Origin of the sequence: Salinispora pacifica CNR114, from assembly GCF_000514775.1 — a bacterium.
Taxonomy (GTDB): domain Bacteria; phylum Actinomycetota; class Actinomycetes; order Mycobacteriales; family Micromonosporaceae; genus Micromonospora; species Micromonospora pacifica.
In genome coordinates, this window is the sequence record NZ_KI911467.1 from 56,827 (window position 1) to 113,397 (window position 56,571).

At 70.6% G+C, this 56,571-nt stretch carries 51 protein-coding genes and 2 pseudogenes (2 of these 53 cut by a window edge); 35 read left to right on the plus strand and 18 right to left on the minus strand.

Annotated features, from left to right (window positions below; all coding sequences use genetic code 11):
* Together egtD and B118_RS0125200 are read left to right on the plus strand one after the other, a co-directional pair.
* Positions 1-761, plus strand: partial view of an L-histidine N(alpha)-methyltransferase gene (gene egtD / locus B118_RS0125195; protein WP_018820986.1) — the 3' portion only. Its footprint begins 205 nt before the window's first position; only the last 761 of its 966 coding nucleotides appear in the window; the start codon falls outside the window, past its left edge; its stop codon occupies positions 759-761.
* A 244-nt stretch (positions 762-1,005) separates the two neighbouring features.
* Positions 1,006-1,590 carry a TMEM165/GDT1 family protein gene (locus B118_RS0125200; protein ID WP_018219938.1) on the plus strand — a complete coding sequence of 195 codons (585 nt, stop codon included), beginning with the start codon at positions 1,006-1,008 and terminating at the stop codon, positions 1,588-1,590.
* 123 nt (positions 1,591-1,713) lie between these two features.
* Here B118_RS0125200 and nhaA read toward each other — a convergent pair whose 3' ends face one another.
* Entirely contained in the window at positions 1,714-3,024 is a 1,311-nt protein-coding gene (nhaA, locus tag B118_RS0125205; RefSeq protein ID WP_018219937.1) for a Na+/H+ antiporter NhaA, read from the minus strand.
* A 483-nt stretch (positions 3,025-3,507) separates the two neighbouring features.
* Here nhaA and B118_RS0125215 point away from each other — a divergent pair, with 483 nt between their 5' ends.
* From B118_RS0125215 to B118_RS0125225, 3 genes are all read left to right on the plus strand, one after another.
* Entirely contained in the window at positions 3,508-4,725 is a 1,218-nt protein-coding gene (locus B118_RS0125215) for a glycosyltransferase family 4 protein (RefSeq protein WP_018826868.1), read from the plus strand.
* A 113-nt stretch (positions 4,726-4,838) separates the two neighbouring features.
* Positions 4,839-5,507, plus strand: a complete 669-nt coding sequence (locus tag B118_RS0125220; RefSeq protein ID WP_018219934.1) for a hypothetical protein — start codon at positions 4,839-4,841, stop codon at positions 5,505-5,507.
* 85 nt (positions 5,508-5,592) lie between these two features.
* Positions 5,593-6,003: a DUF2267 domain-containing protein gene (locus tag B118_RS0125225; RefSeq protein WP_018219933.1), complete on the plus strand. Its 411-nt coding sequence runs from the start codon at positions 5,593-5,595 to the stop codon at positions 6,001-6,003.
* 33 nt (positions 6,004-6,036) lie between these two features.
* On the opposite strand, the gene B118_RS0125230 is transcribed toward B118_RS0125225, so the two are convergent.
* Complete coding sequence (locus B118_RS0125230; protein WP_028193682.1) at positions 6,037-7,203, minus strand: CaiB/BaiF CoA transferase family protein; 1,167 nt, start codon at positions 7,201-7,203, stop codon at positions 6,037-6,039.
* Between the two features lie 250 nt (positions 7,204-7,453).
* On the opposite strand from B118_RS0125230, the gene B118_RS0125235 reads away from it, so the two are divergent.
* Positions 7,454-8,467: a TerC/Alx family metal homeostasis membrane protein gene (locus B118_RS0125235; protein WP_018219931.1), complete on the plus strand. Its 1,014-nt coding sequence runs from the start codon at positions 7,454-7,456 to the stop codon at positions 8,465-8,467.
* Between the two features lie 93 nt (positions 8,468-8,560).
* On the plus strand, positions 8,561-9,862 hold the full coding sequence (locus B118_RS0125240; RefSeq protein WP_026185206.1) for an NAD(P)/FAD-dependent oxidoreductase: 1,302 nt from the start codon (positions 8,561-8,563) through the stop codon (positions 9,860-9,862).
* A gap of 79 nt (positions 9,863-9,941) precedes the next feature.
* On the opposite strand, the gene B118_RS0125245 is transcribed toward B118_RS0125240, so the two are convergent.
* Positions 9,942-10,919, minus strand: a complete 978-nt coding sequence (locus B118_RS0125245) for a DUF2267 domain-containing protein (RefSeq protein ID WP_018219929.1) — start codon at positions 10,917-10,919, stop codon at positions 9,942-9,944.
* Positions 10,920-11,111: 192 nt separating this feature from the next.
* Here B118_RS0125245 and B118_RS0125250 point away from each other — a divergent pair, with 192 nt between their 5' ends.
* Both B118_RS0125250 and B118_RS0125255 read left to right on the plus strand, forming a co-directional pair.
* Positions 11,112-11,417 carry a hypothetical protein gene (locus B118_RS0125250; RefSeq protein ID WP_018219928.1) on the plus strand — a complete coding sequence of 102 codons (306 nt, stop codon included), beginning with the start codon at positions 11,112-11,114 and terminating at the stop codon, positions 11,415-11,417.
* A gap of 204 nt (positions 11,418-11,621) precedes the next feature.
* Positions 11,622-12,107 carry a hypothetical protein gene (locus B118_RS0125255; RefSeq protein ID WP_018811359.1) on the plus strand — a complete coding sequence of 162 codons (486 nt, stop codon included), beginning with the start codon at positions 11,622-11,624 and terminating at the stop codon, positions 12,105-12,107.
* A gap of 158 nt (positions 12,108-12,265) precedes the next feature.
* Here B118_RS0125255 and B118_RS0125260 read toward each other — a convergent pair whose 3' ends face one another.
* A complete protein-coding gene (locus B118_RS0125260) occupies positions 12,266-13,117 on the minus strand; it encodes a hypothetical protein (protein ID WP_027645543.1) in 852 nt (283 codons plus the stop codon).
* Positions 13,118-13,418: 301 nt separating this feature from the next.
* Positions 13,419-13,847 (minus strand): OsmC family protein, encoded by a 429-nt coding sequence (locus tag B118_RS0125265; RefSeq protein ID WP_018219925.1) that lies wholly within the window; start codon positions 13,845-13,847, stop codon positions 13,419-13,421.
* 206 nt (positions 13,848-14,053) lie between these two features.
* Here B118_RS0125265 and B118_RS0125270 point away from each other — a divergent pair, with 206 nt between their 5' ends.
* From B118_RS0125270 to B118_RS0125310, 10 genes and pseudogenes are all read left to right on the plus strand, one after another.
* Positions 14,054-14,800 carry a response regulator transcription factor gene (locus B118_RS0125270; RefSeq protein WP_026270692.1) on the plus strand — a complete coding sequence of 249 codons (747 nt, stop codon included), beginning with the start codon at positions 14,054-14,056 and terminating at the stop codon, positions 14,798-14,800.
* Positions 14,778-16,256 carry a sensor histidine kinase gene (locus tag B118_RS0125275; protein ID WP_050563678.1) on the plus strand — a complete coding sequence of 493 codons (1,479 nt, stop codon included), beginning with the start codon at positions 14,778-14,780 and terminating at the stop codon, positions 16,254-16,256. The genes B118_RS0125270 and B118_RS0125275 overlap by 23 nt, the downstream gene beginning before the upstream one ends.
* Positions 16,257-16,301: 45 nt before the next feature.
* A pseudogene (locus tag B118_RS34030) lies at positions 16,302-17,042 on the plus strand (glycosyltransferase family 39 protein); the annotation flags it as partial.
* Between the two features lie 1,086 nt (positions 17,043-18,128).
* A pseudogene (locus tag B118_RS34075) lies at positions 18,129-18,452 on the plus strand (mannosyltransferase YkcB-related protein); the annotation flags it as partial.
* On the plus strand, positions 18,449-19,681 hold the full coding sequence (locus tag B118_RS0125285) for a bifunctional glycosyltransferase family 2/GtrA family protein (RefSeq protein WP_028193684.1): 1,233 nt from the start codon (positions 18,449-18,451) through the stop codon (positions 19,679-19,681). The pseudogene B118_RS34075 and the gene B118_RS0125285, both read left to right, overlap by 4 nt.
* Positions 19,682-19,845: 164 nt before the next feature.
* Complete coding sequence (locus B118_RS32590) at positions 19,846-19,995, plus strand: hypothetical protein (RefSeq protein WP_018219920.1); 150 nt, start codon at positions 19,846-19,848, stop codon at positions 19,993-19,995.
* Positions 19,996-19,999: 4 nt separating this feature from the next.
* Positions 20,000-21,412, plus strand: coding sequence for a class I SAM-dependent methyltransferase (locus tag B118_RS0125295; protein ID WP_018219919.1), 1,413 nt, complete (start codon positions 20,000-20,002; stop codon positions 21,410-21,412).
* Complete coding sequence (locus tag B118_RS0125300; RefSeq protein WP_018811353.1) at positions 21,405-23,489, plus strand: sulfatase-like hydrolase/transferase; 2,085 nt, start codon at positions 21,405-21,407, stop codon at positions 23,487-23,489. The genes B118_RS0125295 and B118_RS0125300 overlap by 8 nt, the downstream gene beginning before the upstream one ends.
* Before the next feature lie 358 nt (positions 23,490-23,847).
* Positions 23,848-25,131, plus strand: a complete 1,284-nt coding sequence (locus B118_RS0125305) for a citrate synthase (protein WP_018219917.1) — start codon at positions 23,848-23,850, stop codon at positions 25,129-25,131.
* Positions 25,132-25,307: 176 nt separating this feature from the next.
* The gene (locus B118_RS0125310; RefSeq protein WP_028193685.1) at positions 25,308-26,174 is read left to right on the plus strand and encodes an NmrA family NAD(P)-binding protein; all 867 of its coding nucleotides are present in this window, start codon (positions 25,308-25,310) and stop codon (positions 26,172-26,174) included.
* 162 nt (positions 26,175-26,336) lie between these two features.
* Here B118_RS0125310 and B118_RS0125315 read toward each other — a convergent pair whose 3' ends face one another.
* Positions 26,337-27,191, minus strand: coding sequence for a TrmH family RNA methyltransferase (locus B118_RS0125315; RefSeq protein ID WP_018219915.1), 855 nt, complete (start codon positions 27,189-27,191; stop codon positions 26,337-26,339).
* A gap of 32 nt (positions 27,192-27,223) precedes the next feature.
* Here B118_RS0125315 and B118_RS0125320 point away from each other — a divergent pair, with 32 nt between their 5' ends.
* On the plus strand, positions 27,224-27,502 hold the full coding sequence (locus tag B118_RS0125320) for a DUF6069 family protein (RefSeq protein WP_018219914.1): 279 nt from the start codon (positions 27,224-27,226) through the stop codon (positions 27,500-27,502).
* Positions 27,503-27,523: 21 nt separating this feature from the next.
* Here B118_RS0125320 and B118_RS0125325 read toward each other — a convergent pair whose 3' ends face one another.
* Positions 27,524-29,002 (minus strand): glutamate-cysteine ligase family protein, encoded by a 1,479-nt coding sequence (locus tag B118_RS0125325; protein ID WP_028193686.1) that lies wholly within the window; start codon positions 29,000-29,002, stop codon positions 27,524-27,526.
* A gap of 166 nt (positions 29,003-29,168) precedes the next feature.
* Complete coding sequence (locus tag B118_RS0125330) at positions 29,169-29,717, minus strand: hypothetical protein (protein ID WP_018811349.1); 549 nt, start codon at positions 29,715-29,717, stop codon at positions 29,169-29,171.
* Positions 29,718-29,854: 137 nt separating this feature from the next.
* Here B118_RS0125330 and B118_RS0125335 point away from each other — a divergent pair, with 137 nt between their 5' ends.
* From B118_RS0125335 to B118_RS0125345, 3 genes are all read left to right on the plus strand, one after another.
* Entirely contained in the window at positions 29,855-30,979 is a 1,125-nt protein-coding gene (locus B118_RS0125335; RefSeq protein WP_018219911.1) for a baeRF2 domain-containing protein, read from the plus strand.
* Between the two features lie 131 nt (positions 30,980-31,110).
* Positions 31,111-32,505: a hypothetical protein gene (locus tag B118_RS0125340; protein WP_028193687.1), complete on the plus strand. Its 1,395-nt coding sequence runs from the start codon at positions 31,111-31,113 to the stop codon at positions 32,503-32,505.
* A gap of 207 nt (positions 32,506-32,712) precedes the next feature.
* Positions 32,713-33,567, plus strand: a complete 855-nt coding sequence (locus B118_RS0125345) for a SigB/SigF/SigG family RNA polymerase sigma factor (protein WP_018219909.1) — start codon at positions 32,713-32,715, stop codon at positions 33,565-33,567.
* Positions 33,568-33,612: 45 nt separating this feature from the next.
* Here the strand turns inward: B118_RS0125345 and ctaD are convergent, their stop codons facing one another.
* Positions 33,613-35,610, minus strand: a complete 1,998-nt coding sequence (gene ctaD / locus B118_RS0125350; RefSeq protein WP_027645538.1) for an aa3-type cytochrome oxidase subunit I — start codon at positions 35,608-35,610, stop codon at positions 33,613-33,615.
* A gap of 244 nt (positions 35,611-35,854) precedes the next feature.
* Here ctaD and secA2 point away from each other — a divergent pair, with 244 nt between their 5' ends.
* Together secA2 and B118_RS0125360 are read left to right on the plus strand one after the other, a co-directional pair.
* Positions 35,855-38,146 (plus strand): accessory Sec system translocase SecA2, encoded by a 2,292-nt coding sequence (gene secA2, locus B118_RS0125355; RefSeq protein ID WP_028193688.1) that lies wholly within the window; start codon positions 35,855-35,857, stop codon positions 38,144-38,146.
* A gap of 167 nt (positions 38,147-38,313) precedes the next feature.
* Positions 38,314-39,054 carry a GAF and ANTAR domain-containing protein gene (locus B118_RS0125360; RefSeq protein WP_018826884.1) on the plus strand — a complete coding sequence of 247 codons (741 nt, stop codon included), beginning with the start codon at positions 38,314-38,316 and terminating at the stop codon, positions 39,052-39,054.
* A gap of 59 nt (positions 39,055-39,113) precedes the next feature.
* Here B118_RS0125360 and B118_RS0125365 read toward each other — a convergent pair whose 3' ends face one another.
* Positions 39,114-40,061, minus strand: coding sequence for a DUF3500 domain-containing protein (locus B118_RS0125365; protein WP_018811343.1), 948 nt, complete (start codon positions 40,059-40,061; stop codon positions 39,114-39,116).
* 394 nt (positions 40,062-40,455) lie between these two features.
* Here B118_RS0125365 and B118_RS0125370 point away from each other — a divergent pair, with 394 nt between their 5' ends.
* From B118_RS0125370 to B118_RS0125385, 4 genes are all read left to right on the plus strand, one after another.
* Positions 40,456-40,950 (plus strand): winged helix-turn-helix domain-containing protein, encoded by a 495-nt coding sequence (locus B118_RS0125370; RefSeq protein WP_018219904.1) that lies wholly within the window; start codon positions 40,456-40,458, stop codon positions 40,948-40,950.
* Positions 40,951-41,132: 182 nt separating this feature from the next.
* Positions 41,133-41,531, plus strand: coding sequence for a TraR/DksA family transcriptional regulator (locus tag B118_RS0125375; RefSeq protein ID WP_018219903.1), 399 nt, complete (start codon positions 41,133-41,135; stop codon positions 41,529-41,531).
* Between the two features lie 432 nt (positions 41,532-41,963).
* On the plus strand, positions 41,964-42,269 hold the full coding sequence (locus tag B118_RS0125380; protein WP_018811342.1) for a hypothetical protein: 306 nt from the start codon (positions 41,964-41,966) through the stop codon (positions 42,267-42,269).
* An 8-nt stretch (positions 42,270-42,277) separates the two neighbouring features.
* Positions 42,278-43,612, plus strand: coding sequence for a cupin domain-containing protein (locus B118_RS0125385; protein WP_028193689.1), 1,335 nt, complete (start codon positions 42,278-42,280; stop codon positions 43,610-43,612).
* A 20-nt stretch (positions 43,613-43,632) separates the two neighbouring features.
* Here B118_RS0125385 and B118_RS0125390 read toward each other — a convergent pair whose 3' ends face one another.
* The 5 genes from B118_RS0125390 to B118_RS0125410 all read right to left on the minus strand — a co-directional run bounded on the left by B118_RS0125390 (position 43,633) and on the right by B118_RS0125410 (position 48,675).
* The gene (locus B118_RS0125390; RefSeq protein WP_018811340.1) at positions 43,633-44,298 is read right to left on the minus strand and encodes a hypothetical protein; all 666 of its coding nucleotides are present in this window, start codon (positions 44,296-44,298) and stop codon (positions 43,633-43,635) included.
* The gene (locus B118_RS0125395; RefSeq protein ID WP_018219899.1) at positions 44,295-46,967 is read right to left on the minus strand and encodes an FtsK/SpoIIIE domain-containing protein; all 2,673 of its coding nucleotides are present in this window, start codon (positions 46,965-46,967) and stop codon (positions 44,295-44,297) included. Before B118_RS0125395 ends, B118_RS0125390 begins: the two co-directional genes overlap by 4 nt.
* On the minus strand, positions 46,960-47,874 hold the full coding sequence (locus tag B118_RS0125400) for a magnesium transporter (protein WP_027647162.1): 915 nt from the start codon (positions 47,872-47,874) through the stop codon (positions 46,960-46,962). The genes B118_RS0125395 and B118_RS0125400 overlap by 8 nt, the downstream gene beginning before the upstream one ends.
* Positions 47,875-47,882: 8 nt before the next feature.
* Positions 47,883-48,143, minus strand: a complete 261-nt coding sequence (locus B118_RS0125405) for a hypothetical protein (protein ID WP_018215298.1) — start codon at positions 48,141-48,143, stop codon at positions 47,883-47,885.
* A gap of 148 nt (positions 48,144-48,291) precedes the next feature.
* A complete protein-coding gene (locus B118_RS0125410; protein ID WP_018811338.1) occupies positions 48,292-48,675 on the minus strand; it encodes a hypothetical protein in 384 nt (127 codons plus the stop codon).
* Between the two features lie 127 nt (positions 48,676-48,802).
* Between B118_RS0125410 and B118_RS0125415 the strand changes: the two genes are divergently transcribed.
* Genes B118_RS0125415 through B118_RS0125425 form a run of 3 tightly spaced genes read left to right on the plus strand, consistent with a single transcriptional unit; the run spans position 48,803 to position 51,880 of the window.
* Complete coding sequence (locus B118_RS0125415; protein ID WP_018811337.1) at positions 48,803-51,346, plus strand: ATP-dependent Clp protease ATP-binding subunit; 2,544 nt, start codon at positions 48,803-48,805, stop codon at positions 51,344-51,346.
* A 16-nt stretch (positions 51,347-51,362) separates the two neighbouring features.
* Complete coding sequence (locus B118_RS32595; RefSeq protein ID WP_018219895.1) at positions 51,363-51,530, plus strand: hypothetical protein; 168 nt, start codon at positions 51,363-51,365, stop codon at positions 51,528-51,530.
* Positions 51,530-51,880, plus strand: coding sequence for a DUF3140 domain-containing protein (locus B118_RS0125425; protein ID WP_018219894.1), 351 nt, complete (start codon positions 51,530-51,532; stop codon positions 51,878-51,880). The genes B118_RS32595 and B118_RS0125425 overlap by 1 nt, the downstream gene beginning before the upstream one ends.
* Before the next feature lie 55 nt (positions 51,881-51,935).
* On the opposite strand, the gene B118_RS0125430 is transcribed toward B118_RS0125425, so the two are convergent.
* Entirely contained in the window at positions 51,936-52,178 is a 243-nt protein-coding gene (locus tag B118_RS0125430; RefSeq protein WP_028187814.1) for a hypothetical protein, read from the minus strand.
* Between the two features lie 89 nt (positions 52,179-52,267).
* Here B118_RS0125430 and B118_RS0125435 point away from each other — a divergent pair, with 89 nt between their 5' ends.
* Together B118_RS0125435 and B118_RS0125440 are read left to right on the plus strand one after the other, a co-directional pair.
* Positions 52,268-53,596, plus strand: coding sequence for a M20/M25/M40 family metallo-hydrolase (locus B118_RS0125435; protein WP_028187815.1), 1,329 nt, complete (start codon positions 52,268-52,270; stop codon positions 53,594-53,596).
* Between the two features lie 53 nt (positions 53,597-53,649).
* A complete protein-coding gene (locus B118_RS0125440) occupies positions 53,650-54,306 on the plus strand; it encodes a hypothetical protein (protein WP_018219891.1) in 657 nt (218 codons plus the stop codon).
* A gap of 63 nt (positions 54,307-54,369) precedes the next feature.
* Here B118_RS0125440 and B118_RS0125445 read toward each other — a convergent pair whose 3' ends face one another.
* Positions 54,370-54,561: a DUF5703 family protein gene (locus B118_RS0125445; protein WP_018215309.1), complete on the minus strand. Its 192-nt coding sequence runs from the start codon at positions 54,559-54,561 to the stop codon at positions 54,370-54,372.
* A gap of 97 nt (positions 54,562-54,658) precedes the next feature.
* Positions 54,659-55,630, minus strand: coding sequence for an aldo/keto reductase (locus tag B118_RS0125450; protein WP_028187816.1), 972 nt, complete (start codon positions 55,628-55,630; stop codon positions 54,659-54,661).
* Between the two features lie 184 nt (positions 55,631-55,814).
* Between B118_RS0125450 and B118_RS0125455 the strand changes: the two genes are divergently transcribed.
* Positions 55,815-56,571, plus strand: the 5' portion of a protein-coding gene (locus tag B118_RS0125455) for an LLM class F420-dependent oxidoreductase (protein ID WP_018821025.1). Its footprint extends 296 nt past the window's final position; 757 of the gene's 1,053 nt are visible here — the first part of the coding sequence; the start codon lies at positions 55,815-55,817; its stop codon lies off the right edge, out of view.

Here is a 56,571-nt window from a genome sequence, read left to right on the forward strand (position 1 = left end):
ATCGGGCTGCTGAGATCGCGACGGTGAGTGGTGCCAAGACGCTGATCGAGTTGGGCTCCGGTTCCTCAGAGAAGACCCGGCTGTTGCTGGACGCGTTCACCCGACACGGCGACCTGGGCACCTTTGTGCCGCTGGACGTGTCGGTGAGCGCGCTGCGTGAGTCCACCGCCCGGATCGCCGTGGACTATCCGGGCCTGCGCGTACGAGGAATCGTTGGCGACTTCACCCGGCATCTTGATCGGCTGCCGGCGGGCGGGCGGCGGCTCGTGGTGTTTCTCGGCGGGACGATCGGCAACCTGCTGCCGGCCGAGCGCGCCGAGTTCCTGGCGGCGATGCGCGCCGCGTTGGAGCCGGGGGACTGGCTGCTGGTCGGCACCGACCTGGTGAAGGATCCGGCGATCATTGTTCCCGCATACGACGACGCGGCGGGGGTGACCGCCGAGTTCAACCGCAACGTGCTGCGGGTGATCAACCGGGAGCTGGACGCCGATTTCGACCCAGCGGCCTTCGACCACGTCGCGCTCTGGAATCCGGAGCGGGAGTGGATCGAGATGCGGCTGCGGGCCCGGCACCCGATGCGGGTGCAGGTGCTCGACACCGAGGTGACGTTCGCCGCCGGGGAGGAGCTTCGGACCGAGGTCTCGGCGAAGTTCCGACCCGAGGGGATCGCGGCGGAGCTGCGCGAGGCTGGCTTCGTCACCAGTGAGTTCTGGACGGATCCGGCCGGCCTGTTCGGCGTCACGCTCGCTCGCGCCGAGTAGGCGGACGCCGCCGGCCCAGCCTCGACTCACCGGCCCGGCCGGTCCGCCGTTATCAGCGTCGTCGGTGGTCGGCTAGGGTGGTCGACGCGAAGGGGAGTAGCCCCCAACGTTGTGGTCGACACACTGGTGTTTCGGCACCCGGCCACACGGCCCCGCTCGGCGGGGCGGGCGAGACCTTCGACCCAGGTTGGTAGCCGGGTCGAGGTCGCTCCATGCCTCTTTCCGGCCGGATCGGAAGGATGTCATGGCGGGTTTCCTCGTCGCGCTGGGAGTGAGCTTCGGCGTCATCTTCGTCGCCGAGTTGGGGGACAAGTCCCAGCTGATGGCGCTGACTTTTGCCACCCGGTTTCGACCGTTGCCGGTGTTGATCGGCATCACCGTGGCCACGGCCGTCGTGCACCTGGCCTCGGTGGCGATCGGCTACGGGCTCGGTGCGGCGTTGCCGACCGGCTGGATCGCGCTCCTCGCCGGCGTGGCGTTTCTCGGGTTCGGCGTCTGGACGCTTCGCGGCGACCGCCTCACCGAGCAGGAGCGCCGTAAGGCGAGCCGGTCGGGCCGGCCGGCGGTGGTGGTCGGCGTCGCGTTCCTCCTCGCCGAGTTGGGGGACAAGACCATGCTGGCGACCATCACCCTGGCGACCCAGTACGGCTGGTTCGGTACCTGGGTCGGATCCACGCTTGGCATGGTGGCCGCGGACGCCTTGGCGATCATGGTGGGACGGGTACTCGGCCGCAGGTTGCCCGAGCGGACCGTGCGCTTCGGTGCGGCGCTGCTCTTCGCCGGATGCGGCCTCTGGCTGATCCTGGACGCGGTCGGGCAGCTCGGCTGACCTTCCGGCGGTACGTCACCCGCCGGTAGCGGGCGAACCGAATTCGGTCGGTTCGCCCGCTACCGTGATGGCGGTGGAGCCGGCGGATACCCGGTGGCGTCCGCCAGCGAACGGTCGGCCTGGTCAGTTGTCGCGGTGCTGGAAGACGTCGGGCACGCCGTCGCGGTCGGTGTCCACCCGCTCCTTCACGGCGATGCGTCGATAGGCCTTGTTGCGGCGGGTTAGCACGATGGAGGCGAGCAGCGCAGCGATCAGGGATCCGCTGAGTACGGCAGCCTTGACGTTGTCATCGGCGGCACCGCTGTCGAAGGCGAGTTCACCGATCAGCAGCGACACGGTGAAACCGATGCCGGCCAGCAGGGAGACCCCGAGCAGGTCGGTCCAGGTGATGTCGCGGTCCAGCTCGGCGCGGGTGAACCGGGCGAGCAGGAACGTCGAGCCGAAGATACCGAGTACCTTGCCGAGCACCAGGCCAGCGACGATGCCGACGACGATCGGGTCGGTGATCACGGCGCCGAGGTCGGCACCGCGTAGGGACACTCCGGCGGCGAAGAAGGCGAAGACGGGGACGGCCAAGCCGGCGGAGATCGGCCGCCAGCGGTGCTCGAGGTGCTCGGCGAGCCCGTGTTTGTCCCCCTCCCGGCCGCGCAGGACCGGCACCGTGAAGCCGAGCAGAACGCCGGCCACCGTGGCGTGCACGCCCGACTCGTGCACCAGGGTCCAGGCCACCAGGGCCAGCGGGATCAGCGCCCACCACCAGGTCTTGCGGCGCTGCACGAGCAGGCCGAAGAGGGCGATCGGCAGCAGCGCGAGCAGCAGCGGCGTGAGATTGAAGTCGCCGGTGTAGAAGATTGCGATGACCGTGATCGCGAGCAGGTCGTCCACCACGGCGAGGGTGAGCAGGAAAGCGCGGAGCCCCTGCGGCAGGTGGGATCCGATGACCGCCAGCACGGCGAGCGCGAAGGCGATGTCGGTGGCGGTCGGGATGGCCCAGCCGCGCAGGTTCTCGCCACCGGCGGAGAGGTTGATACCGACGTAGATCAGGGCTGGAACGATCATGCCGCCGACCGCGGCGACGACCGGCAGGGCGGCACGTCGGGGGTCGCGCAGGTCGCCGGCGACGAACTCGCGTTTGAGTTCGAGCCCGACCACGAAGAAGAAGATCGCCAGCAGGCCGTCGGCCGCCCAGGTGGCGAGGTCTAGGTCCAGGTGTAGGTCGGACCCGCCCGGCCAGGGCACCCATGATGCCAGGGTGGCGTAGGAGTCGCCCCAGGGCGAGTTCGCCCAGAGCAGCGCGATCACCGCGCCGAGCAGTAGCAGGCCGCCGCCGAAGGTCTCGGTCCGCAGCACGTCAGCCAGGAAGCGGGCCTCCGGCCAGGAGGTACGCGAGAAGAGGCGGCGGGCGCGGCCCGGGGGCGGGGTGCGGTCGGTCATACGCGCGGTCCATCCAAGCGGTGTCAGAGCAGCAGGCGGTGTCAGAGCAGCAGGAAACGTTCGCCGACCAGGCTTCCCGGCACACCGCTCACCACCCTATCCAGGCGAGTGACGGGACGGCGAGCGGAGACGACGTGACCTTGCCCCCGTCACACCGTTTCTCCCGGGAGCGGAAGGGCGTCGGGTTTATCGATCGAATGGCGAAACTTCGGATATTTGATGTGTGAGGCGTTGTAATAGTTTCACGGTATAAGTTGAGCGTAGGAGCTTTTATGAGTTTCTTTGGGGCTTTCGGCTCGGTGCGCCGAAGTACCTGATGGACCGCTGCCGCCCGCACCGGGTACCGCGGCGCGCCCACCTGCGTCGCCGGGCGGTCGATGAGCACCAGAGCGAGCCGTTCGGGTCGCAGCGCAGGGCGGATTCGTACATGGACAGCGGTCGGCGGGGCAACGCGGCCACCCTGCTGAGAACGGGGGAGCAACGATGAGGATCGGCATCCTGGCGTATCACTTTCCACCGGAACCGGCTTTCATCCCGGGCAGCCTCGCGGAGGAGTTGGCCCGCCGTGGGCACGAAGTCCGGGTACTGACCGGATTTCCCGACTATCCGGGCGGGCACACCTACCCGGGCTGGCGTCAGCGTTGGCGCCACGAGACCCGTAGCGAGCGGCTGACCGTGCGGCGGGTGCCCCGCTACGTGGGCCGGAGCGGCCAGGTACGTGGCCGGTGGTCCGGCCCGCTCTCCTTCGCGGGCAGCGTGTCGCTGGTCGGCCGGCGGTTTTTCGCCGGTGTCGACGCCCTCTACGTGCACCAGCCACCGGCCACCGCCTTCGCCGCCGCCCGCCTGCTGCGCGCGCTTCGACGGGTGCCGGCGGTCGTGCATGTCCAGGACGTGTGGGCTGGCTCGGAGCCGGCGGCCGCCGAGCCCGATCGGTGGACCGCTCGGCTCGCCAGGGCGATGGCCGCCACCTACCGCCGCGCCGACCGGGTCGCGGTCGCGGCCCCCTCGCTGCGGGACCTCGTCGTGACCGAGGGGGCCGACCCGGGGCGGGTCGAGGTGGTGCTCAACTGGACCGACGAACGGATCTTCCAGCCGGCTACACCGAGTCCGGCCGCCGGTCAACTGATCCGTCGTGACGACCGCTGCGTGGTCATGCACGCCGGCACCATCGGCGCCCGACAGGGGCTGGAGACAGCGGTACGGGCGGCGGCGGCCCTCGACCAGCGGATGGATCTGGTGCTGGTCGGGTCGGGTGAGCGGGAGCGGCGGGTGCGGGACCTCGCCGCCGAGCTGGGCGCCGACAACGTGCGGTTCGTCGACCGGCGCTCGCCGTTGGAGATGCCGGAGCTGTACGCCGCCGCCGACTACCAGTTGGTCATGCTTCGGGACCGGCCCGAACTGCGCAGCACCCTGCCGGGCAAGTTGCCGACGGCCCTGTCCTGCGGGGCACCGGTGATCGCCTCGGCCGGTGGCGATACCGCTGAGGTGGTGGAGAGCGCCCGGGCCGGACTGTCGTGTGCACCGGAGGAGTGGGATGCCCTCGCCGACCGGTTCTGGTTGGCCACCACCATCCCGCCGGCTGCCCGTGCCGAGATGGGGCGGCGGGGTCGGGAGGCGTACCTGCAGCAGATGTCGATGCCCGCCGGAGTGGAACGGATCGAAAGCCTGCTGGACGAGGCCGTCAGCGCGCGCCGACGGTGAGGATGACGCGCGCCACCAGCGGTGCGGCTGAGGGGGCTGGCGAGCCGGGTGGGGTGTGGCGGCGGCGCCAGGCCGCCAGGAGTGGCGCCGGTCGGGGCGGGTAGTCGCCGCCCATGCCGACAATCGAGGACAAGAAGCGCCTGGTCCGCCGACTCGCCGGGGGCGGGCGCGGCTTTGCTGAACAGTACGGCTTCCGAACCACCAACAACCCGGCGAGCCTCTTCCAGCTGCTCTGCCTCGCCGTGTTGTTGTCCCGCCGCGGCGATGCCCGGCGAGCTATCGCGGCGGCCCGCGCCCTGCAGGTCCATGGCTGGGACAGTGCCGCCCGGCTGGCCCGCTCCACGCCCGCAGAGCGGGTCGGGCTGCTGCGCGACTGCGGCCTGCGCGCGGGATCCGAGCAGACCGCCGACACGCTCGGAGAACTGGCGCAGGCGGTCGTTGACCGGTACCGGGGCGACCTGCGCCGGTTGCGCGTGGTCGCCGCCCGCGACGCCGACCGGGAACGTGCCCTGCTCACCGAGCTGCCCGGGGTGGACGACACGGCGGTTGTCCTGTTTCTCCGCGAGGTGCAGGCACTCTGGGCTGAGGTGCCGCCGGTCGCCGATCGGCGGGCGCTGGCCGCGGCCCGCCGGCTGGGCCTCGGGCGTTCCGCCGACGACCTGGCCGGATTGGCGGGTAGCGGCCGGTCCGAGCGGCTGGCCTGGCTGGTGGGCGCGCTCGCCCGGGTCGACCTGGAGCAGCGATACCCGGAGGTGACCGGTCAGGCCATACCAGCACCGTGACGGGGCAGCCCCTGTCGGCTGCCGACAGCCGGCGGTTTCCGCACCGCGCGGGTGGGTATCCGGTCGGCCGGACCGAAGGGACAGCATGGACTATCACACCTTTGTTGACCAGGTCGGGCAGCGTACGGACACCCCTACCGCACAGGCGGTGGAGCTGACCCGTGCGGTCCTGGAGACGCTTGCCGAGCGGCTGACCGGCGGGGAGGTGCTGGACCTGGCCGTACAGCTGCCGGCGCAACTGCAGGTGGTGCTGAAGCCGGGGCCCGAGAACGAGGCAGCGCAACCGCTCGCGGCGGCGGAGTTTGTCACCCGGGTGGCAGCCCGCGCCCACGTTGACGAAGCGACCGCGCACGGGGCCGTTCGAGCGGTCTTCAGCACGCTGCGGGCGGCGATCAGCGGTGGTGAGTTCGACGATGTCGCGGTGCAGCTGCCCCGCGACTACCGGGAACTGGTGGAGCCGGCGCTGGCGCCGGGTTCGGCGCTGCGCCGGCCTTGATCCGCCGTGCTGCCTCCCCGCACCCTCGGTCGGTTAGGCGACGGCGCCCGCAGCCTGCAGGTCGGCGATGCGGTCAGCTCCGAAGCCCGCCTCGGCCAGCAGTTCGGCCGTGTGTTCCCCGGGGTGCGGCGGTGGGCGGTGCAGGGCTGTCGGGGTACCGGAGAAGCGTGGTGCGGGCGCCGGTTGGGTGACCCCGTGGTGGTGCACGAACGTGTCCCGCGCCGTCAGGTGCGGGTGCGCTGGTGCCTCCGCCCAATCCAGAACCGGGGCGACGCAGGCGTCCGACCCGGCGAACAGCGCCGCCCACTCGTCCCGGGTCCGGGTTCGGAACAGGCGTGCCCACGCCTCCCGCAGCGCCGGCCAGTTCGCCGGGTCGGTGCGGTCCAGCGCGGTGTCGCCGGGCAGCGGAAAGCCGGTGCGTTGGACCAGTTCGTCGTAGAACCGGGGCTCCAGCGCGCCCACCGCCAGGTGCTTCCCGTCGGCACACTCGTAGCTGTCGTAGAACGGTGCGCCCCCGTCGAGCAGGTTCACCCCGCGCGGGTCCTGCCACCTGCCGAGGCGGCGTAGGGCGTGGATCTGGGTGCTGAGCACCGAGACGCCGTCCACGATGGCGGCGTCCACCACCTGGCCGGCGGCGCCGCCACGCACGGCGTACAGGGCGCTGATCAGGCCGAGGGCGAGTAGCATCCCACCGCCACCGAAGTCGCCGAGCAGGTTCAGCGGCGGTACCGGACGCTCGCCGGCCCGCCCGATCCCGTGTAGCGCCCCGGTCAGGGCCAGGTAGGTGATGTCGTGCCCGGCTTCCGGTGCGGCCGGACCGTGCTGCCCCCAACCGGTCATCCGCCCGTACACGAGGTGTGGGTTGACCGCGTGGCAGTCCGCCGGGCCGAGGCCGAGGCGCTCGGTCACCCCGGGCCGGAAGCCCTCGATCAGTACATCCGCGCCAGCGGTCAGCGCGAGCACCACATCGCGGCCGGGAGGTGACTTCAGGTCCACGCCGATTGATCGCCGTCCCCGGTTCAGCAGGTCGGGGTGGGGGGCGCCGAAAGCGGTCGGGTCCACGTCAGTCGCCCGGTCCACCCGGATCACCTCGGCGCCGAGATCGGCCAGCATCATTGCGGCGAATGGCCCCGGCCCGATCCCGGCCAGCTCGATTACCCGCACCCCGGCGAGGGGGCCGGCCGGTACGTTGTCGGTCATCGGGCCACGATAAGCGCCGATGGGCCCGGGTGGTAAGGGGGCTGGGTACGCTGGTCGGAGCGGAGGTGTCGTTGCCGGGGTGCCGCGTGGCGGCCTGGACCCGGACTGCCCTACGCTTGGTCGCGACGAGGGGAGTACTTCCCGCGAGCCATTCCGGTCAGTACGGCGGGCCCGGAGCCCGCCTCGGATGGTTGCCCGCGAAAGTGGGTGAAGGAGACCTCGAGCATGGCATCGTGTTCGAGGAGGCCCCATGACCGATTTGTACCTTTCTGTCGAGCTGCAGTCGGTCGGTACACCGACGCTGTGGGTCGTCACCATCGCCGGTATCGTCGTGCTGCTGGTGCTCGACTTCCTGGTCACCCGGCGGCCGCACGAGGTATCGCTCCGGGAGGCGCTGGCCTGGTCGGCGTTCTACCTCGCGCTGCCGCTGGCGTTCGGCGCCTGGCTCTGGTCCCGCTACGGCTCGCAGCAGGGCGTCGAATACCTGACCGGCTACCTGGTGGAGAAGTCCCTCTCGGTAGACAACCTCTTCGTCTTCATGCTTCTGCTGGCCGCTTTCGCGGTACCCCCGGTGCTCGCCCAGCGGGTCCTGCTGTTCGGGATCACCGGTGCCCTGGTGCTGCGCGCGGTGTTCATCGCACTCGGCGCGGCAGCTCTGCAGACGCTCGACTTCGCCTTCCTACTCTTCGCCCTCATCCTGCTCGCCACCGCGGCGAAGCTGCTGCGCGACGCGATCTCCGGCCAGGAGCAGGAGGTCGACATCAACGGGATGCGCTCGGTACGGCTCCTGCGTAGGTTCATGCCGGTCACCCAGAACTATCAGGGTACGAGGATGGTCGTACGCCTGGCTGGCCGGCGAACCCTCACCCCGCTGGCCCTGGTGGTGGTCGCGGTGCTCGCCACCGATGTGGTCTTCGCCGTCGACTCGGTGCCCGCCGTGTACGGCATCACCGAAGATCCGTACCTGGTCTTCGCCACCAACGCGTTCGCGCTGCTCGGGCTGCGGGCGCTCTACTTCGTCCTACATGCCGCGCTCAGCCGGCTGGTTCACCTCAACTACGGACTCGCGGTCATCCTCGCGTTCATCGGAGTGAAGCTGGGCCTGCACTGGGCGCACGGGGTTTGGCCGGGGGTGCCGGAGATTCCGACCCTGGCATCACTCGCAGTGATTCTCCTTGTCCTCGTGGCGGTCACTCTCACCAGCCTGTACGCGACTCGTACCAGCAGGTCGGGTGCGAGCACCGTGGGCCGGGGCCACACCTGACCGAGGGGAATTCACCACCGGTGCGCGGTGCCCGGAGTGTCGCCGGGCACCCCCGGGAGGTTTGTCCGGCCTTGCCCGGGGAACGGCGATGGAATGACGAAGCCTCGGGTGGTGATTGTTGGGGCCGGTTTCGCCGGGTACCACGCGGCAAAGACACTCAGCCGGTTGGCCAGGGACCAGGCCGAGATCGTGCTGCTGAACGCGACCGACTATTTCCTGTACCTGCCGCTGCTACCCGAGGTCGCCGCCGGTGTCGTCGAGCCGACCCGGATCTCGGTGCCGCTGGCGGGGACACTCGACGGCGTCCGCCTCGTGGTCGGCGAAGCCGACCACGTTGACCTCCGGAACCGTTGGGTCGGTTTCACGCAGCCGGAGGGGGAGCGGAACCGTCTCGCCTACGACCGGCTGGTGCTGGCCGTCGGTAGCGTCAACAAACTGCTGCCGATCCCCGGGGTCACCGAGTACGCGCACGGCTTTCGCGGCCTGCCGGAGGCGCTCTATGTCCACGACCACGTGGTTCGACAGGTTGAGCTCGCGGAACAAGCCACCGACCCGGCCGAACAACGGGCGCGGGCCACCTTCGTGGTGGTGGGAGCCGGCTACACCGGCACCGAGGTGGCCGCTCACGGGCAGTTGTTCACCGACCGGCTCGTCGGGCAACGGTCTCGGCTGAAGCTTCGGCCCCGGTGGATGCTGCTCGACGTGGCGCCGCGGGTGCTACCCGAGCTGGACCGGCGGATGTCCGACACCGCCCATCGGGTCCTGGCCGAGCGCGGAGTGGATGTGCGGATGGGAACCTCGGTTGCGGTCGCGACCGCCGACGGGGTCAAGCTCACCGATGGGGAGTTCATCCACACCTGTTCCCTCATCTGGTGTGTCGGGGTCCGCCCCGATCCGTTCGTCGAGCAGCTCGGCCTCCGGACCGAGAAGGGTCGTCTGGTGACCGATGAGTACCTCAACGTGCCGGGCTTCCCGGAGGTGTACGCCTGCGGCGATGCCGCGGCCGTGCCCGACCTGGCCCAGCCCGGGCAGGTCTGCGCGATGACCGCCCAGCATGCCCAGCGGCAGGGCAAGCTGGTCGCCCGCAACATCGCCGCCTCGTACGGGCAGGGCACCCGCAAGCCGTACCGGCACCATGACCTGGGCTGGGTGGTTGACCTGGGGGGTCGGGATGCGGCGGCGAACCCGTTGAAGGTGCCGCTGGCCGGGCTGCCCGCCAAGGTGGTGACCCGGGGATACCACCTGCTGAACCTGCCCGGCAATCGCGCCCGGGTGGGCGCCGACTGGCTGCTGGACGCGACCCTGCCCCGTCCGGCGGTCCAGTTGAGCCTGGTGCCGGCTCACTCGGTTCCGTTGGAGAGCAGCTCTCCAGAGGTGCCCGCCCAGCTGGGGTAGGTAGGCGGGAAGGGGCCCGCCATCACCGGGTTGTGCGACCAGGTGTGGAGGTGGCCCCTTCCCGCCACCGGGCGCCGGGCTAGCCCGCCATCCCGGCCCCCACCTCGTCGATCGCGTCGTCCACCGCGTGGGCCAGGTCAACGTCCGGTCCGGTCACCTCGGAAGCCCCCCGGGGCCGGGAGGTCGCCACCGTCAACACGGCGGTGGTGCGGTCCGGTTGACCGATCGAAGGTCCGCGTCCGGTCTGCCGTCGGAGCTGGTCGAGTCGGTCCAGCACGCGGCCGAGGTTCTCGGTGGGCAGCTCGACTGTCCGGGACAGCCCGTGCCGGTCCCCGGACCAGTACGGGAGGCGGACCAGTTCCTCGCGTAGCTGGCCCTCGTCGAGCGGCGGGGTTGCGGCCGCCGCTCCGATCACGCCGCCGCCCGGCTCGGGCGGGGTGAGTAGGTCCGTCAGCTCCTCCGGGACGTGCAGCGACTCGACCAGGTCCGCGTCCCGGTCGGCCAGCGCGGTCAGGGTGGCCGCCGCCTGGTAGCGGGCCTGCTCCGGGGTGCGGCCGCTGAGCCGGCCCACCTCGGCTAGGAAGCCGGGTAGGTCGGGGCGGTCCTCGATTCCGTCCACCGGGATGATGTCGTGTAGCCGGCTCGGCACGGCCGCGAGCAGCCGGCCGCGTTCGGCCGCACCCAGGGTGCGGGCCAGGGTCAGCACCGTCGCCGTCGCGCCCACCTTCGCGGTGGAGAAGTCGACCCCGGACCGCCGGCCAACATCGGTCACCAGATCCTGGTAGCTGATCGTGGTGGCACTGGTGGGAGCACCGTCCGGGATGGGCCGTGAACTCTCCGGGATGCCGACCGGAGGCGGGGCGGGACCACCGTTGGTGCTGGACGGTTTGTGGCGTCCCGCCGGAGCGGGTCCGTTGCGCCGCCGTTGGTCAAGGCTGGTCAACTGTTTGGTGGCGCCCAGGCTGGCCCCGGTCCCGCTGGGCCGCTGTCCCTGGCTCCGGGCCTGACGGGCGAGCGCCCGGCGGCGTTGGTTGTCGCCCTCCATCTGCTTGCGCATGTGACCTCCTCCACTGCGGTTCCTGCTGTCATCAATGCCTTCCCACCGCCGGCAAGCAGGAAACAGGCCCGGCCAGGGCCGCGGAGGGCGAGGAGATCCTCATCCGGCCGGGGTGATGGTTGCTCACCCGGTTGAGCCGGACGATCGCAGTGGACCGGTGGACTTCCGAGGTATGCGGAAGGGAAGGTCGTGATGAAGCGGATCGTCGAGATCATCCCCGCCCGACCCGGCTGGTACGCACGTTGGCGTCTGGCACCCGGTGGCACCCGTTGCTACCCGGTCAGCCTGTGGGTCCTGCTTGAGGAGAGCGACGGCACGGGCCGGGAGGTGATCGGGGTGGACTGCGTCGGGCAGTGGCCCGGTGCGGACGACAACGAGGCCGGCGGGGAGTTTATCCGTTACCTCTTCCAGACTCCGGATTCGGGCGCGCCGGGGGACGCCGAACCAGCGACGGTGGTGCCGGGGCGGGTAACTGGCCGCGACCTGCGGGCGGTGTAGTGAGCGGAGATATCGACGATGGAGCAGAGGGGCGCCGCACTCCCGCCGCGTCCGGCCGGACCGATCGGTAGCGGTGGCCTGAGGTGTCGAAACCCGCCGGCCGTTCGAATGTTGAATATTTTTCCCGAATGTCCTCGGCGATGGCCCTCGGACACCGAGGATCGACGGTGGGGATAGACGTACCAGCTGTCTGGGGGCGACAGGATGAGGTTCTCCGTCGTAGACGTCGGTTACGACCAGCGGCAGGTCGATTCCTGCCTGGATGAGCTCGGGGTTCGGTTGAGCCGGTTGGCGGCACGCGCAGAGGGCACCGCGCGGGCCGGGCGGGAGTGGGACGAGATCCGCGAGGAGGCGGCGGGTCTCTGTGGGGTGCTCCAGCGGCTCGACCTTGGCGATCTGGCTCGGCGACCCGTTGACTCACCCGACCGGGAGGCGGCTGAGCGGGAGGTGACCGACCTGCTGCTACGGGCGCGACTGGAATTCGACGCCGCCCGGGAGGAGGCTCGACGGGTACGCGAGCAGGCCTATACCGAGGCGGTACAGGCCCGCCGGGAGCTTGAGGCGGCGCTACACGCTCGACGGTGCCGGGCGGTCCGGGTTGATGAGATCCTCGGTGGCCCGACGGAGGCGGTGCCGACCGACACGCCAACCGCCGCCTCCGCCGTGGCGCCGAGCCGAGTAGTCCACTGAGGACGATCTGCCCGTGGGGATCCGCCCGTGGGGATCCGCCCGTGGGGATCCGCCCGTGGGGATCCGCCCGTGGGGATCCGCCCGTTGGGGACGATCCGCCCGTTGGGGATGATTCGCCTGCTGAGGACGATTTGGCCGCTGGGCGGGACAGGGTTCCGTCACACCAGCGCGCGGACGATTGTGGTCGCCCGGGATTCGTGCTGGGCGTACGCGTCGGGGAAGGCCGATACCTGGACAGACTGGGCCGCCCAGGCGACGCTCATCTCCTGCCAGCCGGGTACCTGCAGGAGCGCTTGGTAGAACGCCTTGGCCGCGTAGGTCGGCGTCATCAGCTCGGCGACGCTGCCCCAGCCGGTGCTTGCGCGCTGCTGGAACAGGCCGACCGAATCGTGGTCCCAGCCAACCGCCTCGTGCGGGTAGTTCTGGGACTCCGGCACGCTGGCGTTGGCGTAGTTGAGCAGGGTGCTCTCCTGCATCGCGGTCGCGATGGCGACGATCAAACCGCGATGCGGGATGTTCATCTCGGCCCCTACATCGACAATTGTTTTGGCATTGTCCATCTGGGTCTGGGTCAGCCCGGCGACCGGTTGGGGCGGTGTTGGCTCGCTGGAGGCGGGCTCCTGCTCAGTCGCCGTTGGGCTGGCGGTTTCGGTCGGGCTGGCGGTTTCGGTCGGGCTGGGGCTGGTCGAGGCGGGTGTGGCGTCGTCTCGGAGGAGGGAGCGCCCGGCGCGCTCCGCCGCGTTGCCCCGTTCCGTTGCCGCCTCGGCGACTGGGGCTTGCTCCGGCTGCTCGGGAGTCTGCCGCGTCCCGACGTAGGCGGCTGCGCCGAGGCAGCAGGTGAGGCCGGCGGCGAGCGCGACCCGGGTCGGGGTTGACGCCAGCAGCGTGCGTAGCCCGCGACTGGAGGTGCGGACGGGCCGGGTAGTCCGTTCGGTGGAGGTTTCATCGGTCGACTGGGTGGCCGATGACTGCTGGGTTGTCTTCTCGGTGTAGGCATCGTCGGGGTGCATCCGCCGAGGCTAGAAAGCAGATCGCTCACTGCCATCGGTCCGATTAGTGGGGTGCGTCACTAATTGCAACAAAGTTCGGATGGGGCGGATGAGGTCCGAGGGAAGCCTTACAAACCTCTGCTATCGCTAATATCGGAAATGGGTGCTCAGGAAGCGTGAAGGGTGCAAGTTTCTGATCTTGCTGGGTGAGTGGATCTATGGATGGACCCCTCCTCCGAACGGCTGGCGGCAGCTCCGGCGTTCGGTTGTGCAGGGTCGGTCGGAGTGCTGACCCGACAGTTCCGGTTCGACGTGGGCTGGGTCAGTGCCGGCCGTTGTCGGTCAGCGCCACCGTCAGGTGATGTCGGCTCGCGTCCTCGGTGGAGAAGGGCCAGAGTCGGTCAGCGTGCTCTACCAGGTCAGCCAGCTGTTGGCGGGTCAGTCCGGCCGACGAGATGGAGGCGTTCACGTCGGCCCGGTACCGGCCGTCGTCGTCGCGGCCGAGCTTCGCCTCGGCCCGCACCTGGACCGTGTGTGCCTCGTCGGTGATCTCGCCGGCCGCTTCCACCGCAGCATGGTGCAGGCAGGAGGCGAAGGCGGCAGCGAGCAACTGCGACGGGCTCAGCCCGGTGCAGTGCGGAGCCAGTGGGGATGCCAGGGCGGTGGAGAGCCCACCATCCTCGGTACGGACGTGCCCGCCCTCCGCCGTCGCGGTGGCTGTCTCGTTCAGCCAGGAACTGTGCTGGGACATCGTGTTCCTCCCGTCACTCACCCCGGGCTACCCGGCGTCCGGCCGGCGAAACCGTGTTCCGAACCCGGAGGAGCAGCTCCGGCCAGCGGGTCGGCTGGGCCCGTCGTTTCGTTTCGGCCCCTGCCGGGAGCGTCCGAGTAGCCTGCACAGCGGGGGCACAGGAAGCGCACAACCGCCCTACAGCGGGAGCATCCAGGATGAGGGCCATGATGACCAACGAGCAGGTGGGACCAGCCCGGGTTGACCTCCGCCGCCCTGACGGCCAGCCCGTGCGGGTCCTGGTCGTTGACGACGAATCCGCCCTGGCTGACCTGCTGTCGATGGCGCTGCGCTACGAGGGCTGGCAGGTGCGGACGGCCGGCAACGGGATGGCGGCGTTGAGCACGGCCCGCCAGTTCCAGCCAGACGCGGTGGTGCTCGACGTGATGCTGCCCGACCTGGACGGCTTCGCGGTGCTGCGTCGCCTGCGCGAGGTGGCTCCGACGGTGCCGGTGCTCTTCCTGACCGCACGGGACGCGGTCGAGGACCGGATCGCCGGGTTGACCGTCGGCGGTGATGACTATGTGACCAAGCCGTTCAGTCTGGAAGAGGTGATCGCCCGCCTGCGGGCGCTGCTGCGCCGTTCCGGCTTCGCGATCGCCGCCCGACAGGAGGCGGTGCTCACCGTCGGTGACCTCTTCCTTGACGAGGACAGCCACGAGGTGAGTCGGGGTGGGCAGTTGATCAATCTGACCGCCACCGAGTTCGAGCTGCTGCGCTACCTCATGCGTAACCCGCGTCGGGTGCTCAGCAAGGCGCAGATCCTGGACCGGGTCTGGAACTACGACTTCGGGGGTCAGGCCAACGTGGTGGAGCTGTACATCTCGTACCTCCGTAAGAAGATCGACGTCGGCCGTGCACCGATGATCCACACCCTGCGCGGGGCAGGCTATGTGCTCAAGCCCGCCGACTGAACGGGTGGGTTGGCGGCGGTGGGTTGCCGGTCGGTCGCTGCGGACCCGGCTGGTGGTCATCCTGGTCTGCCTGCTGGCCGCGGTCAGCGTCGGCATTGGTGGGATCACCACCGTCGCGTTACGGGACTTCCTGACCGACCGAATCGACCGGCAACTCCAGGCCGATGCCGGACCACAGGGCTTTCCCCCTCCCGAGCGGCGGCGCGAGTGGCAGGACCTGAAGATCCCGGTCGGAATGGGAGTGGGGTCGGTTATCGCGGACCTGCAGGATGGCCGGGTCGCCGAGGCCCGCATCCAGACCGAGGTCCGGGAGAACGGTGGAAAGAGCATCGCGTCCGAGACGGTGGCGGCGTTGGGTGGCCTGGTGCCGGGCGCCGAGCCGCGCACGGTGGATCTGGATCAGGGAGAGTACCGGGCCATAGCCAAGCAATGGCCGGACGGCCGGGTGACCGCGTTCGCCCTCCCCCTCGCCGAGGTGCAGGAGACGGTGATGTGGATGGTCGTCGCGCAGGCTGGTATCGCTGGCACCGGGCTCATCGTGGCCGGCACCACCGGCGCGCTGATGGTCCGGCGCACCCTCCGCCCACTGCGGCGGGTCGCCGCCACGGCCGCCGAGGTCAGCGAATTGCCGTTGGACCGGGGTGCGGTGACGCTGCCGGTGCGGGTGCCGGGGGCCGACACCGACACCCGCACCGAGGTGGGCCAGGTCGGCGCCGCGCTCAACCGGATGCTCGGGCACGTCGCCGCCGCGCTCGCCGCGCGGCAGGCCAGCGAGACACGGGTACGTCAGTTCGTCGCCGACGCGAGTCACGAACTGCGCACCCCGTTGGCGGCCATCCGGGGGTACGCGGAGGTGGCCCGGCGAGGCCGGGACCAGGTGCCGCCCGACGTGGCGCACGCCCTGCGTCGCGTCGAGTCCGAGAGCACCCGGATGACCGGTCTGGTGGAGGATCTGTTGCTGCTTGCCCGGCTCGACTCGGGCCGCCCGCTCGCCGTCGCGTCGGTGGACCTCTCCGTGCTGGTCGTGGACGCGGTCAGTGACGCGCATGTCGCCGGGGCCGAGCACCGCTGGCAACTGGACCTGCCGGAGCAGCAGATCGCCGTGCCCGGTGACGCGGCCCGGCTGCACCAGGCGTTGGCCAACCTGCTGGCCAATGCCCGGGTGCACACCCCCGCTGGCACCACGGTCACCACCAGCCTCGCGGTCGAGCCGGACGCCGCGGTGCTTCGGGTCGCCGACGACGGCCCGGGTATCCCGGAGGAGCTTCAACCGGAGGTCTTCGAGCGCTTCGCGCGTGGGGACAGCTCGCGGTCACGGTCGCAGGGCAGCACCGGGCTGGGGCTCGCCATCGTCGCCGCGGTGGTCGACGCCCACCACGGAACCGTCTCGGTGCGCAGCCGACCCGGTCGCACCGTGTTCACCGTGCGACTGCCGAATTCCACAGCGGAGACATAGCGGACCCATGGGGGCTGTGCAGTCCGGCCGGCCAGGCTTCCCGCCATGGACAGAATCGAGACGACCTACGGGTCCCGTGCCGCTCCGTCGGCGGGCTTCGCCCGAACACCGCTGGTAGCACCGGAGGCGGCGCCGACCTCCACGCCACGTCGGTCGGCCCACTGGGCCCGCCTCTGCCTCGGCGGGCTACTGCTCAGCACCGCCGGGCTTTACCTGTGGGGGCTTGACGTCTCCGGCTGGGCCAACGCCTACTACGCGGCGGCGGCCCAGGCCGGCGCGCAGAACTGGACCGCCTTCTTCTACGGCTCGTTCGATGCCGCCAACTCCATCACCGTTGACAAGACGCCCGCCGCGCTGTGGCTGATGGCGCTCTCGGTGCGGCTGTTCGGCCTGAACAGCTGGGCGGTGCTGCTGCCGCAGGCGCTGTGCGGGGTGGCCGCGGTCGCGGTGCTCTACGCCACGGTGCGGCGTTGGCACGGCCCGGCAGCAGGGTTGATCGCTGGTGCGGTCCTCGCTGTCACGCCGGTGGCCACGCTGATGTTCCGGTTCAACAACCCGGACGCGCTGCTGGTGCTGCTGCTGGTCGCCGCCGCCTACGCCACCGTACGGGCGGTCGAGACGGCCGCCACCCGATGGCTCGTACTCGCCGGCGTGCTGGTCGGGTTCGGCTTCCTCACGAAGATGCTGCAGGCGTTCTTGGTGGTACCGGTGCTCGCCGGTGTCTACCTGCTGGCAGCGCCGACCGGGCTCGGCCGGCGGATCCGCCAGACCCTGTGGGCCGGCCTCGCGGTCGTGCTGTCCGCGGGTTGGTGGGTGGCCATAGTCGAGCTGGTCCCTGCCAGCGCTCGCCCGTATGTCGGTGGCTCGCAGACCAACAGTGTCCTCGAGCTGACCCTTGGCTACAACGGCCTCGGCCGCATCACCGGCCGCGAGGAGGGCAGCGTGGGGCGGCCCGGCGGAGGGGACTTCGGTGCCGGGACCGGCCTGTTGCGCATGTTCGACGACCAGGTTGGCGGGCAGATCGCCTGGCTGTTGCCCGCCGCGTTGATCCTGCTCGCGACCGGTCTACTGGTGGTCGGGCGGGCCCCGCGGACCGACCGGACCCGCGCCGGGCTGCTGCTCTGGGGCGGCTGGTTGCTGGTCACCGGGGCGATCTTCAGCTTCATGTCCGGGATTTTCCACGAGTACTACACCGTGGCCCTGGCACCGGCGGTCGGCGCCCTGGTCGGGATCGGGGTAACGCTCCTGTGGCGGGTCCGCTCCGCTCCGCTCGGCGCGGTCTGGCATCGGCAGCCCCACGCCGCCATCGCCATCCTGGCCGGGGCACTGGCCGTCACCGCGGGGTGGTCCTGGCTGCTGCTGGCCCGTAGCCCCGACTGGTATCCGTGGTTGCGTACCACCGTCTTGGTGGGTGGCCTCGTGGCGGCGGCGCTGTTGGTGCTCTCTCCTCGGCTGCCCCGATCAGTTGTGGTGGCGGGGCTTGCGCTGGGCGCCGCGGCGGCCCTCGCCGGGCCGGTGGCCTACTCGATACACGCCGCCGCGACGGCGCACAACGGTGGGGTTCCCACCGCGGGACCGGAGCTGACTCGTGCGGTCGGCGCCCGGTCTGACGGCGCAGGGCGTGGCCCCGGCGCCGCCGGTGCCGGCCAACCTCCCGGTGGGGGCCAGCCACCTGGGGCCGGGCGGCTGCCGCAGGGGCCGGATCGGCAACCCGGCATGGCGCTCGACAACCGCCAACCGGGTCAGCCTGGTGGGTCTGATGGGCCGAACGGGTCCGGTGGGCCCGGAGGGCCACACCAGCTCGGCGAGCCGGGCGGTGACGGCGGGCTACTGGGTGCCCGCGTTCCCAGTGCGCAACTACGCGAGCTCCTTGAACTCGACAGCGACAGCTACACCTGGGTCGCGGCCACGGTCGGTGCGAACAACGCTGCCGGCTACCAGCTGGCCACCGGCGATCCGGTGCTGCCCGTGGGTGGCTTCAACGGCACCGATCCCGCCCCGACCGTCGCCGAATTCCAGCGGTACGTCGCTGCTGGAGAGATCCATTGGTTCATCGGTGGGGGTGGCTTCCGGGGCGCCAACGGTGGCAGCTCCGCCTCCTCCGAGATCGCCGCCTGGGTGGCGGAGACGTTCGAGGCGCGAACCGTGGACGGAATCACGATCTACGACCTGAGCAGCGAGGTAGCGGAAGCATGATCGATACAACCGAGGTCCGGGCCACCGAGTGGATCCGGCCGGTCGCCACCGCGCCCATCCTGGACGTGGTGATTCCCGTCTACAACGAGGAGGCCGACCTTGGGCCGTGTGTGCGGCGGCTGCACGCACACCTACGCGCGAATGTCCCGTATCCGTTCCGGATCACGATCGCGGACAACGCCAGCGTCGACGGCACGCTGGACGTCGCCCGGTCACTCGCCGTCGACCTCGCCGGCGTCGAGGTGCTACATCTGGACGCCAAGGGGCGTGGGCGGGCACTTCGGGCCGCCTGGTCGGCCTCACCCGCGCCGGTGCTCGTGTACATGGATGTCGACCTGTCTACTGATCTGGCGGCGCTGTTGCCACTGGTGGCGCCGCTCATCTCCGGCCACTCGGACCTGGCTATCGGCACCCGGCTTGCCCGTACCTCACGAGTGGTTCGGGGTGCGAAGCGGGAGGTGATCTCGCGGGGCTACAACCTGTTGCTGCGGGGAATCCTCGCCGTTCGATTCTCCGATGCCCAGTGTGGCTTCAAGGCGATCCGGGCTGACGTGGCGGCCCAACTGCTGCCGTTGGTGCGAGACACCGAGTGGTTCTTCGACACCGAGTTGCTGGTGCTGGCCCAGCGGGCTGGCCTCCGCATCCACGAGGTTCCGGTGGACTGGGTGGATGATCCGGACAGTCGGGTGGATGTGTTGGCGACCGCGCTGGCCGACCTGCGTGGTATTGGCCGGCTGGGCCGGGCCCTGGTCACCGGCGCGCTGCCGTTGCGGCACCTGCGTGACCAGTTCGGACGGGCCCCGCTCGCACCGCCGCCAGCTCGAGTGCCGGTGGGGCTGCCGCGACAGCTGGGCCGGTTCGCCCTGGTCGGGTTGGCCAGCACGGTGGCCTACCTGCTGCTGTACGTCGCCACCCGTGGCGTCCTCGGTGCCCAGCCGGCAAACCTGCTGTCGCTGCTGGTCACCGCGGTAGCCAACACAGCGGCGAATCGGCGGCTGACCTTCGGGATCATCGGTCGGTGGCGCGCCGGTCGGCACCACCTGCAGGGCCTGGTGGTCTTCGGGCTCGGCCTGGCGCTGACCAGTGGTTCGCTCGCGTTGCTACACGCCGTGGTGGCGGCTCCGACCCGGACGGTGGAGTTGGCGGTGCTGGTCGCTGCGAACCTGGCCGCCACGGTGTTGCGGTTCGTGCTGCTTCGCTATTCCATGCATCACCGGCGGGGTCGCTGACGGACGGGGCTGATTAGCCACCAAATCAGAATGTTGGCGTGGTTATGACCCGCAATGCGCCCTGCATGCGCGTACTGTGTCCGAATACATCCTCAGCGTATTGAAGCACCCTCCCGGTGCGCCCGGTTTGGTGGGCCGAGGGGCGAGATCGGAAGGAGTAGCCAGTGGATCATCTGGCCTACCTGGACGCGGGATCGGGCAGCCTGATCGTGCAGGCGGTGGTTGGCGGGGTAGCTGGTGTCGCGGTGGCCGGCAAGCTCTACTGGCGACGCTTGGTCAACCGGTTCCGCAAGCAGCCCACCGACCGGCACTGACCGCATGACATCTGCATATCCCGACCTCCGGGCCGAGCCAGGATCCTTCCGGGACCCCGCGAACCGGGTCTTTCACCGCGGCGACGACGTGCTGCGCGGGTTGGACGAGCGGGCTGCCACCGACTGGCGGTCCCTCGCCGGCAGCGACTTCTTCGCGACGCTACTTGCCGAGGGCAAGGTGTGCGACACCGTGGAGACCAGCCCGGCGCCGCCGGGCTGGTCCGCGGTGCTCCGGCACGAACGCATCCCATTCGTCTCCCACCCGTACGAGTGGTCCCACGGCATGCTGCGGGACGCCGCCCTGCTGCACCTGGACATCCTCCAGGCGGCGCTACCGGGGGGCTTCACCACCAAGGATGGCTCGGCGTACAACCTGCAGTGGCGCGGCGTGGAGCCGGTCTTCATCGATATCGGCTCCTTCGCCCCGGTCCAGGACGGTGAACCCTGGGCCGGCTACCGCCAGTTCTGCCAGACCCTGCTGTACCCGTTGCTCCTCGGCGCCCACCTGGGGCTGGACTTTCAGCCGTTGCTGCGGGCCCAGGTCGACGGGATCGAGGCGGACCAGATTCGTCGTCTGTTCACCGGCCGTCGCCGGTTCCGCCCCGGCGTGCTTACCCACGTCCACCTGCATGACGCGATGCAGCGACGCAACTCCCGATCCAGTACGGCCGAGGTCCGCAACCAGCTGCGCGACGCCGGCTACTCCCGGGACCTCGCCGTCGCCACGGTACGCGGTCTGCACCGCCTCGTCCGCCGGCTGGACCGGTCGCCGCCTGCCAGCCACTGGATTGACTACCAGCGCACCTGCGGCTACACCGCCGAGGACCGGGCCACCAAGGAGCGCTTCGTCGCCGCTTCGCTCACCGCCGGGCCCCCGACCCGGCTGGCGCTCGACCTCGGGACCAACGACGGCCGGTACGCCCGCCTGGCCGCGCGTCACGCCGAGTACGTCGTCGCCGTCGAACAGGACCCCGGGGTGGTTGACCGGCTCTACCGGGAGCTGCGGGCCGAGGGGGAGCAGCGGGTTCTGCCGTTGGTGATGGATCTGGCCGACCCGTCACCCGGCGGCGGCTGGCGGGGGATCGAGCGGGCCTCCTTCGGTGACCGGGCGCGGGCTGATGTCGTCCTCGCCCTGGCGGTGGTGCACCACCTCGCGGTGGGACGGAACGTCCCGTTGCCGGAGGTGGTCGCGTGGTTGGCCGGTTTCGGTCGGCCGGGCACGCGGCTGGTGGTGGAGTTCGTGCACCCGGAGGATCCGATGGCCCGTCGGCTGTTGGCCAACAAGCCGGAGGACACCTTCCCCCACTACCGCCGGGACGAGTTCGAGCGACTGCTCGCTGCCCACGGTCACCTTGAGGAACGCCTTCGTCTGCCCTCGGGTAGTCGGACCCTGTACCGGGTGGTCCTGAGTGGGTGACCCGGACACCGCGCCCACACCGGATCAACCCGAGGGCGTTGACGGCGCCGCTGATCGACGAGCCGGCGCAGCGGGGGACCCGGACGGCGCGCCGCGGCGTGGCTGGAGAGCGGAGGGGTTCCGGCTGCTGGAGCTCGCCGCTCTGCTCGGGCTCGCGGTTACTCAGCCGTTGTTGGATGTGCTCGGCCGGAGCCCGGACTTCTTCCTCTTCCACCGGGCCGGCCGTGGCGAGATCGTACAGCTGGTCGTGCTGGTCGCGATCGTACCGACCCTCGCGGTCGGCGCGCTCGCGGCGATGTCGCGGCTCGCCGGCCGTACCACCCGGGAGCTGACCCACACGCTGCTCGTGGGTGTCCTGCTCACCGCGCTGGCCGTGCAGGTTGGACGGCACACGACACCATTGCGGGGCGTACCGCTGTTGCTGCTGGCGGTTGTCGTCGCGGCGGCGGCGACGGTGGCCTACCGACGGTGGCGTGCCCCGGCCCGCGTGCTACGGGTCGCGGCGCTCGGGCCAGTGGTCTTCGTCGCGCTGTTCCTGCTCGTGTCGCCCACTTCGGCGGTGGTGTTGCCGCGCTGGGACGGCGGCACCGTCGGGCTGGCCCGCGCTGGTGGCCATCCGCCGGTGGTACTCCTGGTCCTCGACGAACTGCCCCTGGTCTCCCTGCTTGACCCGGACCGGCAGATCGACGCGGACCGGTTCCCGCACTTCGCTGAGCTGGCCGCCGGCTCGACCTGGTACCGGAACGCGACCGGGGTCAGCGGTTGGACGCCGTACGCGTTGCCGGCGATGTTGACCGGCCGCTATCCGGACACCGGGGCAGCTCCCCACTATTCGCACCATCCGGACAACCTGTTCACTGCCTTCGGTGGCCTCTACGACATCCGCGCCGAGGAGAGCATCGCCCGCCTCTGCCCGCCCAGCCGCTGTGAGACGCCGCTGGGTCGGGAGCAGGGGATGGGGGTACTGGCTCGGGAGAGCGCGAAGTTGCTGGCGCGGATATCCGCACCAACAGAGAGCCGGGTTGACCCGGCGGACTCCTACCGGGAGCAGACCGCCGCTGAGGTTGGCCTCGACGCGGCCGAGCCGATCCCGGAGGATCCGACGTTTCGCTGGGACCGGTTGAGTGACAACCAACCGGCCCGGTTCAGTAGCTTCCTCGCCGGGCTCCGGCCGTCTGACGGGCCCACCCTGCACTTCCTGCACCTGCTGATGCCGCATTCGCCATGGGCGTATCTGCCCTCGGGGATGCGCTACGTGGCGCCGGAGGACTTCCCGAACGACGGGGAGGGCTGGGCGGAGTTGGCCCGTCAGCGCCACCTGGCCCAACTCGGCTACACCGACCGGCTGATCGGCGAGACCCTGCGTACGCTGCGCGCCACCGGACTCTACGACGACGCCCTGCTGGTGGTCACCGCCGACCACGGGGTGAGCTTCACCGAGGGGGCGCCGGGGCGGGGGATGGGCGCGATCGAGGTCGCCGCCGACGAGGTGGCGTGGGTGCCGCTGTTTGTCAAGTATCCCGGGCAACGCACCGGCCGGGTCGACGACCGGGACTGGCAGCACGTCGATCTGTTGCCCACCCTCGCGGACGAGGCGGCGATCCGGCTGCCCTGGGCGGTCGACGGTTTGTCGGCGCGGGAGGCGCCCCGGGCGCAGGCAAGTAAGGTCTTCTATGACCGGCCCGCCCAGCCGATCCCGATCGACGGTGGCGTACCCACCGTCGCGCCGCCGGCCGCGCCGCACCCGCTGATCGGCAGCACGGTGCCGGAACAGCCGACGGCGGGGGTGGCCCAGGTCGAGAACCTGGCTGCCTTCCGGGAGGTGGATCCGGACCAGGGCCTGCTACCCGCGTTGGTCTGGGGTGACCTGCCCGACGAGGTCCCCGATGGCACCCCACTGGCGGTGGCCGTCAACGACCGGGTCGCCGCCGTGGTTCCGGTGGTTGGCCGGGACGAGGGCGGGCGCCGGTTCGCCGCCCTGATCGATGATGATCGGTTTTTTCAGCCGGGAACCAACCAGCTTGATCTCTTCCTCGTCGCCCCCGATGGCACGCTGACCCGGCTCGCGCTTTCCTGACGCTGGTCGCTGGTCGCTGGTCGCTGGTCGGTGGCCTCGGCCTCGTTCTGCTGGCCGCGGTCGCCAGCGTTTGGCCGCTCCAACCTGCTCCGCTCGGCCTGCATCAGGCCATTTACGGTGTTCTGCGGCGATCTTCGCCAAAATTCGTCGTCCAGTGATTTCGTGCTGTCCTGTCCTGCCTCGGCTGACTCCTCGGCTTGGGGTGGAGACCCGGTCGGCGTTTCCTGGGCCGGGGGCCGGGAAATGGGTGACGCATCCCTCACCGGCGAACCACCGCGGGCGGTGTCCTGGGAAGCACGAATACGGTAAAGCGAAGGAAATTCAACGAAGAAGACCTGTCGGCGAAGCGAGGACGCACATGACGGAAGTCAAGCTCGATCACCCCGGTGGGCAGCTGTCGATGCCGGTGAACACGGCGATCGAGGGTCCCGCCGGCATCGGGGTCAGCCAGCTGCTCAAGCAGACCGGGATGACGACCTATGATCCTGGCTTCGTGAACACCGCCGCCTGCTCGTCCGCGATCACCTACATCGACGGCGACGCGGGGATCCTGCGCTACCGTGGCTACCCGATCGAGCAGCTGGCGGAGAAGTCCTCCTTCCTGGAGGTCTCATATCTGCTGATCTACGGCGAACTCCCCACCCAGCAGCAGCTGATCGAGTTCACCGAGCGGATCCGGCGGCACTCGTTGCTGCACGAGGAGATGCGCCGGTTCTTCGACGGCTTCCCCCGGGACGCGCACCCGATGGCGGTGCTCTCCTCGGCGGTCAGCGCCATCTCCACCTTCTACCAGGACAGCCTTGACCCGTTCGACGACGATCATGTGGAGATGTCGACGGTCCGGCTGATGGCGAAGGTGCCGACCATCGCCTCGTACGCCTACAAGAAGTCGATCGGCCAGCCGCTGCTCTACCCGGAGAACTCCCTCGGGTACGTGGAGAACTTCCTCCGGATGACCTTCGGCGTGCCGGCCGAGCCGTACGAGGTTGACCCGGTGGTGGCTCGGGTGCTGGACATGCTGTTCATCCTGCACGCCGACCACGAGCAGAACTGCTCCACCTCGACCGTACGGCTGGTGGGTTCCAGCAACGCCAACCTCTTCGCCTCCGTCTCGGCCGGGGTGAACGCCCTCTTCGGTCCGCTGCACGGCGGTGCGAACCAGGCCGTGTTGGAGATGCTGGAGACGATCCGCGCTGACGGTGGCGATGTCCGCTCCTTCGTGCGGCGGGTCAAGGACCGGCAGGCCGGTGCGAAGCTGATGGGCTTCGGCCACCGGGTCTACAAGAACTACGACCCTCGGGCCGCCATCGTGAAGAAGGCCGCCCAGGACGTGCTCGGTCGGATGTCCATCTCGGACCCGATGCTGGACCTCGCGATGGAGCTGGAGGAGATCGCGCTCGCCGACGACTTCTTCGTCTCCCGCCGGCTCTACCCGAACGTGGACTTCTACACCGGCCTGATCTACAAGGCCATGGGCTTCCCGACGAAGATGTTCACGGTGCTGTTCGCGCTGGGGCGGCTCCCCGGCTGGATCGCCCAGTGGCGTGAGATGATCAAGGACCCGGAGACGAAGATCGGCCGTCCGCGGCAGATCTACACCGGTGCCGCCCAGCGCGACTACGTCAACCTCGAGCAGCGCTGAGCGGAGTGGACTCTCGCTAACCTACCCAGCCGGCAGTCGTTGACCCGTGGTTGGTGTCAGTGACTGCCGGCTGTCGGCGGATGTCGGGACTGCCGGACACCCGTGAGCTGGCCGCAGCTCGGCGGACACCCTGCCCGAACTGGCGTGACTGTACAGACATATGCGTTAATTTCGGGATGTCTTATATCGTGCATGGCGCTACTGGCGCCCAGGGTTTTCCTGTTCTGTCCGCTCTCCAAGCGGCGGGCCGGCGCGCAGTCGCGGCGGTGCGGGACGTCACCACGGTGCCGGACGGATTCGCCTCGGCCACGGTCGACCTGGCGGACGCCGACTCGTTGGCGGCGACCTACACCGGTGCGGACGGTGTGTTCGTCCACCTTCCGTTGGGGGCGCCGACCGATCTGGGAACCTACGCCAAAGCGGTCGCCGCGGCGGTCGCCACGGCCCGACCTCCCCGACTGGTCATCTCCACCAGCGGTCAGATCGTTGACCAGCCGGGGACGCCGCTCCAAGCGGCGCCGGAGACGCCGGTCGTCCAGCTCATCCGGGACATCGAGGCGAGTGGCGTCCCGACGGCCGTCGTTGCTCCGCGCCTTTACCTGGAAAATCTGCTACTGCCCGTCGTCATGGGGCCCGTACGTGCGGAGGGGGTCCTGCGCTATCCGCTTCCGGAGAACTACGCCGTGTCGTGGAGTTCCCACCTGGACGTCGCGGACATCGTCACCCGGCTCCTGACCGACGCGACCGTTACCACCGGTACGGTCGCGGTCGGGCATCGACCTGGGCTGACGGGGGCGGACCTGGCCGCGGGATTCTCCACCTACCTGGGGACGGACGTGCGCTACGAGGCCATCACACCGGCCGCGTTCGGCGATCTCATCACCCCGCTCTTCGGTGCCGGTGCCAGCGCCGGCGTGGTGGGCCTGTACGAGCTGTTGAACGCCCAGGCCGGGAACACCATCGCCGAGGAGAACAGCGCCCAGCGGCTGCTTGGTCTCGCTCCACGTTCCGTCACCGACTGGCTCACGCAGGTACGCGCCTGAGTCGACGCGGTGGCGGAGTCCCGTCGCCCCTCGGCTTGCCGGGCCTGCTGTACCACCCCGCCCCGCAGCGGTGACATCCGCTGGCGGGGCGGGGCGCGGAGCGCGCGATCGCGTCCTTGTGGCAGCACGAGTGCTGCTGGTCGCGTATCTTGTCGCCCGCCGCTACGGGCGTGGTTGAGCCATCCCGCCGGCGGCCGACGCTGATCGTTGCCGTGCGGCCTCGTACAACACGACGGTCGCCGCGGCGGCGGCGTTCAGGGAACTGGCGGCGCCGGTGATCGGGATCTGAAGCGTACGGTCGCAGGACTGCCGCCATGCCGTGCTGAGTCCGCGCGTCTCGTTCCCCACCGCGATGAGCTTTGGGCCGGTGAGGTCGTGCGCGGCGATCTCCACCGCACCGTTTTCGTCGGTGCCGACGATCTCGATGGGGATGCGGGCAGCGCGCAGCGAGTCGGCCCAGTCCAGCACCGCACGATGGCTCGGCACGCGCACCACCGGCACGGTGAACAACGACCCGGTACTCGCGCGCACGGACTTGGGATCGTAGGGGTCGGCCGCATGCCCGGTGATGACCACGCCAGCGGCTCCGAACGCATCCGCGGACCGAACCAGCGAACCAATGTTGCCGGGAGCGGTCGGTCGGTCGAAGGCCATCACCAGCATGTTGGCCGAGTGCGGTATGCGCTGCAGTCGGTCCTCGGGGAGCCCGACCACCGCGAGTAACTCTGGTGGCTCCTCGTCCTTGCCCCCGAGCTCACCCAGCAGCTCCGGCGACACCGCGACCGGGCTGGCCCCGCCGACCCGGTCCAGCAGGTCTCGACTCCATCGGGAGAGGCTCTGCCCGGCGGGATACAGCAGGGCACGGACCTGCCAACCGTGCTCGACGGCGAGGGTGATGGGCCGGACTCCCTGGACCACGAATTCCCCCGCACGCTGGCGTTTGGTGCGATTGGTCAGCAGGGCCTGCCACTGCTGAAAGGTCGCGTTTCGGGTGCTGACCCTGATTGTTCTCGCCATGTGCTCAGTGCCTCCTCGCTGCGCCCACCGTCGTGGAGGCGGTCTCACTCGGCGCCGTCGTCCTCACGTCCCTGTGCGCGTCGCTGGTGGGCTGGGCCCTCCGGGCGGTACTGGAGCGACTCACCCGAGCCGCCCGTACGGCCTGGACGGCGATCGCCCTGAGCGTACTGGTCATCTCCTACGGCGGCCCGCTGCTCGGCACCGGCATCCCCACCGGCTCCCGGATCACCCTGGCGCTGATGCACACCACTGTCGCGGCGGTCCTCATTGCCGTGTTACGCAGCACCTCTCCGAGAGTCGCTGGCCGGTGATCCGAATTCGACCGGGATGGGTCAGGGAATGGGCCACTCGTGGGCCGGTCGGTTGCTGTGCATCAGGTCCACGTAGTGGCGGAGCACCTCGCGCAGCGCCTCGGGCCGGCTCAGGCGGTCGGCGGACTCCAGCCGGTTCAGGGTGGCCACCTGCCAGCTCGCCCCGTTGCGGCTGGTGAGACAGCGCTGCTCGATGATACCGAGCAGCCGATCCCGCTCGACTGGGTCCATTCCCCAGCGGTCCAGCCCGTGGTGGGCCAGCGGCAGTAACCGGCGGAGCACCAACTCGGTGACGGGTAGGTAGCCGAGGCCCGGCCAGAAGACCTGCGCGTCGATGCCGTGTCGGGCGCAGGTGGTGAAGTTCTCCTCGGCGGCGTTGAATGACATCTGCGACCACAGCGGCCGATCGCTCTCGGCCAGCGCGCGGACGAGGCCGAAGAAGAATGCCCCGTTGGCGATGGTGTCCACCACGGTGGGTCCGGCCGGTAGCACGCGGTTCTCCAGCCGCAGCCGCGGCCGGCCCGCCAGGACGTCATACCTCGGCCGGTTCCACCGGTAGATGGTGCCGTTGTGCAGGCGTAGCTCGCCCAGTTGCGGCACGGCGCCAGCCGCGATCGCCTCGACCGGATCCTCCGGGTCGCAGACCGGCAGCAGCGCGGGGAAGTAGCGGACGTTTTCGTCGAAGAGGTCGAAGACGGTGCTGATCCAGCGTTCCCCGAACCATACTCGGGGACGGACACCCTGTGCCTTGATCTCCTCCGCGCGAGTGTCGGTCGCCTGCTCGAACAGCGGGATCCGCGTCTCCCGCCACAGCTCCCGGCCGAAGAACAGCGGTGCGTTGGCACCCAGGGCCACCTGGACGCCGGCGATCGCCTGCGCCGCGTTCCAGTAGTCGCCGAACTGGGCGGGGCTGACCTGGAGGTGGAACTGAGCGCTGGTGCAGGCCGCCTCTGGAGTGATGGTGTCCGCGGTGGTCGTCAGTCGCTCCACGCCGTTGATGACGATTGGCAGATCTTCGCCCCGAGCGGCGAAGATTTGCTCGTTGAGTAGTTCGAAGCGGGGATTCGCGGAGAGCGCCGCAGAGGTGAGGTGTTCCGACCGTAGCGTCGGCAGGATGCCGATCATGACGAGACGGGCGCCGACGGTGCGCGCCCGGGCATCGGCGGCGTTCAGGCGCTCACGCAGCGTCTTCTCGAACTCCAACGCCCCGGTACCGGCGAGCCGCAGTGGAGCTACGTTGATCTCCAGGTTGAACTGACCCAGCTCGGTCTGAAAGTCTGGGTCGGCGACCGCGGCCAGCACCGCGGTGTTGCGCATCGCGGGCCGGGACATGTCGTCGATCAGATTGAGCTCGATCTCCAAACCGGTCGTCGGCCGATCCACATCGAACCGGGAGTCTGGTAGCAGGTCGGCGAAGGCGTGGAGGCAGCGACGGAGCTTTTCGCGATATCGGGCTCGATCCGCACGGTCGAAGGTCCGCACGTCAACGTTCTCGCCCATGGTCACCGCCCTGTCACCGCTGGTCCGTCACCTGACAGTCGCACAGTGTGTCCAACGGCGAAAGACCTGTTGGTTTCTCCCACCCCACCGGTGGGCCGCGACAGGTATCCGTCGATCCAGGCGGCGCCCCTGCGGCCGCGTGGACAGAGCGGGTACCGGGGCCGGTTCAGAGCAGGCTGGCACCGGCGGCCACCGCGGCCAGCAGCAGCAGGCCCAGGCTGGCCTGGAGCAGGAGCGGCGGCCCGAGATGCGACCAGAGCGTCGCCGTACGCGGGGTGAGTGACTGTCCGGTGGTGAGGTTGACGATCCGCTCGATCTTCGGCGGAAGCTCGGAGTCGCGCTGGCGGCGTAGGGTGAGTTGCACGTGGTCGGCCGGGTGCAGGGCACTCTGCGGCAGGTGTCCGTGTAGCTCGACCTCGCACAGCCGTCCGGCGGAGTCCCGCAGCCGGACAGGGGTAACCAGGAACTCCGGCCCGTTCCGAAGCTCCTTGAAGGTGCGCCGACCGCGGCCGGAATCGGCCGCCGCGAGCTGCTGGAGCAGGGCCATCAGCATTCTGACCACGCCGGCTGCCACGAGCACCGCCACCAGCACCGGCTGGCCCACCCGTACCTCACGCGGGTAGCCCTCGAGTAACCGGACGATTCGCCCGGTGACGATGCGCGCCGTCGGATGCGTGATCCGTGGGGTATGTAGGTCGCTGTCCATCGCCACCACCCAGGGTTGATCTGTTCCCCGATGGTATCGGCCGGTGTGGGTGAATGGGGGGAATGAACGTCGATCACGTGTCGTGGGTCAGGTGACAAGTCAGCTGGCACGGGTAACCGCAGGGTCGAGCTGGAAAGGGGTCGCGCATGCAGCTGTCCTTCCTACGCCCGCTCTATGATCGACCGGGCCCGTGGTGTTCGGTTTACCTGGATGCCTCAGCCGACACCGAGGACGCCCACGCCGCGCTGGACCTGCGCTGGCGCGCGCTCCGGGACCGCCTTCAGGAGCAGGGGGCCGACCCGGCGTCGATCGAGGCGATCGATCGGGTGGTGCGGGGTCATGATCCGATGCCGGGTGACTACGGCATCGCGGTCTTCGCCAGCCACGGTCGGGTGGCCCTGTCGGAGTACCTGTCCGCCCCGCCGCTGCGGGACATCGCCACATTCGCGTCGCTGCCGCACGTGATGCCGCTGCTGGCCCAGCGGGGCGAGCAGGTGGCCTGGGTGCGGGTGATCGCCGACCGGACCGGAGCGGACGCGATGGCGGTCAGCGCGGGGGGCGTGCCCCGGCACGCCCAGGTTCGGGGCCGGCAGGACTACCAACTGCGTCGCGTGCGGCCGGGCGGTTGGTCCCAGTCCCGCTATCAGCGGGCTGCGGTGGAGGCATGGCACCGCAACGCGGGGGATATCGCCGCCGCCGCCGCGGAGCTGGCTGAGAAGGTGCGCGCCGACGTGGTGGTGGTGTCCGGAGATGTGCGGGCCACCGGTGTGATCGCCGCGCAGTTGCCGGAGCGCTGGCAGGAGGTGCTGGTCCGTACCGATGCCGGCAAGCGGGCCGACGGCGCCGACCACACCCAGTTGGATGACCTGACCGTGCAGACCATCGCCGAGGTGGCCGACCAGCGGATCAGTACTGCCCTGGACCGTTTCGGCGAGCAGGAGGAGGTCGGTTCCGGGCTGGACGCGGTGGTCTCCGCGCTGCAGCGAGACCAGGTCGAGAACCTGCTTCTCGTGGACGACCCATCGGCGACGGGAGAGTTGTGGGTCGGGTCGGATCCCACCCAACTCGCCACCGATCCTGAGCAGCTGTCTGCCATGGCGGTGCGGGACCCGGAGCAGGTACGCGTCGATGCCGCCCTGGTGCGGGCGTTGGTGGGGACTGACGCGGAGTTGACCGTCCTCGGCCCCGAGGAGGCGCCGGAGCTGACCGGCGGGGTGGGTGCGGTACTCCGGTACGTCGATGCGGCCACGCCGGGGCGGGACGGCGAGTGAGGTCCCGCCGCCCATCCGCCGGGGTTACCGGGAAATCCCGATGAGTAGGGGATGCCCAGTTTGAACCCCATCGGGGTGGGAAGCCGGGCTGCGTGGTTAGTGAACGAGGAAGGGCCGGGCCGGCGCACGGGGTGCGCGCGGGGCGCGCCGACGGGCTGACCGGCGACCGCGTCGTGGCCGCCGGCAGTGCGGCCCGGACCCTGGTCGCGGCCATCGCCCGGGCCCTACGCGGCACCGACTGTGCCGACCTGGGGCATCCCAGAGGGATTTCTCGTCTCAGCGGGGCACCCGAACCGATCCGGCGGGCAGCGGCTGCCCGAGCCGCCGGTCGGGTCGCGCTGACCGTGGGGCAAGCCGCCGATGTGGACGCAGATCAGGTGGCCCGTTGGTTCGCCGACCAGTATCCCCGCCGCCGCTATCCCGGGATGCTGCTCGGCTCCCCGCACGGCGCGGCGGCCCACCTCGCGGTCGCGCTCGGCATCCCGTGGCTGCCCACCGGCTTCGAACTCAGTGTGCACTGGCCGCAGGGGGCGGTGGACAGGCCGCCGGCCGCGCTCGATCACGGTGCCGCACTGGCCGCACGATTGCTGGTGGGCAACCCCGAACTCCACGTCCGGCAGGTGCACTGCCCGGCCAGCCGCGGTGCGCTGGCGGGGGCGACCGTCGCGCTGGCCGCTCGCTGGCGCTGGCTGCCCGCGGCCTACCTCCAGTTGCTGGCCGATTGCCTGGAGCCCGGAGCGCCGGTGCTGCTGCTCTGTGACGCGCGTACCTGGCCGGTGGTTGGCTCCGCCCCCGGGCACAGCTTCCAGGTCGGCTCGCCGCGTAGTGGGTTTGATCCGGTGGATTTCCACCCGGACAGTCCCGCGTTGCGTCAGGTGCTCCACGCGGCCGGAAGCGACGGCGCGCGGTGGTGCCCGCCGACGGTGGCGGGGGTGCCCCGCCTGGCCGAACACGGGGTGGAACCCGGGTTCGAGCAGTCCGTTCGGGATTGGGGTTCGGTGCACCGGCATCCGTCGCATCAGGTACTCGTGCCCGAGCCGGCGGTGTTGAGCGCGCTGACCGCGGACCTGTACCGCCACTGGTTGCGCGCGGCCGGAAAGACCGGCAACCGGCTGATCGTCGAGTGCGGCCGACTGCTCGACCCGTGGCAGGTGGTTCGGGCCGGCATGGTGCCCTACTGGTGCGAGAACGCCACCCGGCGCAGTGTGGAGGGGGTGGAGTGGTGGCTCGCCGGCAGCGAGCCGTTCAGCTCCGTGGATGTGCTGCCGGAGCCGCCGGGGCTACGGTCACCGGCGGTCGCCGGGCTGCCTCAGTGGCTGGCTGTGGCCGGCTTCGGCCGTCGTCGGCGGGCTCTGGATCGGTCGGCGACCCGGGGTTACCCGGTCACCTCGGTGCCGACGCGTCGGGCCACCGAGGTGCTGCGGGCGCAGTCGTACGACCTGCCGGCGCCGTCGCCGATGACCGTTGCGGCAGCCCTTGCGGCACTCCGCGACGGCGGCTTCCCGCAGGGCCTGCTCGTCTCCTGACCCGGACGTGCCGAAACATCCTCGCGAACCCTGGGTCCCGTGATTGAGTACCTACGGAGCGGGAACACCGCTGGCTGCGGCGGCCGGATCCTGCCGGCGCCCACTGGCGTCCCAGCCACGAAACCCACTTCCGACCCGGTGCGTGGGGTCACCACGCGCACGACCGGTTTGCCAAATCCGGGCGGGACCTTCCTGAGGGAGGCGCGGATGTTCGGACAGACCACCACAAGTACTCCGTCACCGACCGAGCGAGGCCTGGAGGACCTCGACGCGGCAGCACTGGCGTACGCGGCCCGGATCGAGGGGTTGCCGCCCCACCGGTGCCAGGAGGCCCGGGACGATCTGGTCCGCTTCGCTCTGCCGTTCGCCGGACGACTGGCCCGTCGGTATCGCGGGCGGGGCGAGCCGCTGGAGGACCTGGAACAGGTCGCGCGGCTCGGGCTGGTGAACGCGGTGGATCGGTACGACCCGGAGCGGGGCTCCTTTACCGCGTATGCGGCGATCACCATCGTCGGCGAGATCAAGCGCCACTTCCGGGACCGTACCTGGGGTGTGCACGTGCCCCGCCGGTTGCGTGACCTCATCCTCGAGGTTGGCCAGGCCACCGCGGCGCTGACCAGCGAGCTGTCTCGGGCGCCAACGGTGGCGGAGTTGGCGGCGCGATTGGAGACGCCGGAGGAGGAGATTCTCGCGGCGCTGGAGTCGGCTGCCGGCTACAGTCCGGCGTCGCTCAACGCCCCGGTTGGTGGCGAGAGCTCGGCCGAGTTCGGCGACCTGGTGGGCGAGTCCGACAACGCGCTGGAGTCGGTGGATGATCGGGTCACCGTGAGCGGTCTGTTGCATCGGCTGCCCTGGCGGGAACGGCGGATCCTCGCCATGCGTTTCTACGGCAACCAGACCCAGGCGGAGATCGCCGCTCGCTTTGGCATCTCCCAGATGCACGTGTCCCGGCTACTGTCCCGGGCGCTGACCTGGCTGCGACAGGCGATGCTCGCCGACGCGCCGCCGCCGTGGCAGAACGGCGTCACCGAGGCGGAGACCGGCCGTCCCCGAGCCCGGTAAGAGCGGGACGGTTGCTGGGCGGCTGTCGGCGGGCGGCGGACCGGCTCAGTTCTCGGTGCTGTCGCCGGGTCCACGGGGATGGCGCCACCGGTCGTTCGGCTCCTGTGGGGTTTCGGGGTCGGTGGTCTCCTCGGGCTCGTCGGTCTCCTCGAAACTCGGTCGACGCACATCCTCCGGCTCCGGCACCTCGACCGGCCGCGCCCCGGACCGCGGCGCGGGGTGGTAGGCCACCGCCTCACGTGCGCCGACGGCGCCCTCGGCGCTGGGTGACTCGGGCAGGTGCGGCTCTCGGTGCAGTTCGTCGCGGAGCTTCTGCGGTGGCCGGGTGGTGCGTTGCGGCAGATCACGGCCGAGGTTGGCGACGAGAGGACCGTACTTGGCGTCGAAGGCCGGGCGCTCCGACCGGATCCGGGGTATCTGGTCGAAGTTGCGTAGCGGCGGTGGACAGGTTGTCGCCCACTCCAGGGAGTTACCGAAGCCCCATGGGTCGTCCACGTTGACCACGGGTCCGTACCGCCAGGACTTCCAGGCGTTCCAGATGAAGAACAGGGTGGAGGCGCCGAGTACGAACGACGAGACGGTGGAGATCGTGTTCAGGGTGGTGAACCCGTCGCCGGGCAGATAGTCGACATACCGTCGGGGCATTCCCTCGTTGCCCAGCCAGTGCTGGACCAAGAAGGTGCCGTGGAAGCTGAGGAACATGGTCCAGAAGTGCGCCTTGCCGAGTCGTTCGTCGAGGAGCCGGCCGGTCATCTTCGGAAACCAGAAGTAGATTCCGCCGAAGAAGGCGAAGACCACCGTACCGAAGAGCACGTAGTGGAAATGCCCTACCACGAAGTAGCTGTCGGTCACGTGGAAGTCCACCGGTGGGCTAGCCAGCAGCACCCCGGTGAGACCGCCGAACAGGAAGGTGACCAGGAAGCCGATGGAGAAGAGCATCGGTGTCTCGAAGGTGAGCTGCCCCTTCCACATGGAGCCGATCCAGTTGAAGAACTTCACCCCGGTCGGTACGGCGATCAGGTAGCTCAGGATGCTGAAGAACGGCAGTAGCACCTGACCGGTGCCGAACATGTGGTGTGCCCAGACGGCCATGGACAGCACGGTGATGGCACCGGTGGCGAACACCAGTCCGGTGTAGCCGAAGACGGGTTTGCGGGCGAACACCGGGATGATCTCGGTGATGATCCCGAAGAAGGGTACCGCGATGATGTAGACCTCGGGGTGGCCCCAGAACCAGAACAGGTGTTGCCAGAGCAGTGGTCCACCCGTGACCGGATCGAAGACGTGTGCCCCCAGCAGCCGGTCGGCGAGCAGGGCGAAGAGCGCGGCGGCCAGCAGGGGGAAGACCAGCAGGATCAGGAGGCTGGTGAAGAGCATGTTCCAGGTGAAGATCGGCATTCGGAACATGGTCATGCCGGGGGCGCGGAGAGTGACGATGGTGGTGATCAGGTTGACCGCGGTGAGGATCGTCCCGACACCGCCGAGGGCGAGTCCGACCAGCACCATGTCGGGACCGATGCCGGGGGAGTGTTCGGCCTGGCTCAGTGGCGTGTAGGCGAACCAGCCGAAGTCGGCGGATCCGCCCGGGGTCAGGAAGCTGCCGAAGAGCAGCAGACCGCCGAAGAGGAAGAGCCAGTAGCCGAAGGCGTTCAGGCGGGGGAACGCGACGTCCGGCGCCCCGACCTGGATCGGGACGATGTAGTTGGCCATCCCCAGCGCCGCCGGGGTGGCGAAGAGCAGCAGCATCGCGAGGCCGTGGGTGGTGAACAACTGGTTGTACTGCTCGGGAGAGAGGAACTGGAGCCCGGGTCGGGCCAGCTCGCCGCGGATCAGCATCGCCTCGAAGCCGGCCAGCACGAAGAAGACGAAGGACGTGATCAGGTAGAGCAGGCCGATCTGCTTGTGGTCGGTGGTGGACAGCCATCGGGCCAGCGTGCTGCCGGGTAGCGCCGGGCGTCGCGGGCCCGGGTAGCCGCCAAAGCGCGCCGGCGCCAGGATCGCCGGACCCCGGTCCCGTGGTTCCGTGGTGACCCGCTTGGGCATGGACCCTCACCCCGCTACGACAGATGGGACGGGCGCGGCTACCCGCCCCTCTGACCATGAAACCAGGCGAGAGGGATTATTCCGGCTAGAGCGGTATTTTCGTTCCCCGGGGTGCTGCGGTGTCTTCTCCCGCCCCGGACCGACCGGCCACCGGTGGCGGACCGCCACCGGCGGCGCTCGTGGACGCCGCCAACGGGCCGGGCGGGCCGCTCAAGATCGGTCCGGTCGCGTACCGTTGCCGCTCATGGGTGTGTCGCAACGGTTGAAGAGCAGGTTCCGCCGGTTCCTCCAGCGCCCCGGGACGACAGTCGATCTCGCAACGCTGGAGAAACTCCTGCCCGCCATCGAGACCCGGGGCGAGGAACTACGGGCTCTCGACGATGTCGAGGTGACCGAGGTCGCTGGCCGGGCTGAGGACTACGCGGAGATCTGTGCGGTTGGCCGCGAGGCCGCCCACCGCGGATTGGACCAGCGGCCCTACGATGTGCAGCTGCTCGGCGCGATGGCGTTGCTCTCCGGCAAGGTCGCCGAGATGGCCACCGGTGAGGGTAAGACCCTGACCGCGGCGGTCGCCGCGTACGGGCATGTCCGCCTCGGCAACGGTCCGGTGCACGTACTGACCGTCAACGACTATCTGGCCCGCCGGGACGCCCAGTGGATGCAGCCGGTCTATGACCTGCTCGGCCTGACCGTCGGCTGGGTCAACGAGGCGTCCACCCCGGAGCAGCGACGCGCCGCGTACGCCTGCGACGTCACGTATGTGTCGGTCAGCGAGGCGGGCTTCGACTACCTGCGCGACCAACTGGTCACCGACATTGAGGACCGGGTCCAGCCGACGCTGCGTACCGCGATCGTGGACGAGGCCGACTCGATCCTGATCGACGAGGCCCGGGTACCGATGGTGCTCGCCGGAGCGGTTCCCGGCGAGCAGGATCCGCTGCACACCGCCGCGGCGTTGATGCGTGGGCTGCGCGAGGGCCGGCACTACACGGTGGCCGAGGACGGTCGCAGCGTCGCCTTCACCACCGACGGCCTCGGCGCCGTCGAGGCCAAGCTCGGCATCGACCTGTATGACGAGGAGCAGGTCGCCCAGCTCTCCGCGGTGAATGTGGCGCTGCACGCGCACGCCCTGCTGCACCGCGATGTGGACTACATCGTGCGGGACGGCACGGTTGAGTTGATCGACGAGATGCGCGGACGGGTGGCGCAGCGTCGCCGTTGGCCGGATGGACTACAGGCGGCGGTCGAGGCCAAGGAAGGGCTCGACGCCACCGCCGAGGGGGAGGTGCTCGGCACGATCGCCGTGCAGGCGTACATCGGGCTCTACCCGACCGTGTGCGGGATGACGGCGACCGCGGTACTGGTCGGCGAGCAGCTACGCGAGTTCTTTGATCTCGAGGTGGCGGTGGTCCCGCCGAACACGCCGTGTGTCCGCGAGGACGAGCCGGACAGGATCTACGCGACCCGGGCGGAGAAGGAGGAGGCGCTGATCGACGAGATCCGGCGCAACCACGAGCGGGGACGGCCGGTCCTGGTCGGCACCCTCGACGTGAAGGAGTCCGAAAGTCTGGCGGCCGGTCTCGACGCTGCTGACGTCCCCTGCATCGTGCTGAACGCCAAGAACGACGACGAGGAGGCGGCGATCATCGCCGAGGCCGGCGCCTACGGCGCGGTCACGGTCTCGACCCAGATGGCCGGCCGGGGCGTCGACATCCGGCTCGGCGGCAGCGATCAGGCGAACCGGGACCGGGTGGCCGAGCTGGGTGGCCTCTACGTGATCGGCAGCGGCCGGCACGACAGCCGTCGGGTGGACGACCAGCTGCGTGGGCGGGCCGGTCGGCAGGGCGACCCGGGTGGGTCGGTCTTCTTCGTCAGTCTGCAGGACGATCTCGTGGTCCGGCACGCCGGTGACACGGTGCCGTCGTCGCCGCGGATGAACGCCGACGGCCTGGTCACCGACCCGCAGGTGGATTACGCCGTGGAGCACTCCCAGCGGGTCGCGGAGGGGGTCAACCATGAGATCCACCGCAATACCTGGCGCTACAGCGTGGTGGTGGAGCAGCAGCGCAAGGCGTTGGCGGAGCGGCGCGAGCGGCTACTGACCAGTGATGTCGCCGCCCTGATGCTGCTCGACAAGGTCGCGGACCAGGCCGGCGAGATGGACGAGGATCTGCTCGCCCGGGCCGCCCGGTCGATCGCGTTGTTCCACCTGGACCGGCTCTGGGCCGAGCACCTCGCCGAGCTCTCCGAGGTCCGCGAGGGCGTGCACCTGCGGGCGTTGGGCCGGTTGGACCCGCTTGACGAGTTCCACCGTGCCGCGGTGCCCTCCTTCAACGAGCTGGTGCCGGAGATCGAGCGGCGCACCATCGAAACCTTCACCGACACGGAGTTCGACGAGGACTGGGAGCCGGACGAGGCCAAGCTGGTCCGGCCGAGCGCGACGTGGACCTACCTCGTGCATGACAACCCGTTCGGTTCGGAGCTCGACCGGCTGATCGCCTCGGTGGGGCGGCGGCTCAGCTCCGGATCCCGCTGATTCGTCCGGAGTGTTCCGGTATCCTCCGGCTCCGGAGGCCGCCCACTTTGGGTAGTTTCGACCCCTCCCCGTGGGGTAGTAGGCCGGGGCCGCGGAGTCGGTGCGGACGAAACTTCGGCGTCCGGTGGTGGGATGGGCAGCGCATGGCGTGATGGAGGTGGGGTCTGGTGAACCTGGAGATGCGGGAGTCGGTCGGGGGGACGCTCGGCGTCCTGGAGACCGCGGGACTGCTCCGGGAGCTGACCGCCGGGCTGATCGGCGCGAGCGACCTTGATGCCGCGCTGACCGTCCTCGTCCGGATCGCCCGGGACGGCGTCGCGGGGGTCAACTGGTGTGGGTTCACCTCCCTGCGCGCGGGGGAGCCGGCCGGTGCGGTGGCCTCCGATCACCGGCTCGCCGAGCTCGACGACCTGCGGCACGGGCCAGACTCGCCGGCCATGGCGGCGATCGGGCGACGGGAGCTGGTGGTCGTGGAGCGACTGAGCGTCGAGACGCGGTGGCCGGACTGGACCTGGCGTGCCCGTCGGCTCGGGGTGTCGGCCGTGATCTCCGCGCCGGTCGATATCGACGAGCAGGTGATCGGCGCGCTCAACCTCTATGCGGGGGCTGGGGAGGTGCTCACCCCCCGGCACCAGCTGACCGCGATGCTGGTGGCCGACCACGCCGGTCTTCTGCTCGCCGCGGTACGGGATCGGGCGCGGGCGGTGACCGAGGCCGGTCAGGTCGACGTGGCGCTGCTCGGCGAGAGCGTTGTCGGGCAGGCGATCGGTGTCGTCATGACCCAGCGGGGGTGCCGGGCGGAGGAGGCCGTGACGGTGCTGCGCAGCGCGGCGTCCTCGCTCGGGATCCCGCTGCGGGAGGTGGCCGAGCGGTTGGTTACCACGGTTTCGCGGCCGCGCGACAACTAGCCGCGCCAGAGCCGGCCACGCGTTGGGTGCGGGCTGTTCCGGCGGACTCGCCGCGGGTTTCAGTGGGCGGCCCGGTGGTGGGCGGCCAGCAGGTCGGTGCCGAAGTCACTGCTCGGTCGGCGAAGCACGGTGTGGGCGTGGTTGCCGTCGTCCGCGGTGTTGTCGTACTCGATCAGCAGGTCGTCGCCCTGCACGCGGTAGTAGTGGCGCTGCCCCGGCCAGCTCGGTCCAGCCCAGGCGAAGTGCATTGGGGACCCGGCGAGCCGACGGGCCTCCCGGGTTGCCAACTCTGGCGGGAGCCGTTCCAGGTAGAGGGCGACGAGTTGGTCCAACAGGGCCCGGCCGGTGGGGTTCAGCCGGTCAGCGGAGACGCCGAGGGGAGCCATCGGGGTGTCCACGTGCGGTCGGGTCGCGCTGATGATGTCGGTGGGGGCCGCCTCGGCGATGATCGCCGCCGTCCGTAGCTGCGGGCTGAGGGCGTCCAGCAACGCCCGGCCCAGGTCCTCCTCGGGGCCGAGCGGGCGGGTGACCGGCCGGCCGGCCCACCGGACGGCGGCCGGGTTCGCCCCGAAGAAGACCGGAGCGGGGGAGATCTGGTCGGCGACGATGGTCATGCTGATCGACAGGTGGTGCCCCTCGACCCGCCACCCCCACGCCTCGTCCTGGATCGGGTCACCGAAAACCGCCACCCAGTAGTCGTCGCTGTGTCGGCCGCGCCGCCACCCCTCGGCTCGGTCGAGCACCTCCTCCAGCCCGATAATCGTTACCGCCTGCGCGTACGCCGACGGGCTGAGGGCGGTCGCCAGTAGCCGATGGGTGGCTTTTCGGGCAGCGCGGGGTAGGTCGGCCAGGCAGACGCCGGGCCGGGGCCGGGGCCGGTATTCGATCCAGCGCCGCGCCCCAAGGTCGTCGAACCGGTGGGTCGCCCGGGTGCTTTCCGGCTCGTTCAGGGCGGCGAGCAGCGCCGCCGCGGCGGCGCGAAACTGCTGGGAGAGCGAGTCCTCCACCCTTCCGTTATACCCCGTCGGAATGTGGCGACACGGCGGTGGGGCAACGGACTGGTGAATGTGAATGCGGTGGGGACCCCCGGATCAGGTCCTCGCAGCGGTTCTGCTGTAATCAGTTGACCTCGTACGCAGAGCGAGCATCCCGCTTCGATGTGTAAGTCGATTGTCACATTCATGCAACGCAACTGCCCCTTGACCGCTGAACGGGTGCCGGGAAGCATCGGTAAAGCGGCGTCCCGGGCCGTTGGGGAGATACCCGGACCAGCCAAGGAGGACCATGTCGGTCAGCCCCGCTTCGTCGCGCGCCGGATGGCATTCGTCCCAACCCGCTGTTCCCGGTCGCCCGCCGGGTGGCCAGCGCCGTCCCACCAACACGGTTCCCCCGGTCCTCACGGTGACCCTGTCGATCCCGTTGGCCAGCGACGAGGCGCTGAATCCAGCGGCTCGGCGGTTACTGGACGCGGCCCGAGAACTGATGGAGGGTGGAGACAGCACGGTCACCATGACCGGCAACGGGTTCTCGGACCGCCGGGCGGAACCGGTCCCGGCTGGCCGGTCGCCAAGCCGGTCGCTCGCCCCCACCATCCCCACCCTGCACATCCTCGCCTCCTCTCGGTCCGTGCTGCGCGACGGCGAGCCGTTGTCGCTGACCCGGCTGGAGTTCGACCTGCTGTTGCACCTGGTTGCCCATCCCCGCCGGGTCTTTACGCGGCTACAACTGCTCAATGCGGTCTGGGGCTACGAGCATGCCGGGGTGCGCACGGTGGACGTGCACGTCCGCCGGCTGCGGGGCAAGGTCGGCGTGGATGTCCCCCTGGTCACCACCGTCTACGGGGTCGGCTACCGGCTCGCCGATGACGCCCGGGTGGCCATCGACCGCAGTGGTTGACGGAGGCCATCACCCGCGCTGGTGTTCTCTGCCTGCCGACGGGCCCGGGTAGCCGGTCGGGCGGCGGTTTGGTCCGTGGCGGTACGGGGTATTCGGTCGGCTCACACACGGGTCGTCAACCCGTGCAGCGACGACCAGCCCCGGTCCGGTGGACCGGAAGGCCCTCAGGAAGGCAGGCAGAAATGCTCGTCCACGACCCGGTCGACACGCCCCGACCCCAGGCGGAAGCCGATCAGATCCGGCAATCCCTGCAGGCCCGCTACGACGAGCTCGCCGCCGAGTATGAGCAGGCTGTGCTGCAGAGTCAGGTGCTGCGCCTGGTCGAGGTCGGGGACACCGCGGGCGATGACCAGGCCGACAGCGGCACGAAGACCGCGGAGCGGGACACCGCGCAGTCCCTGTTGCGCACGATCCTCGACCGCCGGGCACAGTTCGAGCACGCCCTGACCCGGCTGGAAGAGGGCACCTACGGCTTCTGCGAGGGCTGTGGCGCGGCTATTCCGGTAGAGCGGTTGGAGATCTTTCCATCTGCGACGACCTGCGTTACCTGCAAACAAACTCGGGAGCGTCGCGCGGCCTGACGCGCCGTCGTCGCCAGGGTGGCACGGCCGGAGCGGACGGAGGTGGCGGGAAGGTGACGCTGCAGACGAGAACGGAGCGCGGTCGGGGCGTCGTTGTCCACGTCGTCGGGACGCCCGGCGGTTGGCGAGGGGCACCCCGGGGGCCCGGCCGGGTCAGCCCGATACGACAACGCCGCGGCCCGGTGGGTCCCCCGCGGCGAGACGACGATGGCCGGTGGGAGCCCGACGCTCGGGGGTGGAACGACAGCTGAGCAGCCTTACCCCACCCGTCTGCCTTCCCGGGTGGCAGGGTTCGGACCCGGGCCGTTGACCGGCGAACGCCAACGTGGCAGTCCGGCGACGGCTACCGTGTGGTGGGGAGGGCTGGAGGTGGGGTACACCCGCCGTAGGACGGACCCCGGCGTTCGGACGGGGCACAGTCGAGGAGCACCCATGGCACTCAACGACGACGACATGACGACCTCCGGCGCCGGCCGCGCGGAGGGTCCGGCTGATGGAGGGGCGACCCCGGGTCAGCATGACGGTGGTGCCGACGGTAGCGCGGAGGGTCCGGCTGACGGTGGGGCGACCCCGGGTCAGCATGACGGTGGTGCCGACGGTAGCGCGGAGGGTCCGGCTGACGGTGGGGCGACCCCGGGTCAGCATGACGGTGGTGCCGACGGTAGCGCGGAGGGTCCGGCTGACGGTGGGGCGACCCCGGGTCAGCATGACGGTGGTGCCGACGGCAGCGCGCGCTGAACGACGCGGTGCCGTACCCCGACTCGCCGGGCGGCCGCGGTCGCCCGGCACTCTCGTTCGCCCCCGAGGAGCCCGAGCGAACCGTGGCGTCGGCGCTGGCCCGGTGCGTCTCCGTCGATCCGGCGAGGTTCGCCGCCGTGCACTGGGGACAGACGCCGCTGCTGTCCCGCGCCGACGAGTTGCCCAACCAGAGCGGCTTCTGCGACCTACTCAGCCCGGCCGACGCGGACGAACTGCTCAGCCGGCGCGGCTTGCGCACCCCGTTCCTGCGGGTGGCGCAGGACGGCGTGTTGGTGCCGGCGACCCGGTACACCGGCGGCGGGGGCGCGGGCGCCGAGATCGCCGACCAGGTTCTCGACGAGAAGGTCCTCGACCTGTACGCCGGCGGCGCCACCCTGGTGCTGCAGGGCCTGCACCGCACCTGGCCGGCACTCATCGACTTCACCCGGGAACTCGGCTGGGCGCTCGGGCAGCCGTTGCAGGTCAACGCCTACCTCACTCCTGCCGGCAGCCAGGGATTCGCCACCCACTACGACACCCATGACGTCTTCGTCCTCCAGGTCGACGGTGCGAAGCACTGGCGAATCCACCCGCCGGTGCTTGCCGATCCGCTGGAGCGGCAGCCGTGGGGCGGCCGGGCCGACGAGGTCTCCGCGACCGCGACAGAGGCCCCCACCCTCGACGTGCTGCTCGCCCCCGGCGACGCGCTGTACCTGCCCCGTGGCTGGTTGCACAGTGCCAAGGCCCAGGAGCGCAGCTCACTTCACCTGACCGTCGGCGTTCGGGCACTGACCCGATACACGCTGGTCGAGGAGCTGCTCGCGCTCGCCGCCGAGGAGCCGCGGCTGCGGGCCACCCTGCCGTTCGGGATGGACATCTCCGACCCGGAGGCGGTGGAGCCCGAGTTGACGGAAACTGTGCAGGCGCTGCAGGACTGGCTGCGCCGCGTCGATCCAGCAGCGCTCGCCGCCCGGCTGCGGCAGCGCGCCTGGCCGGCTGCCCGGCCGGCTCCGCTGCAGCCCCTTGCCCAGACGGCCGCGTTGGACGCGCTCGATCCGGACAGCCGGGTCACTCCCCGCCCGGGCCTGCGGTGGCAGCTCACCCCGGTGGGAGAGCGAGTGACGCTGCGGGTCTTCGACCGCGCCATCACCCTGCCGCAGATGTGTGCCCCGGCCCTGCGCGCGTTCCTCGCCGGGGAGGTCAGCCGGGTTGGGGACCTGCCCGGCCTGGCCGACGACACCGACCGGGTCACCCTCGTGCGCCGCCTGCTCCGGGAGGCGGTCGCCGTACCTGCCCAGGGCCACGGTCCGAACCGGCCCGATGGGGGCGCGGCGGGTGACTGACGCTGTCGCGACTGACCGGCTCAGCGGGCAACGGCCAGCAGGAGCCCCGTCGTCAGCAGCCCGGCGACCACCACCACGGCCACCGGGCGCGGGCCGAGCACCGCGTGTTGCCGGTCAGCGAGAATCTTCGCCGGGATCAGGCCGGCCAGCGGGCCGAGTAAGGTCACTACCAGCGCCAGCACCGGTAGCCCGACCGCCAGGTCGCCGCCGTACCGGTCGCCGGCCGTCCGGGCCACGGTGCCCAGGGCGTACGTGACCAACGCACCGCCGAACCCGCAGATGGCCAGCAGCGGGTTGACGGATCCGGGTAGCTCACCGGGTTGACCGGTACGGGCCAGGAGGTCCCGCACCGCGGCCAGCATCGGCAGGGGATTCCCGGCGACGCCGTTGACTGGGCCGGGCGGCCCGTCCATCTGGCGGCCCGCCGACCTGAATCGCCCGCATAACTCCTGCCACAACAGCCGGACCTCCGCCTCGACCCGCTCCTGCAGCCGGCGTGCTGCCGTCACCTCCCGTTCCGCGTGCCGGACCTGGTCCTCGGCATTCGCGACGGCACGCCGCGCGGCCGCACACTGCTGCTCGTACCAGGTGTGTGCCTCGGCCCGCTGCGCCGACACCCGCTCGGTCAGGTCGGCCAGTCGTCGTACCTGCGCCGGGTACGACTCGCTCGGCACCGGCTGGCTCACCGCTGGTGCCCGTACGGGATGATGGTCTGCCCGGTGCGGTGCACCGCCCGGTCGAAGAAGAGGCCCCGCCAGGGGCGGGGGTACCAGTCCGGCCCGCCGGTGCCGGGGTAGAGCGAGGCGCCCAGCTCCCCGCCGTGCGTGTCGAGCGCCACCCACGCGCCGATCTGGTCCGTGCGGGCGGCCGGTCCGCCGAGGTCGGCCCGCATTCGCGCGACTCCCCGCCACCAGGCCAGCACATGCGTCCGCCGCTCCGGCCCGTCATGCAGGACGCGACGTAGCCGCTCCAGCCCGGTCTGGCCGCCAATCCGGGCGGCGAGCGCGCCGGTCGCCGCGTCAACGGCGAACAGCAGTAGGTAGTGGGGGGCACCGACGCCGGGAGCGCCCAGCCCAGCGGTGGTCTCGGCCATCAGCTCGGTTACGGTCTCCTCGTCGTACCAGGCGGCATTGTCGGCGAGGTCGGTGTAGAGGGATCGGGCGGCGGCGTCGGCGTCCGGGTCCAGGCAGGCGATGGAGAACCGCGCCGTCCCGGGACGGTGCTGCCGGGCGAGCGACCGTCCAGCCGCGGCGAGTACGGCGCACGCCTCGTCAACGCGGGTGCCCAGCACGGCTAGGTTGCGCCCCGGCGCGCGCGGCAGCCGAAGCCCCGCCGAGCGGGCCTGTACGTCGATGATCTCGCCGAGTAGCGCCGTCGGAGCTCGGGGTGTCCCGGTCTCCGGTGCACAGAGCGCCTGGTAGTCCGGGGCGTCGGTCAACCGGGGGATCGCGTCACCATCGAAGAGCCGCGCCGGGGCGGCATCTGGCCGGCGCATCCGCCAGAGTCGGTGCTGCAGCTCGCTCCACGTCTCCCAGTCGCTCGCCGACGGTATCCGGGCAACCGCGTTCCCCTCGGCCAGTCCCGACTCGGCGTTGACCACGGCGTGGTGGCGGGGTAGTGACTGCGCGGCGTCGTTGCGCTCGGCGAGGATCCGTAGCGCCTTGGGCAGGGCGATGCGGAGGGTGAACTGGGCGACCAGGGCTGGCCGCCCCCACAGCGCCTCGATTCCCCGAACGTCCTGCGAGGCGAGGACCAGGTGGATGCCCTGCGAACGACCGCGCCGGGCCAGGTCCTCCAGGAGATCGGCGGCCTCCCGGGCCACCGCGTCGCGGCCAGCGAGCAGCATCTGAAACTCGTCAACCACGGCGACGATCCGCGGCCAGCGCCCGGCTGGGTCCACCGCGCGCAGTTCGGCGAGCTTCGTTACCTCGTGCTCCTTTGCCGCGTCAGCGCGCCGGCGCAGCTCTTCGGCGAGGAAGCGAAGCAGGGCCAGACCGAACTCCCGGTCCGTGTTGACGTTGATCCCGACCAGCCGAACGTGCGGCAGCCAACTCGGGTCGCGGCGACCCTGGGCAAACCGGGCGAAAGAGACACCCTCCTTGAAGTCGAGCAGGTAGAGCTCCAACTCGGCCGGGGAGTAGCGGGCGGCGAGCGCACCGATCCAGGCGAAGATCAGGTTTGTCTTGCCGGTGCCCGACGGGCCACCGATCAGTGCGTGCGGCGGATAGTCACCGAGAGTGACCAGTACCGGTTGGCTGTCCGTGCCCTCGCCGATCGGCGCGATCAGGCCGGCCGCCGAGTCCTCCCGCCACATCTGCTCCGGGGGTGGTAGCAGGTCGCTGAAGGGCGTCGGTTCCGGGCCGGCGTTGACCCGGGCCGCGACGCCCCGGCAGGTCTCGGTAACCAGGGTCGCCGGGGGCGCCGGGTCGAGCGTGACCGGCGGTGCGCCGGCGAGCTCGGCCCGGCCCGGCTCGACGCGGATCCGGGCTACGGGGGCGTCCTCCGGCAGCGTCAGGCCGCGTACCACCAGGTGCACGCCGCACGCCGCGCCGGTGCGGACCACCCGATCGAGTTGGCCGCGTACGTGCCGGGACGGCTCCTCCCCACCGAGCAGTACCGCCACCCGCCACGGCTCGGGCCGACGACCGGTGGCGGTGGCCAACTCGCGCAGGGACCGGTGCTCGCCCGCCAGAACGGTGGAGTTGATCCGGTGGATCTCCTCGACGAGGTCGTCGAGGAGTCGGCCCAGCCCGCCCGGTCCGACAAAGGTCAGCAGCCCGGCGGTGCCCAGCGGCGCGAAACCGGCCAAGCCGCCCCCAAGGTGCTCCGGGTCGTACCCGGTCAACCGAACGGCGCCCGGGTCGGCCCGGCCTACCGCCCGCAGCAGTAGCGCGGCCACCACCGCCTCGCCCGCCACCCGGTCGCTGCCGGTCAGCTCGACGTGCCCGGCGTCGAGTAGCGGCACCAGCGCGGGCACCGACTCCCCGCCCATGACGGCGAGCGTGCCGACCCGTAGTGGGCCGGGCGGTTCCTTTCGGCGGGCGGGGGTTGGGTGCCACTGTGGCCAGTCGGTGGTGGCCGCGCCCGGGGCCTCCTGGCGGGCCGCGTCCGCCGCCCGCCGGGACAGCTCGGCGATCCGGGCCGAGTGTTGGGCGTCGATCTCGGCGAGGCGCCGGTCTCGCTCCGCGCCGACCCGTGCGGGCACTGCGGCGGCGGCCTGGCGGACCCGGTCGAGTCGGCCTCGTTCGGCGGCCAGTTCGGTCTGCGCCGCGGCCAACCGGGTCCGCGTCGCGCCGAGGGCCTCGCCGAGGGTTTGCCGGACCCGGGCCGCGAGCTGCGCCCGCCGGTCAGCCATCGGCGTCTCGGCGAGACGAGGGGTGCCCCGGGGCGAACGCCCCGCTCCGGCTCTCGGCCGGGAGCGGGCCACTGCGTAGCTCGCGGCCGAGCCGGTCGAGCAGGACGCCGGTCAGCACCCCGGCGGTGACCGCCGGGTCGGCAGCATGTGGCTGTTCGGCGTCGTCTCGGCGGGGCGGCGGCATCCGGCAGACCCGGGCCAGCAGCGTCTCCACCACCGGTGCGGGCAGGCCCGGCAGCAGGTCGCGAGTCCGGCTGGCCAGGGCTTTGCGGAGCCGCGGCAGGTCCTCGGCCCGGGGCGGGTGCCCAAGGAACTCCCCGGCCAGTTCCCGCAGCAGGGGAGGGGTCAGCGCGGCCAACCCCAACCCCACGTCGGCGTGGGCGCGGCCCAGCTCGACGCGGAGTCGTTCCCGGTCGCCGGCGCGGACCTGGTGGACGACTCGGCGCAGCAGCTCGCTGGAGTCGGCGATCGCCTCATCCGGTGGCTCCGACCCGCTCCTGCCACCGGTCAACTCGGCGACCCGGACCGCCCACCAGCGGGGTGCGGGGGCCGGGCCCGGCGGGACAGTGGCCGTCGCCGGGGGCGTGGCACCACGGGGAGCGTCGTGTGCCGGTTGCTGTTTGGGGATGGTACGCGGGGCGGGTGCATCGCCAGCCGCCAGCCCGATCCTGGCCAGGTACGCCGTCAGCTGCTCCTGGGCGACGCGCAGCGCGTAGCCGGCGGACTCGGCGTGTTCGACGGCGCTGGACAGCTCCGGCACCCCCATCGGGTTGGCGGACTCCTGGCGTACCCAGCGCAGCCGCTCGGTGGCCAGCCCGAACCGTTCGAGCGCCTCGGCGAGTTGGCCGAGGGGCAGATCATCGCTGGCGGCGCGCACCTGCGCGCCGAGATCTTCGACGATGGACACGGCGGCGCTCAGAGGGTCGCGACGTAAAGCTGGGCCTGCTCGACCGCGACGAGTGTGGCCGCCAAGCACTCCTCCAACTCCTGCCCAGCCTGGGTCAGCGAGGCCTGGGCGGCGTCCACCGTCTCGTGTCCGCTGCCCTCCAACGCGCCGGCCAGCGTCTGTTGCGCCTCGGCCAGCTGCTCACCGGCAGCGTGCACAGCCTTCTGGCCGTCACCGATCTGTTGGAGCGCAACATCGATGGCTGCCTTGAGCTCGGCGACGCTCGCCACGACGGAACCTCCTGGGGCAAGGGGAGGCCTCCATTAGAGCCTATCGGCACCAGGAGAGAACATCCTCCCTGCCAGTATTCAGCCCTCCTGAGTGGTTGTCACCCAGAAGCGCGGGGAGGCCGGCCACCCCGGATGCGTGGGGATGCGCTCAGCGGCCGGTCAACCAGCGCGGCCCACGTACCTCGGCGCCCCGCCGGAGCACGCGTTCTCGCAGCTCACGGTCGGCGGTGATGACGACCCGGCGGCGCTGCGGGTCGGCGACGGTGACCAGGTCCACCACCGCGTCGTCGCCGGACTGCTGGGCCGCCACCACCCGTACCCCCGGCACCGACGGCACCCCGCGCGCCGCACCCTCAACCACCAGCACCACCTCGACCGGCGGCGGTAGCTCCGGTGGCACCCCGGAGTCGGGCAGGCCGGTGAGGCTGTCCCGCAGTCGGGTGGCTGCCCCGACCCGGTCCCGCCACCAGCCGTCCGGCCGGGATCCGACCACATTGGCGGCGTCCACGATCAGCAGCGGTGTCCCGTTCATGCCGCCAGCCTGCCACCCGATCCGCCCGCACCCGGGCAACCCTGGTGGCCAGCCGGCGGAGTTTGTCCCGACGACTGCCGGGTAGCCCCTGGCGACCGTGCCGCGCCGAGCAGCGGAGGAGACAGATATGGGACCCGGCGACTTCGGCTCCGACCCATGGGACGAGTTCCTGGCCCGGTACTTCGGCCGGAGCGAGGGTGGGCGCCGGCCCGCGCACCGGGTCGATATCACCCGGCTGATGACCGCCGATGCCCGGGAGATGCTCGCCGACGCAGCACGTCGGGCGGCTGAGCGGCACAGCACGGATCTGGACACCGACCACCTGCTCTGGGCGGCGCTGCAACGACAGTCCCTGCGTGAGCTGGTCAAACGAGCCGGCGCCGAACCCGACACCCTGCTCAACGCGCTTGGTGGGCGGGGCGAGGGGGCGCCCGGGGGCGAGGTCCCGCCGAATCTGTCCCTCACCCCCGCCGCCAAGCGGGCACTGCTCGATGCCCACCAGCTGTCCCGCGCCATGAGCGCCAACTACATCGGGCCGGAGCACATCCTGATGGCGTTGCCGCTGAATCCGGAGTCACCCGCCGGCCGGATGCTCGCCGCCGGCCGGATCCAGCCGGAGTCGTTGCAGGCGGCGAGCGCGGACCGAGGCCCGACCGGTGGGTCGCGGCCGGATCGGGGTACCCCCACTCTCGACCAGTACGGGCAGGATCTCACCGAGCTCGCCCAGAACGATCAGATCGACCCGGTCATCGGCCGGGCCGACGAGATCGAGCAGGCAGTCGAGATCCTGTCCCGGCGGACCAAGAACAACCCGGTGCTGATTGGTGAGGCCGGTGTCGGCAAGACCGCCATCGTGGAGGGGCTCGCGGAGCGGATCTGCGACGGCGACGTGCCGCAGACCCTGCTCGGTAAGCGGGTCATCCAACTGGACCTGGCCAGCCTGGTCGCCGGTACCCGCTACCGGGGTGACTTCGAGGAGCGGCTGAAGAAGGTCATTGAGGAGATCCGGGCCCATCGCGAAAAGCTGATCGTCTTCCTCGACGAGATTCACACCCTGGTCGGGGCGGGTGGAGCCGGCAGCGAGGGCGGAATGGACGCGTCCAGCATGCTCAAGCCGGCGCTGGCCCGCGGTGAGCTGCGCGTGATCGGCGCAACCACGCTGGACGAATATCGCCGGACCATCGAGAAGGACGCCGCGCTGGCCCGCCGGTTCCAGCCGGTCTTCGTGCCCGAGCCGGGGGTCGACGACACGGTGGCCATCCTGCGTGGCCTACGCGACCGCTACGAGGCGCACCACCAGGTGCGCTTCACGGACGAGGCGCTGGTCGTCGCCGCGGAGCTCTCCGATCGCTACGTCACCGACCGTTACCTGCCGGACAAGGCGATCGACCTGATCGACCAGGCCGGCGCACGGGTCCGTTTGCGCACCCGCACCCCGGACTCGGACGTACGCGAGCTGGAGACCCAGCTTGACGAGGTACGTCGCGACAAGGAGCAGGCCGTCGCCGACGAGCAGTACGAGAAGGCCTCCACGTTACGCGACCAGATCGCCGACCTGGAGGCCCAGATCCGCCGGGCACGCGGCGACGAGGGTAGCGCCAACCACGTGCCGCAGGTGGGGCCGCAGGAGATCGCCGAGGTGGTCTCCCGGGCCACCGGTATCCCCGTCGCGCAGCTCACCGAGGAGGAGCGGGATCGGCTACTGCGGCTGGAGGGGCACCTGCACGAGAAGGTCGTCGGTCAGGACGACGCGGTCAACGCGGTCGCCGAGGCGGTGCGCCGTTCGCGGACCGGGTTGGCGGATCCGGACCGGCCGATGGGTAGCTTCCTCTTCCTCGGCCCCACCGGCGTCGGCAAGACCGAGTTGGCCCGGGCGCTTGCCGAGGCGCTGTTCGGCGAGGCCGACCGGATGGTACGGGTCGACATGAGCGAGTTCCAGGAGCGGCACACGGTCAGCCGGTTGGTCGGCGCGCCGCCCGGCTACGTCGGGTACGAGGAGGCCGGGCAGCTCACCGAGGCGGTGCGACGCCGCCCGTACGCGGTGGTGCTGCTGGACGAGATCGAGAAGGCGCACCCGGACGTGTTCAACATCCTGCTCCAGGTGCTCGACGACGGCCGGCTCACCGACAGCCAGGGCCGGACGGTGAATTTCAAGAACACCGTTTTGATCATGACGAGTAACCTCGGCTCGGAGCTGATCACCGGCACCCAGCGGGCGGTCGGCTTCGGCACCGGGGCGGCGGGTGGGGAGAACGACGAGCTCCGCGATCGCTTGTTGCGCCGACTCCAGGAGAACTTCCGTCCAGAGTTCCTGAACCGCATTGATGAGATCATCATCTTCCGACGCCTGGAGGCGGAGCAGTTGCGGCAGATCACCGAGCTGTTGTTGGCGGAGACCCGCCGTCGGTTGCACGCGCAGGACGTTGATGTCGAGATCACCACCGCCGGCATCGACTGGCTCGCCGAGCACGGCTACCAGCCCGAGTTCGGGGCCCGCCCGCTGCGCCGGGTCATTCAGCGCGAGTTGGACAACCAGTTGTCCCGGATGCTGCTGGAGTCCGCGGTGTCGCCGGGCCAACGGGTGGTCGTGGACGCCCGTGACGGCCAGCTCACCATCGATGTCGCCGAGGACGGCGGCTACACCGCGGCTACCACCACGCATCCCCGTTGAACGCCGGGAGGCGGAGATGACCGTACCCGAGGAGAACCAGGACAACACCGAACGGACCGAGCCGATCGTCGCCGCACCGACTGCGAACCCCGCCCGGGTGCAGGTGCCACCAGAGGGCCCGGGGCAGGTCGGGACCGGCGAGCCGGAGCCGGCGGCGACCGACGGACGGCGTGAGGAGGGCTGATGGTACGCGAGCAGCGGCTCGATCCGCAGGTGGAGGAGCTCTGGGAGAGCTTCCACGAACGGGTCAACGTGCCGTCCGAGAAGCTGCGGCAGTGGCTGCTTACCCGGGGCTCCGGCGAGGAGACGTTCGGCCCGAACCCCGACCTCGGCCTGCCCGAGCCGGGCCGGCACATCCTGCGGGTGCTCACCAAACGCAAAGTGGACCTGACCCGGGACGACATCGAGACGATGCGGGACACAATCGACGAGATCGAGAATCTGCTGGCGGCGAAGCCCTCACGCGGCAACGCCGATGACCGGTGGCGGCATGCCCTGCTGGATCTGGGCCACGACGTCCTGGTGGAACGCTGACCGCTTCCGATCGGGTCGCGGCGGCTTCGGGTTCACCGAACTCCACCCCGACGGATCATCCCGCACCGGGTTCCAGGCTGGTGATCGTCAGGCCCGCCGCCTCGGTGGCGGCCTCCCGGTCGGCGCGGGTCTGCCGTTCCCGGGTGAGCAGGTTGGCGTATTCGGTGACGTCCGCCGGAGCGGGAACCGCCGGTAGGCGGCGCAGGAAGAGCTCCACGTCCCGGGTGGCGGCGGTGTGTGCGGTGGCCGCCTGCCGCAGTGTCTCGCGGTCGTCGGCGGCGGGGTAGAGGTCGGTCATGTCCGTCTGTTACCCGACGGCACGGCGTTCGCACCCCGTGGACCAGATCCGGCGTCACCCCCTGGCCACTCTCCTGGTATCAAGGAGCGATGAGGAGCGACGCCGCCTGCGCCCACCCCGCGCCCACCGACGAGGTCATCGGCCTCTGTCAGGATCTGCTGCGCATCGACACCACCAACACCGGTGACAACGACACCAGCGTCGGGGAGCGCCGAGCGGCCGAGTACGTGGCCGAGCAGCTCGCCGAGGTCGGCATCGACTCGGTGCTCTACGAGTCCGCGCCCCGCCGGGCCAACCTGGTCGCCCGGATCCCCGGAACTGACCGGAATCGACCCGGCCTGCTCGTCCACGGCCACCTGGACGTGGTGCCGGCCGACGCTGACGAGTGGTCGGTGCATCCGTTCTCGGGTGAGCTGCGGGACGGCTACCTCTGGGGTCGCGGTGCGATCGATATGAAGGATTTCGACGCGATGACGCTTGCGGTGGTGCGGCACTGGCAGCGCAGCGGGATCCGGCCGCCCCGCGACGTGGTGCTCGCCTTCACCGCCGACGAGGAGGCTGGCAGTGAGTACGGCGCGCACTTCCTGGTGGAGCAGCACCCCGACCTCTTCGCGGGCTGCACCGAAGGCATCGGCGAGGTCGGGGGCTTCTCGTACACGGTGAACGAGAATCAGCGGCTGTATCTGATCGAGACCGCTCAGAAGGGCATTGACTGGCTGCGGCTGCACGCCCGGGGGCGGCCGGGACACGGCTCGATGGTGCACGACGACAACGCCGTCACCGCCCTCGCCGCGGCGGTCGCCCGGGTCGGCCAGCACCGCTTCCCGGTCGTCGTTACCGACACCGTACGCGCGTTCCTCCTTGAGGTGTCCGAGGCGCTCGGCATTGAGCTGGACCCGGACGACCCGGAGACGGCCATCGGCAAGCTCGGCCCGATCGCCAATCTCATCGGGGCGACCATCCGCAACACGGCCAATCCCACCCGGCTCGCCGCGGGCTACAAGGACAACGTCATCCCCGGACGGGCCAGCGCCACCATCGACTGCCGGAGTTTGCCCGGCCAGTCGGAGCTGTTGGAGCAGCAACTGCGCGGGTTGGTCGGCCCGGACATCGAGATCGAGTACCTCCAGCGCCAGCCCGCGCTGGAGACCACCTTCGATGGTGCCCTGGTCGAGGCGATCTCCGCCGCGCTGCGCGCCGAGGACCCGGGGGCCCGGCCGGTGCCGTACATGCTCTCCGGTGGCACCGACGCGAAGGCCTTCACGCAGTTGGGTATCCGTTGCTTCGGCTTCGCGCCGCTGCGCCTCCCCGCCGATCTGAACTTCTCCGCGCTGTTCCACGGCATCGACGAGCGGGTTCCGGTGGACGGACTACAGTTCGGCGTGCGGGTTCTCGACCGGTTCCTCCGCAACTGCTGAGCCGCTTCCGTACTTCGGCGCGGCGCCTTCCGAACACCGAAGGGACGCCTTTCATGATCGACCAGCATGGTGAGCTGGACTCTGCCCTCGAACGCGTCATCGAGGCGGCCCGCCACCACCTGGCCGCCGTGCGCGCCGCGCAGGGCCGCATCGACGACGATGCCGTTTGGCAGGCGTATGTCGCGTTGAACAACGCCTCGTACGCCTACGACGAGCAGCTGATGGAGGCCTTCGGCGAGGTCACTCCCTGGGATGTGCAGGCGATCGACCCGGAGGAGGCCGACGAGCGCTTCACCAGCCCCGACGGCTCGCCGGCCACCGACAGCCACCCACAGGTCATCTCGGTCCGGCAGCGTCGGGACTACCGGGTGCCGAGCGTCTCGGCGCTGATCCGGGCCGCCACGTCGGCCCGGCGGGCGGACACCCCCGATGAGGACGAGCCGGCGCCCGTCGAGGGGGTCGGTGAGGCGGTCCTGGAGCTGTTGCAGAGCGGGGACGGATCGCTCGCCGCGCTGGATGTGCCGGAGCTGGAACCAATGGATGGCGTCGTCATGGTCAGCGAGGTTGACGCCGCGGTCGATCTCGAGGCCTTCGACGATGACGACCCGGTGGGTCCGTTCCAGCCTGCCGCCGAGGACCGGTTGGTCGGTCGGCTCGACGAGCACCCCTTCCTCGAACTGGACGACGAGGAGTACGACCACGCCCGCTAGCCGTCCCCGTGGCGACCTCGCCTCGCGGGCCGGGCGAATGCAGCCGACTTCGGGCCGCGGCGGCTAGTAGGAGAGGCCGGGCGGTGGCGGGCTTATCCGGCGACGGCGCAGCACGACCTGTCGGGTCCCATCCCGGAACAGCCGGACCCGGGCCAGCTCCCAGCCGGAGAACTCCGCCTGGATGGCGAGCTGCGCCGCCGCGGTCAGCCGGTCAACGTTCGGGGGCAACCGTAGCGGCGCGTATTCGTAGTCCATGGCCCCATGCTGCCCATTCGCCCAGCCCAGCGCCACCCCGGAGGCACCCCGCCCGGCCCGGTCACCCCAGGCCAGACGGGGCGCCTCCGGGCCGTGCTCAGCCGTCGCGCTCCGGGTAGCCGACCGGGACAGCGGAGACGTCGTCGAGGGCTGTTCTGATCTCCTCCGGCAGGGTCATCTGCTCGACCTGGAGGGCGCCGAGCAACTGCCCCACCGTGCGCGCGCCGAGGATCGGAGCGACGACCCCGGGCCGGTCGCGGATCCAAGCCAGCGCGACCTCCAGCGGGGAGACGCCGAGACCGCCGGCGGCGGTGGCGACCGCCTCCACGATGCTGGAGCTGCGCGGTTCCAGGTAGGTCGCGACGAACCGCTCGAAGTGCGGTGAGGCCGCCCGAGAGTCCGCTGGTCGGCCGTTTCGGTACTTGCCGGTCAGGACTCCCCGCCCCAGCGGTGACCAGGGCAACACCCCCAGTCCGAGCGCCGCACAGGCCGGTAGCACCTCCCGCTCGGAGCCGCGTTCCAGTAGCGAGTACTCCACCTGGGCGGCGACCACCGGCGAGCGGCCGGGCCAGGCCGCCTGCCAGGCGGCGGCACGGGCGGTTTGCCAGCCGGAGAAGTTGGCGACGCCGACGTACCGGACCCGCCCGCTGGCGACCGCGTGGTCCAGCGCCGCGAGGGTCTCCTCCAGCGGCGTGTCCGGGTCATACCCGTGCACCTGGAACAGGTCGACGTGGTCGGTGCCGAGCCGCCGCAGGGACGCGTCCAGGGTGCGTAGTAGGTGCCCACGGGAGCCGTCGCGGCGCCGGCCGTTGCCCGGGCGTAGCCCCGCCTTGGTCGCGATCAGCAGCTCCTCGCGGGGGACCAGGGTGCCGAGCAGCGAGCCGATGACCGACTCGGCGTCACCGTCACCGTAGACATCGGCGGTGTCGACCAGGTTGCCGCCGGCGTCGAGATAACCTTTCAGCTGGGCCGCCGCATCGTCGGCGTCGGTGTCCCGGCCCCAGGTCATGGTGCCGAGCGCGAGCCGCGAAACCGCCAGCCCGCTTCGGCCGAGCGGTCGCTGTTGCATGGTGGAATCTTATTTCCATCACGGGTCGCACCGATATCCTCGCTGCCGTCCAGTCTGCCGCCTGTTCGTCGCAGCGCTCCTACGGGTACCTCCTGGCCGGCGCTGTTTGCGTGAGCCGGTGATCGAGGGCGGCGATGGTATTGCGTAACCTGATGCGACCTGTGGCGTGAATGGGGGAGGACTAGTGCGACTCGGGCTCAGCCTTGGTTACCAGACGGCGTGGAGTACACCTGCCGACCATCTGGCTCTGGCCCAGGAGGCGGACCGGCTCGGCTACACGGTGGTGTGGGCGGCGGAGGCGTACGGCTCCGACTCGCCGAGCATGCTCGCCTGGATGGCCGGCCAGACCAAGCGGATCGAGCTCGGTAGCGCGGTGATGCAGATTCCCGGTCGCACCCCGGCGATGACCGCGATGACCGCCGCGACCATCGACGCTCTCTCCGGTGGCCGGTTCCGGCTTGGCCTGGGGGTGTCCGGTCCGCAGGTCTCCGAGGGCTGGCACGGCGTACGGTTCGGCCGCCCGCTCGCCCGGACCCGGGAGTTCGTCGACATCGTTCGGCTGGCGGTGGCCCGCAAGGAGGTCACCTACACCGGCGACTTCTACACCCTGCCGCTGCCCGACGGCCCGGGCAAGGCGCTGCGCCTGGGCTTCCACCCGCCCCGGGAGTACATCCCGACCTACCTGGCCGCCGTCGGTCCGAAGAACCTGGAACTCGCTGGCGAGATCGCCGACGGCTGGCTCGCCGTCTTCTACGCGCCGGAGTTCGCCGCGGAGCAGCTCGCTGCGATCCGCGCCGGACGGGCCCGCGCCGGGAAGGAGCTGTCCGGCTTCGATGTGGTTCCCTCGGTGCCGGTGGTGATCGGTGACGATGTCGCCAACTGCGCCGAACTGGTCCGCTGGTACGCCGCGCTCTACATCGGTGGTATGGGCAGCCGGCAGC

Bases quoted from the DNA above. Each gene is read 5' to 3' on its own strand.
- B118_RS0125200 (WP_018219938.1), top strand. From the start codon at position 1,006: ATGGCGGGTTTCCTCGTCGCGCTGGGAGTGAGCTTCGGCGTCATCTTC.
- nhaA (WP_018219937.1), bottom strand. From the start codon at position 3,024: ATGACCGACCGCACCCCGCCCCCGGGCCGCGCCCGCCGCCTCTTCTCG.
- B118_RS0125215 (WP_018826868.1), top strand. From the start codon at position 3,508: ATGAGGATCGGCATCCTGGCGTATCACTTTCCACCGGAACCGGCTTTC.
- B118_RS0125220 (WP_018219934.1), top strand. From the start codon at position 4,839: ATGCCGACAATCGAGGACAAGAAGCGCCTGGTCCGCCGACTCGCCGGG.
- B118_RS0125225 (WP_018219933.1), top strand. From the start codon at position 5,593: ATGGACTATCACACCTTTGTTGACCAGGTCGGGCAGCGTACGGACACC.
- B118_RS0125230 (WP_028193682.1), bottom strand. From the start codon at position 7,203: ATGACCGACAACGTACCGGCCGGCCCCCTCGCCGGGGTGCGGGTAATC.
- B118_RS0125235 (WP_018219931.1), top strand. From the start codon at position 7,454: ATGACCGATTTGTACCTTTCTGTCGAGCTGCAGTCGGTCGGTACACCG.
- B118_RS0125240 (WP_026185206.1), top strand. From the start codon at position 8,561: ATGACGAAGCCTCGGGTGGTGATTGTTGGGGCCGGTTTCGCCGGGTAC.
- B118_RS0125245 (WP_018219929.1), bottom strand. From the start codon at position 10,919: ATGCGCAAGCAGATGGAGGGCGACAACCAACGCCGCCGGGCGCTCGCC.
- B118_RS0125250 (WP_018219928.1), top strand. From the start codon at position 11,112: ATGAAGCGGATCGTCGAGATCATCCCCGCCCGACCCGGCTGGTACGCA.
- B118_RS0125255 (WP_018811359.1), top strand. From the start codon at position 11,622: ATGAGGTTCTCCGTCGTAGACGTCGGTTACGACCAGCGGCAGGTCGAT.
- B118_RS0125260 (WP_027645543.1), bottom strand. From the start codon at position 13,117: ATGCACCCCGACGATGCCTACACCGAGAAGACAACCCAGCAGTCATCG.
- B118_RS0125265 (WP_018219925.1), bottom strand. From the start codon at position 13,847: ATGTCCCAGCACAGTTCCTGGCTGAACGAGACAGCCACCGCGACGGCG.
- B118_RS0125270 (WP_026270692.1), top strand. From the start codon at position 14,054: ATGATGACCAACGAGCAGGTGGGACCAGCCCGGGTTGACCTCCGCCGC.
- B118_RS0125275 (WP_050563678.1), top strand. From the start codon at position 14,778: ATGTGCTCAAGCCCGCCGACTGAACGGGTGGGTTGGCGGCGGTGGGTT.
- B118_RS0125285 (WP_028193684.1), top strand. From the start codon at position 18,449: ATGATCGATACAACCGAGGTCCGGGCCACCGAGTGGATCCGGCCGGTC.
- B118_RS0125295 (WP_018219919.1), top strand. From the start codon at position 20,000: ATGACATCTGCATATCCCGACCTCCGGGCCGAGCCAGGATCCTTCCGG.
- B118_RS0125305 (WP_018219917.1), top strand. From the start codon at position 23,848: ATGACGGAAGTCAAGCTCGATCACCCCGGTGGGCAGCTGTCGATGCCG.
- B118_RS0125310 (WP_028193685.1), top strand. From the start codon at position 25,308: ATGTCTTATATCGTGCATGGCGCTACTGGCGCCCAGGGTTTTCCTGTT.
- B118_RS0125315 (WP_018219915.1), bottom strand. From the start codon at position 27,191: ATGGCGAGAACAATCAGGGTCAGCACCCGAAACGCGACCTTTCAGCAG.
- B118_RS0125325 (WP_028193686.1), bottom strand. From the start codon at position 29,002: ATGGGCGAGAACGTTGACGTGCGGACCTTCGACCGTGCGGATCGAGCC.
- B118_RS0125335 (WP_018219911.1), top strand. From the start codon at position 29,855: ATGCAGCTGTCCTTCCTACGCCCGCTCTATGATCGACCGGGCCCGTGG.
- B118_RS0125345 (WP_018219909.1), top strand. From the start codon at position 32,713: ATGTTCGGACAGACCACCACAAGTACTCCGTCACCGACCGAGCGAGGC.
- ctaD (WP_027645538.1), bottom strand. From the start codon at position 35,610: ATGCCCAAGCGGGTCACCACGGAACCACGGGACCGGGGTCCGGCGATC.
- secA2 (WP_028193688.1), top strand. From the start codon at position 35,855: ATGGGTGTGTCGCAACGGTTGAAGAGCAGGTTCCGCCGGTTCCTCCAG.
- B118_RS0125375 (WP_018219903.1), top strand. From the start codon at position 41,133: ATGCTCGTCCACGACCCGGTCGACACGCCCCGACCCCAGGCGGAAGCC.
- B118_RS0125380 (WP_018811342.1), top strand. From the start codon at position 41,964: ATGGCACTCAACGACGACGACATGACGACCTCCGGCGCCGGCCGCGCG.
- B118_RS0125395 (WP_018219899.1), bottom strand. From the start codon at position 46,967: ATGGCTGACCGGCGGGCGCAGCTCGCGGCCCGGGTCCGGCAAACCCTC.
- B118_RS0125410 (WP_018811338.1), bottom strand. From the start codon at position 48,675: ATGAACGGGACACCGCTGCTGATCGTGGACGCCGCCAATGTGGTCGGA.
- B118_RS0125415 (WP_018811337.1), top strand. From the start codon at position 48,803: ATGGGACCCGGCGACTTCGGCTCCGACCCATGGGACGAGTTCCTGGCC.
- B118_RS32595 (WP_018219895.1), top strand. From the start codon at position 51,363: ATGACCGTACCCGAGGAGAACCAGGACAACACCGAACGGACCGAGCCG.
- B118_RS0125425 (WP_018219894.1), top strand. From the start codon at position 51,530: ATGGTACGCGAGCAGCGGCTCGATCCGCAGGTGGAGGAGCTCTGGGAG.
- B118_RS0125430 (WP_028187814.1), bottom strand. From the start codon at position 52,178: ATGACCGACCTCTACCCCGCCGCCGACGACCGCGAGACACTGCGGCAG.
- B118_RS0125435 (WP_028187815.1), top strand. From the start codon at position 52,268: ATGAGGAGCGACGCCGCCTGCGCCCACCCCGCGCCCACCGACGAGGTC.
- B118_RS0125440 (WP_018219891.1), top strand. From the start codon at position 53,650: ATGATCGACCAGCATGGTGAGCTGGACTCTGCCCTCGAACGCGTCATC.
- B118_RS0125445 (WP_018215309.1), bottom strand. From the start codon at position 54,561: ATGGACTACGAATACGCGCCGCTACGGTTGCCCCCGAACGTTGACCGG.
- B118_RS0125450 (WP_028187816.1), bottom strand. From the start codon at position 55,630: ATGCAACAGCGACCGCTCGGCCGAAGCGGGCTGGCGGTTTCGCGGCTC.